The 57,671-nt window shown below is 34.8% G+C and carries 57 protein-coding genes (1 of these 57 running past the window's edge); 32 read left to right on the top strand and 25 right to left on the bottom strand.

Annotation, left to right across the window (positions count from 1 at the left end; genetic code table 11):
• Nucleotides 1-382 carry the 5' portion of a GAF domain-containing protein gene (locus H510_RS0113200; RefSeq protein ID WP_026904748.1) on the bottom strand. The gene continues 86 nt to the left of window position 1, outside the view, so only the first 382 of its 468 coding nucleotides appear in the window; the start codon lies at nucleotides 380-382; its stop codon lies off the left edge, out of view.
• Nucleotides 383-528: 146 nt separating this feature from the next.
• Here H510_RS0113200 and H510_RS0113190 point away from each other — a divergent pair, with 146 nt between their 5' ends.
• From H510_RS0113190 to cobC, 7 genes are all read left to right on the top strand, one after another.
• Entirely contained in the window at nucleotides 529-2,697 is a 2,169-nt protein-coding gene (locus H510_RS0113190; protein ID WP_026904746.1) for a S46 family peptidase, read from the top strand.
• Nucleotides 2,698-2,765: 68 nt separating this feature from the next.
• Entirely contained in the window at nucleotides 2,766-3,461 is a 696-nt protein-coding gene (locus tag H510_RS0113185) for a DUF3291 domain-containing protein (protein ID WP_026904745.1), read from the top strand.
• 119 nt (nucleotides 3,462-3,580) lie between these two features.
• Nucleotides 3,581-3,826, top strand: coding sequence for a hypothetical protein (locus H510_RS0113180; RefSeq protein WP_026904744.1), 246 nt, complete (start codon nucleotides 3,581-3,583; stop codon nucleotides 3,824-3,826).
• 214 nt (nucleotides 3,827-4,040) lie between these two features.
• Complete coding sequence (gene cobT, locus H510_RS0113175) at nucleotides 4,041-5,075, top strand: nicotinate-nucleotide--dimethylbenzimidazole phosphoribosyltransferase (RefSeq protein WP_155977975.1); 1,035 nt, start codon at nucleotides 4,041-4,043, stop codon at nucleotides 5,073-5,075.
• A gap of 127 nt (nucleotides 5,076-5,202) precedes the next feature.
• Nucleotides 5,203-5,763: a hypothetical protein gene (locus tag H510_RS0113170; RefSeq protein ID WP_026904742.1), complete on the top strand. Its 561-nt coding sequence runs from the start codon at nucleotides 5,203-5,205 to the stop codon at nucleotides 5,761-5,763.
• A 134-nt stretch (nucleotides 5,764-5,897) separates the two neighbouring features.
• Entirely contained in the window at nucleotides 5,898-6,662 is a 765-nt protein-coding gene (locus H510_RS0113165; protein WP_026904741.1) for an adenosylcobinamide-GDP ribazoletransferase, read from the top strand.
• A gap of 2 nt (nucleotides 6,663-6,664) precedes the next feature.
• On the top strand, nucleotides 6,665-7,252 hold the full coding sequence (gene cobC / locus H510_RS0113160) for an alpha-ribazole phosphatase (protein WP_026904740.1): 588 nt from the start codon (nucleotides 6,665-6,667) through the stop codon (nucleotides 7,250-7,252).
• Nucleotides 7,253-7,296: 44 nt separating this feature from the next.
• On the opposite strand, the gene H510_RS0113155 is transcribed toward cobC, so the two are convergent.
• The 10 genes from H510_RS0113155 to H510_RS0113100 form a co-directional block, all read right to left on the bottom strand.
• Nucleotides 7,297-7,599: a helix-turn-helix domain-containing protein gene (locus tag H510_RS0113155; RefSeq protein ID WP_026904739.1), complete on the bottom strand. Its 303-nt coding sequence runs from the start codon at nucleotides 7,597-7,599 to the stop codon at nucleotides 7,297-7,299.
• A complete protein-coding gene (locus H510_RS0113150; protein ID WP_026904738.1) occupies nucleotides 7,583-7,948 on the bottom strand; it encodes a type II toxin-antitoxin system RelE/ParE family toxin in 366 nt (121 codons plus the stop codon). Before H510_RS0113150 ends, H510_RS0113155 begins: the two co-directional genes overlap by 17 nt.
• Nucleotides 7,949-8,190: 242 nt before the next feature.
• Nucleotides 8,191-8,781, bottom strand: a complete 591-nt coding sequence (locus tag H510_RS0113145; protein WP_155977973.1) for a hypothetical protein — start codon at nucleotides 8,779-8,781, stop codon at nucleotides 8,191-8,193.
• A 217-nt stretch (nucleotides 8,782-8,998) separates the two neighbouring features.
• Nucleotides 8,999-9,940 (bottom strand): alpha/beta hydrolase, encoded by a 942-nt coding sequence (locus H510_RS18930; protein ID WP_051291221.1) that lies wholly within the window; start codon nucleotides 9,938-9,940, stop codon nucleotides 8,999-9,001.
• A 400-nt stretch (nucleotides 9,941-10,340) separates the two neighbouring features.
• A complete protein-coding gene (locus H510_RS0113135) occupies nucleotides 10,341-11,198 on the bottom strand; it encodes a hypothetical protein (RefSeq protein ID WP_036692912.1) in 858 nt (285 codons plus the stop codon).
• A gap of 597 nt (nucleotides 11,199-11,795) precedes the next feature.
• Nucleotides 11,796-12,008 carry a hypothetical protein gene (locus H510_RS20150; protein WP_026904735.1) on the bottom strand — a complete coding sequence of 71 codons (213 nt, stop codon included), beginning with the start codon at nucleotides 12,006-12,008 and terminating at the stop codon, nucleotides 11,796-11,798.
• A gap of 705 nt (nucleotides 12,009-12,713) precedes the next feature.
• Entirely contained in the window at nucleotides 12,714-13,736 is a 1,023-nt protein-coding gene (locus tag H510_RS0113115; RefSeq protein ID WP_026904734.1) for a quinone-dependent dihydroorotate dehydrogenase, read from the bottom strand.
• Between the two features lie 130 nt (nucleotides 13,737-13,866).
• Nucleotides 13,867-14,424 (bottom strand): YciE/YciF ferroxidase family protein, encoded by a 558-nt coding sequence (locus H510_RS0113110; protein WP_026904733.1) that lies wholly within the window; start codon nucleotides 14,422-14,424, stop codon nucleotides 13,867-13,869.
• Between the two features lie 97 nt (nucleotides 14,425-14,521).
• The gene (locus H510_RS0113105) at nucleotides 14,522-15,229 is read right to left on the bottom strand and encodes an LOG family protein (protein WP_026904732.1); all 708 of its coding nucleotides are present in this window, start codon (nucleotides 15,227-15,229) and stop codon (nucleotides 14,522-14,524) included.
• Complete coding sequence (locus H510_RS0113100; RefSeq protein ID WP_026904731.1) at nucleotides 15,226-16,743, bottom strand: sodium:solute symporter; 1,518 nt, start codon at nucleotides 16,741-16,743, stop codon at nucleotides 15,226-15,228. The genes H510_RS0113105 and H510_RS0113100 overlap by 4 nt, the downstream gene beginning before the upstream one ends.
• A gap of 53 nt (nucleotides 16,744-16,796) precedes the next feature.
• On the opposite strand from H510_RS0113100, the gene recR reads away from it, so the two are divergent.
• The 7 genes from recR (at nucleotide 16,797) to trpA (ending at nucleotide 22,894) form a co-directional block, all read left to right on the top strand.
• Nucleotides 16,797-17,414, top strand: a complete 618-nt coding sequence (gene recR / locus H510_RS0113095) for a recombination mediator RecR (protein ID WP_026904730.1) — start codon at nucleotides 16,797-16,799, stop codon at nucleotides 17,412-17,414.
• Between the two features lie 2 nt (nucleotides 17,415-17,416).
• On the top strand, nucleotides 17,417-18,193 hold the full coding sequence (locus H510_RS18925) for a glycosyltransferase family 2 protein (RefSeq protein ID WP_051291219.1): 777 nt from the start codon (nucleotides 17,417-17,419) through the stop codon (nucleotides 18,191-18,193).
• Between the two features lie 3 nt (nucleotides 18,194-18,196).
• Nucleotides 18,197-19,012, top strand: coding sequence for an SDR family oxidoreductase (locus H510_RS0113085; protein WP_026904729.1), 816 nt, complete (start codon nucleotides 18,197-18,199; stop codon nucleotides 19,010-19,012).
• Nucleotides 19,013-19,243: 231 nt separating this feature from the next.
• Nucleotides 19,244-20,245, top strand: coding sequence for an anthranilate phosphoribosyltransferase (gene trpD / locus H510_RS0113080; protein ID WP_026904728.1), 1,002 nt, complete (start codon nucleotides 19,244-19,246; stop codon nucleotides 20,243-20,245).
• A gap of 1 nt (nucleotide 20,246) precedes the next feature.
• A complete protein-coding gene (locus tag H510_RS0113075) occupies nucleotides 20,247-20,876 on the top strand; it encodes a phosphoribosylanthranilate isomerase (protein ID WP_036692908.1) in 630 nt (209 codons plus the stop codon).
• A gap of 2 nt (nucleotides 20,877-20,878) precedes the next feature.
• A complete protein-coding gene (trpB, locus tag H510_RS0113070) occupies nucleotides 20,879-22,069 on the top strand; it encodes a tryptophan synthase subunit beta (protein WP_026904726.1) in 1,191 nt (396 codons plus the stop codon).
• A 51-nt stretch (nucleotides 22,070-22,120) separates the two neighbouring features.
• On the top strand, nucleotides 22,121-22,894 hold the full coding sequence (gene trpA, locus H510_RS0113065; protein WP_026904725.1) for a tryptophan synthase subunit alpha: 774 nt from the start codon (nucleotides 22,121-22,123) through the stop codon (nucleotides 22,892-22,894).
• 142 nt (nucleotides 22,895-23,036) lie between these two features.
• On the opposite strand, the gene uraH is transcribed toward trpA, so the two are convergent.
• The 4 genes from uraH to ispE form a co-directional block, all read right to left on the bottom strand.
• Nucleotides 23,037-23,447 carry a hydroxyisourate hydrolase gene (uraH, locus tag H510_RS0113060; RefSeq protein ID WP_026904724.1) on the bottom strand — a complete coding sequence of 137 codons (411 nt, stop codon included), beginning with the start codon at nucleotides 23,445-23,447 and terminating at the stop codon, nucleotides 23,037-23,039.
• A gap of 227 nt (nucleotides 23,448-23,674) precedes the next feature.
• Entirely contained in the window at nucleotides 23,675-24,082 is a 408-nt protein-coding gene (locus H510_RS0113055) for a cupin domain-containing protein (RefSeq protein WP_026904723.1), read from the bottom strand.
• A 91-nt stretch (nucleotides 24,083-24,173) separates the two neighbouring features.
• Entirely contained in the window at nucleotides 24,174-25,349 is a 1,176-nt protein-coding gene (locus tag H510_RS0113050; protein WP_051291217.1) for a glycoside hydrolase family 27 protein, read from the bottom strand.
• Nucleotides 25,350-25,593: 244 nt separating this feature from the next.
• Nucleotides 25,594-26,397, bottom strand: coding sequence for a 4-(cytidine 5'-diphospho)-2-C-methyl-D-erythritol kinase (gene ispE / locus H510_RS0113045; protein WP_026904721.1), 804 nt, complete (start codon nucleotides 26,395-26,397; stop codon nucleotides 25,594-25,596).
• A gap of 82 nt (nucleotides 26,398-26,479) precedes the next feature.
• On the opposite strand from ispE, the gene H510_RS0113040 reads away from it, so the two are divergent.
• The 3 genes from H510_RS0113040 (at nucleotide 26,480) to secDF (ending at nucleotide 30,884) form a co-directional block, all read left to right on the top strand.
• Nucleotides 26,480-27,274: a thymidylate synthase gene (locus H510_RS0113040; protein ID WP_026904720.1), complete on the top strand. Its 795-nt coding sequence runs from the start codon at nucleotides 26,480-26,482 to the stop codon at nucleotides 27,272-27,274.
• Nucleotides 27,275-27,309: 35 nt separating this feature from the next.
• Nucleotides 27,310-27,822: a dihydrofolate reductase gene (locus H510_RS0113035; protein WP_026904719.1), complete on the top strand. Its 513-nt coding sequence runs from the start codon at nucleotides 27,310-27,312 to the stop codon at nucleotides 27,820-27,822.
• Between the two features lie 104 nt (nucleotides 27,823-27,926).
• The gene (gene secDF, locus H510_RS0113030; protein WP_026904718.1) at nucleotides 27,927-30,884 is read left to right on the top strand and encodes a protein translocase subunit SecDF; all 2,958 of its coding nucleotides are present in this window, start codon (nucleotides 27,927-27,929) and stop codon (nucleotides 30,882-30,884) included.
• A 62-nt stretch (nucleotides 30,885-30,946) separates the two neighbouring features.
• On the opposite strand, the gene H510_RS19640 is transcribed toward secDF, so the two are convergent.
• From H510_RS19640 to H510_RS0113000, 6 genes are all read right to left on the bottom strand, one after another.
• Entirely contained in the window at nucleotides 30,947-31,228 is a 282-nt protein-coding gene (locus H510_RS19640) for a hypothetical protein (protein WP_026904717.1), read from the bottom strand.
• A gap of 346 nt (nucleotides 31,229-31,574) precedes the next feature.
• Nucleotides 31,575-32,411 carry a DUF6671 family protein gene (locus tag H510_RS0113020; RefSeq protein WP_026904716.1) on the bottom strand — a complete coding sequence of 279 codons (837 nt, stop codon included), beginning with the start codon at nucleotides 32,409-32,411 and terminating at the stop codon, nucleotides 31,575-31,577.
• A 208-nt stretch (nucleotides 32,412-32,619) separates the two neighbouring features.
• On the bottom strand, nucleotides 32,620-33,981 hold the full coding sequence (locus H510_RS0113015) for a GH1 family beta-glucosidase (RefSeq protein ID WP_026904715.1): 1,362 nt from the start codon (nucleotides 33,979-33,981) through the stop codon (nucleotides 32,620-32,622).
• A 393-nt stretch (nucleotides 33,982-34,374) separates the two neighbouring features.
• Entirely contained in the window at nucleotides 34,375-35,238 is an 864-nt protein-coding gene (locus H510_RS0113010; protein WP_026904714.1) for an aldose 1-epimerase family protein, read from the bottom strand.
• A gap of 11 nt (nucleotides 35,239-35,249) precedes the next feature.
• Nucleotides 35,250-36,212 (bottom strand): 3'-5' exonuclease, encoded by a 963-nt coding sequence (locus H510_RS0113005; RefSeq protein WP_026904713.1) that lies wholly within the window; start codon nucleotides 36,210-36,212, stop codon nucleotides 35,250-35,252.
• 126 nt (nucleotides 36,213-36,338) lie between these two features.
• Nucleotides 36,339-36,851 (bottom strand): C40 family peptidase, encoded by a 513-nt coding sequence (locus tag H510_RS0113000; protein WP_036692903.1) that lies wholly within the window; start codon nucleotides 36,849-36,851, stop codon nucleotides 36,339-36,341.
• Nucleotides 36,852-36,937: 86 nt separating this feature from the next.
• On the opposite strand from H510_RS0113000, the gene nfi reads away from it, so the two are divergent.
• The 8 genes from nfi to H510_RS0112960 all read left to right on the top strand — a co-directional run bounded on the left by nfi (nucleotide 36,938) and on the right by H510_RS0112960 (nucleotide 47,322).
• On the top strand, nucleotides 36,938-37,618 hold the full coding sequence (gene nfi / locus H510_RS0112995) for a deoxyribonuclease V (RefSeq protein ID WP_026904711.1): 681 nt from the start codon (nucleotides 36,938-36,940) through the stop codon (nucleotides 37,616-37,618).
• 143 nt (nucleotides 37,619-37,761) lie between these two features.
• On the top strand, nucleotides 37,762-39,198 hold the full coding sequence (locus H510_RS0112990; protein WP_036692901.1) for a sialate O-acetylesterase: 1,437 nt from the start codon (nucleotides 37,762-37,764) through the stop codon (nucleotides 39,196-39,198).
• Nucleotides 39,199-41,496, top strand: a complete 2,298-nt coding sequence (locus tag H510_RS0112985; protein ID WP_026904709.1) for a DUF5703 domain-containing protein — start codon at nucleotides 39,199-39,201, stop codon at nucleotides 41,494-41,496.
• Nucleotide 41,497: 1 nt separating this feature from the next.
• Nucleotides 41,498-42,745, top strand: coding sequence for a ribulose-bisphosphate carboxylase large subunit family protein (locus tag H510_RS0112980; protein WP_026904708.1), 1,248 nt, complete (start codon nucleotides 41,498-41,500; stop codon nucleotides 42,743-42,745).
• Nucleotides 42,742-44,115: a four-carbon acid sugar kinase family protein gene (locus H510_RS0112975; RefSeq protein WP_026904707.1), complete on the top strand. Its 1,374-nt coding sequence runs from the start codon at nucleotides 42,742-42,744 to the stop codon at nucleotides 44,113-44,115. Before H510_RS0112980 ends, H510_RS0112975 begins: the two co-directional genes overlap by 4 nt.
• An 11-nt stretch (nucleotides 44,116-44,126) precedes the next feature.
• Nucleotides 44,127-44,792, top strand: a complete 666-nt coding sequence (locus H510_RS0112970; RefSeq protein ID WP_026904706.1) for an aspartate/glutamate racemase family protein — start codon at nucleotides 44,127-44,129, stop codon at nucleotides 44,790-44,792.
• A gap of 17 nt (nucleotides 44,793-44,809) precedes the next feature.
• A complete protein-coding gene (locus tag H510_RS0112965; protein WP_245584837.1) occupies nucleotides 44,810-46,090 on the top strand; it encodes a bile acid:sodium symporter family protein in 1,281 nt (426 codons plus the stop codon).
• A 161-nt stretch (nucleotides 46,091-46,251) separates the two neighbouring features.
• The gene (locus tag H510_RS0112960) at nucleotides 46,252-47,322 is read left to right on the top strand and encodes a calcium:cation antiporter (protein ID WP_026904704.1); all 1,071 of its coding nucleotides are present in this window, start codon (nucleotides 46,252-46,254) and stop codon (nucleotides 47,320-47,322) included.
• Nucleotides 47,323-47,351: 29 nt separating this feature from the next.
• On the opposite strand, the gene H510_RS18915 is transcribed toward H510_RS0112960, so the two are convergent.
• Nucleotides 47,352-47,807 (bottom strand): DUF1905 domain-containing protein, encoded by a 456-nt coding sequence (locus tag H510_RS18915; RefSeq protein WP_036692898.1) that lies wholly within the window; start codon nucleotides 47,805-47,807, stop codon nucleotides 47,352-47,354.
• A 312-nt stretch (nucleotides 47,808-48,119) separates the two neighbouring features.
• Here H510_RS18915 and H510_RS0112950 point away from each other — a divergent pair, with 312 nt between their 5' ends.
• Entirely contained in the window at nucleotides 48,120-48,770 is a 651-nt protein-coding gene (locus H510_RS0112950) for a CHASE3 domain-containing protein (RefSeq protein ID WP_026904703.1), read from the top strand.
• Here the strand turns inward: H510_RS0112950 and H510_RS0112945 are convergent.
• Nucleotides 48,748-50,163, bottom strand: coding sequence for an ATP-dependent DNA helicase (locus H510_RS0112945; protein ID WP_026904702.1), 1,416 nt, complete (start codon nucleotides 50,161-50,163; stop codon nucleotides 48,748-48,750). The two genes, H510_RS0112950 and H510_RS0112945, sit on opposite strands and share 23 nt — an antisense overlap.
• Before the next feature lie 64 nt (nucleotides 50,164-50,227).
• Here H510_RS0112945 and H510_RS0112940 point away from each other — a divergent pair, with 64 nt between their 5' ends.
• Genes H510_RS0112940 through coaD form a run of 3 tightly spaced genes read left to right on the top strand, consistent with a single transcriptional unit; the run spans nucleotide 50,228 to nucleotide 52,049 of the window.
• Entirely contained in the window at nucleotides 50,228-51,034 is an 807-nt protein-coding gene (locus H510_RS0112940) for a DUF3822 family protein (RefSeq protein ID WP_162143080.1), read from the top strand.
• Nucleotides 51,025-51,558, top strand: coding sequence for an RsmD family RNA methyltransferase (locus H510_RS0112935; protein WP_026904700.1), 534 nt, complete (start codon nucleotides 51,025-51,027; stop codon nucleotides 51,556-51,558). The genes H510_RS0112940 and H510_RS0112935 overlap by 10 nt, the downstream gene beginning before the upstream one ends.
• An 11-nt stretch (nucleotides 51,559-51,569) precedes the next feature.
• Nucleotides 51,570-52,049, top strand: coding sequence for a pantetheine-phosphate adenylyltransferase (coaD, locus tag H510_RS0112930; protein WP_026904699.1), 480 nt, complete (start codon nucleotides 51,570-51,572; stop codon nucleotides 52,047-52,049).
• Here the strand turns inward: coaD and H510_RS0112925 are convergent.
• The gene (locus H510_RS0112925; RefSeq protein WP_026904698.1) at nucleotides 52,035-52,637 is read right to left on the bottom strand and encodes an NUDIX hydrolase; all 603 of its coding nucleotides are present in this window, start codon (nucleotides 52,635-52,637) and stop codon (nucleotides 52,035-52,037) included. The genes coaD and H510_RS0112925 overlap by 15 nt on opposite strands.
• Here H510_RS0112925 and pyrE point away from each other — a divergent pair.
• From pyrE to clpB, 3 genes are all read left to right on the top strand, one after another.
• Nucleotides 52,636-53,307, top strand: coding sequence for an orotate phosphoribosyltransferase (gene pyrE, locus H510_RS0112920; RefSeq protein WP_026904697.1), 672 nt, complete (start codon nucleotides 52,636-52,638; stop codon nucleotides 53,305-53,307). The two genes, H510_RS0112925 and pyrE, sit on opposite strands and share 2 nt — an antisense overlap.
• On the top strand, nucleotides 53,294-53,689 hold the full coding sequence (locus H510_RS0112915) for an orotate phosphoribosyltransferase (protein ID WP_026904696.1): 396 nt from the start codon (nucleotides 53,294-53,296) through the stop codon (nucleotides 53,687-53,689). Before pyrE ends, H510_RS0112915 begins: the two co-directional genes overlap by 14 nt.
• 184 nt (nucleotides 53,690-53,873) lie before the next feature.
• Entirely contained in the window at nucleotides 53,874-56,474 is a 2,601-nt protein-coding gene (gene clpB, locus H510_RS0112910; protein ID WP_026904695.1) for an ATP-dependent chaperone ClpB, read from the top strand.
• A 134-nt stretch (nucleotides 56,475-56,608) separates the two neighbouring features.
• On the opposite strand, the gene H510_RS0112905 is transcribed toward clpB, so the two are convergent.
• Nucleotides 56,609-57,034 (bottom strand): DUF6326 family protein, encoded by a 426-nt coding sequence (locus H510_RS0112905; protein ID WP_026904694.1) that lies wholly within the window; start codon nucleotides 57,032-57,034, stop codon nucleotides 56,609-56,611.
• Nucleotides 57,035-57,671 lie beyond the last annotated feature (637 nt).

Below are 57,671 nucleotides of genomic sequence, written 5' to 3'. Positions count from 1 at the left end.
CCCAAACTACATCATTTTTAATCAAGGGAACAACAATTTCTGATTTTGATAAGCTGCTACAAGCAATATGCCCAGGGAAAGCATCTACATCTTCTACAATAAGCGTTTTAGCTTGTGCCCAAGATGTTCCGCAAACGCCTCTGCCCTTTTGTATTCGGGTACAAGCAACCGGACCTTGAAACGGACCTAAAACCAACTCTTCATCCTTAACTAAATAAAAACCTACCCAAAACCAATTAAACTGTTCTTTTAAAGCTGCCGCGATATTAGCCAGATTAGCAATCACATCTGTCTCGCCACCTAACAATGCCTCTATTTGTTGGTAAATAGATTGGTACTGTGCCTCCTTATGCCCTTTAATTATTTTTAAATCCTCTGCCATAGCACAAAAATAACATCGCTAATTGTAAAGCGTTTGAAAATCTAGAAAAATAGCTCCTTTTTACAATTGTAACAGAATTAATAAATGCTATGTAGGCTATTTTACTTAATTTTCTCCATCTCACGTTTATAATTTTTATCATGATGATAACTAAAAAAGTCCTTTTTACATTTTCATTAAGTGCTTTAGCCTTAGGAAACATCAGTACCAAACCTTTTGATGAAGGTATGTTTCCGCTAAGCGAGGTTTCTAAACTAGACCTTCAAAAAGCTGGGTTAAAAATCCCACAGAAAGAAATTTATAACCCCGATAGTACCAGCTTGATAGACGCCTTGGTTAACGTTGGTGGTTGTACAGGTTCTTTCGTTTCTGAAAGCGGATTAATTATTACCAACCACCATTGCGCTTTCTCTGCCGTACAGTTGGCCAGTACTGCCGAAAATGATTATTTAACCCATGGTTTTGTGGCCAACAAACCTGAACAAGAAATTGAAGCAAAAGGCTTAACCTGCCGTATTACAGATTCTTATGAGAATGTGTCTGAAGAAATATTAACAGCAGTTAGCGGAGTTGATGATGTATCGCAACGCCAGAAAATAATTCAGGAAAAAATAAGAATTATAGAAGCCAGAACAGAAGCAGCAGATAAAAGTATTGATGCCGAAGTGTCTGAAATGTTTATTGGCAAAAGCTATATTTTGTTCAAATATAAAATCATTAGGGATGTTAGATTGGTTTACGTACCTAAACAAAATGTGGGCGAATTTGGTGGTGAAACCGATAATTGGGTTTGGCCAAGACATACCGGCGATTTCTCTTTCATGAGAGCTTATGTGGCACCAGACGGTAGTGCAGCAAGCTATGCTAAAGAAAATGTTCCTTACAAACCTAAAAAGCATCTTAAAATAAATGCTGGCGGAGTGAAAGATGGCGATTTCACCTTCATGTTGGGCTATCCTGGCAGAACGTTTAGGCATCGCCCAGCTCAATTTATTGCCTATCAACAAAATTACCAATTACCTTATACGGCAGATTTATACGAGTTCCAAAATAAAACCATGGAAGAGGTTGGTAAAAGCAAAGGACGTACAACAGAACTAAAACTGGCAACACGTATTAAACGCAATGCCAACGTTTTAAAAAATTATCGTGGCAAGTTAAAAGGCTTAAATAACATCGAGCTATTAAAACAAAAACAAGAAGAAGACAATCAACTGGTAAGCTACATCAACCAAAATGCTAATTTAAAACAGCTGTATGGTAATTTAATGTATGAGATAGATGATATCTACAAACAAATCAACAACAGTGCTTATCAGGAATTATGGTATGCTCAAGTTTATGGTTCAAGTAATTTGTTAAGAGTAGCAGCACAAATTAATGGTTTTAAAGATGCTTTGTTAAAACAACCTTTGGATAAACGAGAGACCTTCTACACCACTAATCTTCCTCGCTTAGAAAAAGCCATCTCTAGTTTATATGACTCTTATGATATTGATGTAGATAAAAAACTACTAAATAACATGTTAGAAAGAGCATCTAAACTTCCACTTAACCAAAAAATAGCTGTTATAGATAAAAATACTCGTGGTTTTAACAGCTTAGAGCAAGCTCAAAAATTCATCAATAACCTATTTGCTTATAGCCGATTAAGCAATGAAAACTTCACCAAAACCTTAATCAAAGACATGAAGCAATTGGTGGTTTATAATGATCCTTTCCTCAGTTTTGAGCAAGAGCTCTCTAAAGAAGTAGCTTTAAAAAAGCTTACGCAAGATAAAAGAGAGGCGAAATTAAGTAAGCTCATGGCTGATTATGTGACGGTTAAAGAGCAGTACCTACAAAAGAACTTTATCCCCGATGCTAACAGCACCTTACGTTTAACTTACGGCCACATCAAAGGCTTCTCTCCTGTTGACGGCAGCTATATGCTTCCCTTCACCAGTGTTAAAGGGATTATTGAAAAAGGAAGAAGCGGAAATGTAGATTATCAATACCCAGAACAAATTAAAACCTTATGGGAGCAGAAAGACTTCGGTCCGTTTAAAATGGCCGAGCTAAATGATGTTCCTGTATGCTTTTTATATGATATGGATACTACGGGCGGTAATTCTGGCTCTCCTGTTTTAAATGCTTATGGCGAGCTTATTGGCGTAAACTTCGATAGAGCTTACGAAGCAACCATTAATGATTACGCTTGGAACGAAAATTACAGTCGCTCTATAGGTGTAGATATCCGCTATGTACTTTGGGTAGCATCTAAAATAGATAAGGCAAGCGGCGTCTTAAAAGAATTAGGTGTACAAGCATATTAATTCTTAACATTCAAAAACTTATCAACTTTACATCATGGTTGGCTTTAAATTCCCGAAATTAGCCAACCATGATTGTTTCTATCACTATTGTAAGATACCCTAAACGCTATATTCCATTAGCTTTTTTCGCTATGGCGATACATCGCTTTCCTCTTTGGATAAACAAAGCATGTACATTCTGGAAATTGATGGGCTGTGGCAAAAACGGCACCTTCGATATTAACCCAGATTACCAGCAATGGGGTTTATTTGCTGTTTGGGAAGATGAAGATGATTTCAGAAAATTTCAAAACAGCTCTTTCATAGCCAAATGGTGGCAAAAATTCACCACCGAACAATGGACTGTTTTGTGCGAACCTGTAGAAGCCCATGGCAAATGGGATGGCAAAGAGCCTTTCGGGAAACCTAAAATTAAAGGACATGAAGGCATGGTTGGTGTCCTAACCAGAGCCACCATAAGACCATCAAAACTTAAAAATTTTTGGGCTAACGTACCAAAGGTTTCCGCTATCATGAATAGCTCACAAGGTTTCATCACCTCGGTAGGTATTGGCGAAGCTCCTTTTATTAGACAGGCTACTTTTTCTGTTTGGAATTCCTTAGAAGACGTAAAAAAATTCGCTTACCGCGATAAAGAACACGCTGATGTGGTAAAGCTTACCCGCAGTGAAGACTGGTACAGCGAAGAGCTTTTTGCCCGATTCAGAATCATCAGCAGCGAAGGCACTTTGATGGGCAAAAACCCAGTTGCTAGTGATTTTTGATGGATTGAGTTTTGATTGAATGATTGATTGATTTGTGTCATTGCGATGAGGAACGAAGAAGCAATCTATTTTGAATTTTTCCTTTTGAATTATAGATTTTTTTTTAACCAAACACCCTTATGCGAGTAGTAGCAGAATTACCACATCCGGAATGTAAGATTACCATCTTTTCTATGAACATGAAGTACATCATCAAGTTTGAGCAAGGTACTTTAGAGCAAACCTACAAGCTTTCTGAAATGGATTTAATCAACGGAGTTGACAGTGTTTTTGAACTCTTAGATGAAGACTTTATCAAGCGAGTAAGTGCCAGATTTCAGGACATGAGAGCCGATTTTATGGCTACTTGGAAAAAGTATAATTAGCACTTCACACAAAACACATAAACATCTATAAAATAGATAGTTACAAACTTAAAACCCATTAAACAGAATATAATTTTGTGATATTTAGCAAATAAAGACTCAAAACATCTATAAATCAAAACAAACACATTAAATAAAATTTATAAAATACTGTAATACAAATTTTTAAGTAATAATAAAAAATATAATTCTGCACTACTAAAACGCCAAATAAATGATAAGTAAGTTCGAAATTAATAGCCTTAACACCCAAATCAAAGAGCAAGTACAATACATCATTAATCATAAAACAAAGCCTCTTGGCGCCCTCGGAATTTTAGAAGATTTAGCACTAAGAATCTGTCTTATTCATGAAACGGTATCACCTAAAATTGCATCTCCTACTGTGGTAGTTTTTGCTGGCGATCATGGCATCACCCAAGAAGGTGTTAGTCCGTACCCACAAGAAGTAAGCTGGCAAATGGTCATGAATTTTATAGCTGGTGGTGCAGCCATTAACGTCTTTACCAAACAAAACGGTTGGGATATTTTGGTAGTTGATGCTGGGGTTAACCACGACTTTGACCCAGCCCTACCTTTACAACATTTAAAAGTTGCTAAGGGAACACAGAACTTTTTACATAGCCCCGCCATGACGAAAGCACAACTAGATGAAGCTTTAGAGAAAGGTGCTAACTTAGTTAAACAAATTCATGTTAAGGGCAGCAACTGTATAGCCTTTGGTGAAATGGGTATTGGTAACACTTCTGCCGCAGCAGCCATCATGCATAAAATTACAGGCATTGCTATGGAAGCCTGCGCTGGCAGAGGAACGGGCTTAAATGATAAAGGACTGGAAAAGAAAATTGCTATTCTCAAACAAGCCATCATCAACAACCCTGCTTATACACCTGAGGAGATTTTACAAACTTTTGGCGGCTTTGAAATCGCTATGATTGTAGGTGCTATGCTTAGCGCTGCACAACAAAAAATGCTGATTGTGGTAGATGGCTTTATTGTGAGTTCTGCGCTGTTAATTGCACATGCACTTTACCCTCAAATTTTAGACTATTGTGTTTTTGCTCATCAATCAGACGAAACCGGCCATAAACAAATGCTCCAATTCTTAAAAGCAAAACCTCTTTTAAATTTAAATATGCGCTTAGGCGAAGGTACTGGTGCCGCATTAGCCCTACCAATCATCCAAGCATCAGTAAACTTTATCAATGAAATGTCTAGCTTTGAAAGTGCTGGAGTGAGTGAGAAGTAACGAGTCCGATGACCGTTGTCTGGAGATAAAAGTAAAAAGTACAGAGTATAAAGTAGAAAGACTGGGTGGAGAGTCTGAGGACCGTTGTCTGAAGCTTGGTGGATAGAAAGTAGATAAGAATTAGAATATGGAATTATTAAAGAAATGTAATTATAAAAAGGCGACTTTTTTTCTTCTAGTCGCATCAATCATATTTGCTTGTAGTTCAAATCAGAAAACTAATCCTGTAGCTAAAATTGACACTATTGACTCAACAGATTCTATTTCAACTGAACAAACAGATGAATCTTATAACGATTTTGAAACTTATCATATAGTAATTATTGACACATCTTCAAGCTATTATAAACTTCAAGAAGTAATGTTCAGCGTAAATAAATTCACTCGCATTCCTATTGATACATTAGATAGGTATTATAACAACTTCAAAAAGCAGATTGTACTACCAGAAAATCATCAAGATGAAATGTATGCAGGTAGTTATTATCCAAGAAGGTATCCAACAGTATTTTTAAGTATAGAATATTTAAATTTTTACAAAAAGGAAGCTGACTCATCAACATTTGCATTAGTTGCAGGTATTCATGAAAGAGAAAAAAGTGCCGACAGTTTACTATCTATCCTAAAAAAAGTAAATAAGAAAGCATTTAAGCTAAAATCAGAGGTTTATACTGGATGTTTACATTAGTACCCCTAACAAACTAATCACCTAACAAACTAAAGCACTCTTTATCTAATGATTAATGAACTAATGACTAACCACCTAACAAACTAATCACCTAACAAACTAACCAACTAACCACCTAACCACCTAACACAACAATGAAAAAAGAAATCAGGATATTTTTTACGGCGATGATGTTCTTTACCAGAATACCTTGTCCGCCTTCTACAGACCATTCTGAGGAGTATTTAAATCGCTCTAGCAAGTACTTTCCTCTTATTGGTATCATTGTAGGGTCTTTATGTGCTTTGGTGTTCTGGCTGGCTTCTTTTGCCTTTTCTTTAGAATTATCTTTGCTTCTAAGCATGGTAGCTTCTTTACTGATTACAGGTGCGTTTCATGAAGATGGCTTTGCCGATGTTTGCGATGGCTTTGGTGGCGGCTGGACCAAAGAGAAGATCCTCACCATCATGAAAGACTCTAGAGTTGGTACTTATGGTGTTGCAGGTTTGGTATTGATTTTAGCTTTAAAATTCACCGCTTTAAAAGAAATCGGACCAAGCTTTATCATTCCAGTTTTAATTGCTGGACATGCTATTAGTCGTTTAAATAGCGCTATCTTGATTTATACTGATGAATATGCCCGGGAAGATTTATTGAGTAAAGCTAAACCCCTAGCCACTAAAATGAGGAAAGATGATTTCATCATCGCTATAATTTTTGGTATTGCACCTCTCCTGTTTTTTCCTAATCTATGGATTTTATTAAGCATCATCCCTTTACTTTTGGTGAAAGCTTATTTCAGTAGGTATTTTAACAAATGGATTGGGGGCTACACTGGCGATTGCTTAGGTACTGTACAACAAGTTTCTGAAGTGGTATTTTACCTTAGTACCATCCTCATTTTTAAATATTTTGCTTAATCATGAATATCTATTTCATTAGACATACAGAGGTTTACAACCCCAACAAACTTTGTTACGGGCAATCAGAAATTCCTTTAGCAGAGAATTTTACTGCACATTTCGATTGGTTACAAGATAGCTTAGAAAGTTCTCTTGAAAGCCCTACAGCTTTTTACAGCAGTCCGTTTAGAAGATGTAGCAAACTTGCCGATTACCTCTCTAACGGTAACTTTATTACCGATGAACGTATTGCTGAACTGCATTTTGGAGATTGGGAAATGCAAGCTTGGGATAAAATTAACCCCAAAGAGCTAGAACCTTGGATGGCCGATTTTGTAAACTATAAAATCAACAATGGAGAGAACTTCTTAGATCTTTACGAACGCTCCACCGCTTTTTTTGAGAATATTTTAGCTACAGCAAACAAAGATATCATGGTGGTAACCCATGCCGGTGTGATACGCTGTATTTTAGCTTATGTATTAGATTTCCCTTTAGAGAACGCTTTTAATCTCGAAATCAACTATAGCTCTATTACTAAAATTGTTCATCAACCAGAGTTTAACAGCACTAAAGTAGCTTTTGTGAATAGAACGGAACGGGTTTAACTGTGTAAAGGCTGTGCAACAATTACCCTTAATGGTGTTAGTTTTTATTTGATAGTGAAGTTGATTTTTCGTCCAAGTCCAAACTCTATAAGTTTATAAAGTGTTGAAAGTTGTATATCGCTGTGTCCGTTTTCAATTCTCGAAATGAAACTTTTTTTTGCTCCAATCTTTTCAGCAAGCTGTTCTTGAGTCATTTGAGCTAATTTTCTTTCTTCCTTAATTAGTTCTCCAATAGCAAAAGACTTCGCTTTTATTTCAAACTCAGTTCTTTCTTTTGTTCCTGTTGCTCCATATCTTTTATCAAGATGTTGGGCGAAAGTTTTGATATTTTTATTTTTTGTTTCCATTTTTATTTCCTTTTTGTTCGTTAAAATATTCTTCCATTATTTTCTCCGCCTTGTTTAATTCTTTAGTTGGTATTTTCTGGGTTTTCTTTTGAAATCCATTAAAAAGAATAACTAAATTTCCTTTGTCAAAACAGCAAAATATTCTATAAATGTTGCTTTCATATTCAACCCGAATTTCAAAAAGCCCTTTTTTTCCTTCAATACTTTTAAAAAATTTGGTCGGAACACGTTCAAGAATAGTCATCATAAAAAGCACTTCATCAACTTTTTCCTTTACTTTGTCAGTTAAGGTTTCAAAAAAGTCGTCAAAGTAATCTTTATAAAAAACGATTTCTCTAATTATTTCCACTCATCAAAGTTAACTAATAATGGAACATTATCAAAATAAAATTTGATAGCTTTTGGTCTTTTTTTGTTAAGCATTCTATTGGGGATGTTGTTGATGGTAGTCCCTAAGTCACTATCTCATTTAAATTACTCATACATAATTTTATGACTAGATATTACTTTCATCTACTATTTAATTATTTTTTTCCTGAGCTTACATCCTAACAAAGTATTCATCGCTTGGCTATTATAAAAATAAGAAAACTATAAATCTGTTAAGTTTTTTTCTTTTACGATTTGACTATTAACTTTATCTGAGTAAGTTAATTGTACAAAACATTGGTAATTTTGATGATTTCTATGTTCTATAGATAATTTAACATCTCCCTGATCTGAACGCCAAATAGCATAATATTTACAATTACCAATTTTAACAAGGCTCATCTTCACTCTATCATCATCAATTGCATGAGGCCCTTCAAATTTTTCCACAAACTCAGTTGGCTTTCCATATTTTTCTGTCAGCATAACTTTTAAACTGCTATAATCTCCATAAAGTGTCGACCATGTTTCTTTAAAAGGAAAAATAACATCTATTTTATGAACTAAATCTTTTTGCCATAAGGTTGAAACCTCTAGCATACAATTTTTATAACCTGCAAAATCACCTCTTAGCGTAGCTATTCTAAGGTTTGTTGCTAAATGGTTGAAGCCATTTTCCTCCATTTTAGAAATATACTCAGCCATTGTTCCGTTTATAGGAACATCTTTAAAAGTTAAGTGTTTTTCCTGTGCAAAAGACATCCATCCTATCAATAAGAAAAGTGTGGTTAAAAATTCAGCTTTCATATTCATCAGTATTTTATTTTTTACGCTCAACTCACAAGTAATACACTTTCGGTATTACATTTTCATATCCAATGGTTAAAAATTTATTGTAAATATGACTTAAACTAAGGAAATAAATATTTTTAGAAAGGTAAATTTTAAAGCATAACAAATTTATGGTATTACATTAGTATAAGGTTAGATTTTAACATTAGCGATACTATTGTATAGCCATAATATAGCCCTATTTATAAATTTCAGCAGTAAGCTTCTTTTGTTGATTTAACCAAATTAATAAATCTTCATGATTAACAATACTCCAAGAATGAGGATGCCTTACATGATTTGGTTTTCTATATCCCATATTCTTTGTTACAATTAACTCTGCTTTATGATTTCCAAGTCTGTTAAGTTCGTTAATCATAGCCGAACAATCTGGCGCATTCATATTAAAAAAGTCAAAACTTCTTTCTTTAAGCCACCAATCTACATCTGGCTCTGTGTAAATCCGTAAAGGAATATTTCCAAACTTTTTTACCGCTGTTTGATTATAGTCTGAAAAAGAATATGGAGAAATTTCATGAAAATTTCTTAAAGCTGTTTGAGGTGTCCCATTAAACTCTTTTTCGATTCTTTCAACCATGTACATATTTTCAGGACTAGGTTCTTTATTAACAGAAAGCCTAATATCTCTTTTACTGGAATTATAAAACCGTTCAAAATCTAAAGGCGGGTCTACAGCGAACACAGCAGTTGGTTTAATTTTTGCACTTTGTGCATATTTTATTGCACAACTTCCACCGATGGAAAAGCCTCCAATATAAAATGGAAGTTCTGATAGCTTGTATTTATTTCTTAGATCTTCAACAATATTATTCAAAGACTTTTGACTTAAAATATCTACTCCAAATGAAAAGACACCATCATGCAGAGTCGGAATTACTGTCAATAATCCCTTTTTAGCTGTTTTTAAAGGTAAGTCTGTTTGTTCTAAGGTTAATTCGGCAGAATGGCCAAATCCAGGTAGAATAAGAATTAAGCCAGAATAAGGTTTATTTTCTGGATAAATAATGGTGTAGTTATTTCGTGTTGAGTCAGTTTTATCCAAGAAAACCACTTCCATTTTTTGACCATAAACATTGCCTACAATTAACCAATTTAGAAGGATTAACTTAAATTTTAACATTGTTTAGTTTTTTGATTTGCAGTTACGGTTTGAAATTTTTGCAAAAATTTTCTGTTCGCAACTATATTTTTACATCTCTATTTTTTTGTAACCTAAAATTTTACAAGTATGAGGCAAATAATCAATTTCAATCAAGTCCTTAACAAACCAATGTAAAATTCAGATTTATTTAGAATAATAATAACGTTTGGGCGGATTTGTGTTGTAATGGCATACAAAGCACAAACTTGTCTGCATATCTAAATTTAATTAATTGTGATGAAATAACGTAAAACAGTTCAGCCATTTTAAAACAAATTTGTGGTTAGCACCAGTATTTTTTAGCACCCATAATTAGGTGTGAGTATTTATAATTATCTGGCATATCTAAAAATTTAGCATTACATTAATAATATTTTTATTATCTGATTTTTTTATAGTACTGTTCCACTATTGGCCTAATGTATTTAATCCGCTTTCTATTTGGTTTAATAGATATTTCTTTGTGATCCGCACCATTATATAAAACTATAGAAAGTACATTTCCTGTGTTTTGATCTAATTTAATATCTAACCGTGTATGACCACTCCTACCACCTCTCGCAATTTCTATTGTCCAATAATCTGACAAATTTGTAATAAATAGTGTTTGACCCAGAGGAGGCAATTCTTTTTTACTTTTGTCAAGTAGGTGTTCTTTGTTACAAAACCTAAAAACATCATCAAAAGTGAACCCAAATCCTTTATCATTATCTTTAATGTCAATTACTCTTCCATCTTCATCAAAACTGTAGGTTTTAGCAATATAAAATCCCTTGTTGCAATATATTGCCTTACTTTTTATTTTTCCGCTGGGATAATAAATTTCTTTATAGTTAAAGAGATTGTCGATGCGATCGATTAGTGTTATATCGGAGATTATTTGTTTCTGAGAATACTCAAATCTCAATTGCTTTTGTAGTTGCTCTTTAATTGAATACTCATTTAAATTATAATCTCCATTGTAGTAGAAAAATCTATTACTGTCAATTTTTATACCTCTATAACGCCCATGCCAACCCGGGACGATAACCATTTTTTCTTCACTTCGCCCATTGTATTGCCGGATATACTTAGGAAATGATTTCATCAATACTGGATCAATATATACAGGATTATCATTTAACTGCTGCATTTTTTTATAAAGTGCATTGTAATCATACTTAAGTTTATTTGAAACACAGCCACTCCCTGTCATAATGATGAAGAAAATGAAAGATATATTAAGTAATTTTTTCATAGAATGTATTTGTTTCCGAATCTAAGAATATATCATGCTTGAGATATTATTTATTACATTATTAATTGTATCATTCAGTTTTTTCATCGTTAATAGAATAATTAAATGGTATTATTAAAGTAAGTGAACGAAGAAACTTTGTTTTTTGTAATGTTTTCTTAATATTACTGCCAACGGTTGGCTAGTTTGATTTGTGCCGGTTTAATAGCACTGATTTCCGCCCAAGTGTTAGCTGTGGTTTTTCTTTCAAGTAAGTCCATATTTCTCTCCGTATTCTTTTACTGTCTCTAAAAAATGTGGGTTAGTCTTCTCTTTCAAAATGGTCAAATATTCTGTCTTTGCTTTGTCAAATTGCTTTAATTCAGCATAAACAATTCCCATATTGTCGGTTTAAAATTTCTGCTAACTAGTAAATATCCGCTATCCTATAGCGCATATTTTTCGATTAAGTTACAATTTAGTATTAGATTTTAAATATTCAAATGATCTAAAAGACTTTTTATTTGGCTAATATGCTTTATAATCATCTATATTTTGGTTTTTTTTATTCTTACTACCTATCTTGTAAAGCGATTTTCAATACTTGAAATACAAAATCTAACCATTATAAGAATTAAGACAACTATTATCCGGGTTTAAACGGATAATTTTAATTAAATACTCAATAACTGCTGGATTTAATTTCAATAACGAGTTTAAAGAAATGCTTTTTTGATGCTTCACAGAGGTATTAAGTATTTCTGTTTTAAGAACGTAAAATGTCACTTTTAAACCATGCAGAAAGATTTCTCTAATAAATACAAATTTCATTTGAAATTTACGTTTTATTGCTTGTGTTTATTTAACCTAAATTATAACAAAACAAATCATAAAGAAAATTTATTAATCTAAGTCCATGTATAGTCCACCTTTTATCCACGTTTTATCCATATCTCCTTCGGTGCTTCTCCCAGACTTATTCGTAACACCTTCAGAAAAACGGGGCCATTTCCCGAACAAGTCTCGAACATGGTACGGAGGAAGGCTTAAAGCGGAAGGCTTAAAGCAGAAAGCTTAAGGTTTTTAATCATCATATAGAGATTGATTTTTATTTTTTTATTTCACTCATCCTTGATACTAGAAAATTGAATTATCTTAACCACAAAGGACACAAAGTTCACAGAGGGCTTTTATAAGTCTACACCCAGCTTTGTGCCCTCTGCGCTCTCCGTGGTTGATTCAAAATTTTGAATTAAAAAGGGAAAATTAAAAATTAAAAAACAGGAAAGTCATCACCTAGAACTGGAAACTAAAAACCGGCAACCGATAACTGATTCAATCATTCTCTCATTTAAAAAAGCTTAAATCCATCATTCAAAAATCAATCAATCCTTCAATCAATACAAAAATGAGATTGCTTCTTCGTTCCTCATCGCAATGGTCAAGAAAAAATTACCAGAACTGAAAATCCAGAAGCGGAAACTAACCAATGCCAACTGCCCCCCTATCCTGAAAATTCAAAAGGAAAAGATACACTTACCTTACCAAACTTTTTAATATACGTTTAACTAAGCCAGGGCCTTCATAAACAAAGCCTGTATAAACCTGAATCAGACTTGCCCCTGCTGCTAGCTTTTCTTGAGCATCTTTTGCACTATGTATACCTCCTACTCCTATAATAGGGAAAGCTTTATTGGATTTTTCTGATAAATAGCTAATGACCTCTGTAGATCTTTTTCCTACCGGCTTACCACTTACACCACCCATTTCGTTTTTTAGCGATGCTGGCGCCTGTAATCCATCTCTAGAGATGGTGGTGTTTGTAGCTATAATACCGGCAATTTTAGTTTCTTGCACAATTTCTATAATGTCATCTAACTGAGAATTTGTTAAATCAGGAGCTATTTTTAATAATATTGGCTTAGAAACACCATCCTTATGATTTCTTTGTTGTAAGGTGTTTAAGATATGTTTTAAAGGTTCTTTTTCTTGTAGAGCCCTTAAATTTGGAGTATTGGGAGAGCTTACGTTAACCACAAAATAGTCTACCACATCAAATAACCTATCAAAACATTTGATATAATCGTTTACGGCTTCTTCATTGGGTGTGTTTTTATTTTTACCAATATTACCTCCTATAATTAAACCATCGCGTTTAATACTTTCCAATTTTCTGGCTAAAACATCAACACCCTTATTGTTGAAACCCATTCTGTTTATTAATGCAGCATCTTCTTGTAGCCTGAACATCCTGGGTTTATCATTACCAGGCTGTGGTAAGGGTGTTACGGTACCAACTTCAATAAAACCAAAACCAAAATTTGCGAGCTCTTCTATATATTCGCCATTTTTATCGAAACCTGCGGCTAAACCAACCGGATTTTTAAATTTCAAACCAAAAAGTTCTCTTTCTAATGAAACATGATTAAAGCTGTATACTTTTTTTAACAAAGCTGGTAAGCCCCATATTTTTTGAGCGTTTTTTAAACTTCCGGTAACAAAATAGTGGATTTTTTCTGGGTCGAATTGAAAAAATAGCGGTTTAATAAGTTTGTACATGTGGACAAATTTACAAATTTTTAAATCCTAATAACTATATACAGGTTAGAATCGACAGAAATCTTAAAACAAAAAAGGACTGTTTACTTGATGTAAAACAATCCTTTTTGTTAAATAAAGCGGGCAATAATTATTCTACACTTGCCTCTTCATTTACAGAGTTTTCTGCAATTTCAGTCAGTAAAACATCTGCTTCTTTTTCCTCATTTAAAGTTTCTTCTAGCAAAGCTTGTGCTTCTGTAAAACCTAATGTTCCGGCTAAAGCCCTTAAAGTGCCATAAGTGGCAATTTCGTAATGTTCTACTTTTTGCGCTGCGGAAATTAAAGCTACATCTCTAACTTCGGTACCATCTTCGGTTTCTTCAATAAGCTCTTCTGCTTCTTTAATTAAACCTTCCATAGCATCACATTTTTTGGCTGTTGCTTTTTCTCCGATAGATTCAAATACGCTTTCTAAACGGGTAATTTGATTTTCGGTTTGAGTTAAGTGCTCTTCAAAAGCCGTTTGAAGTTGCTCTGAAGTAGCAGCTTTAGCCATTTTTTTTAGGCTTTTGGTTAAATGTTTCTCGGCCCAAAGGATATCTTTTAAAGAGTCAACAAATAATTCTTTTAAAGCTCCTGATTCTTTTTCTGTTCTTTCTCTTTTAGCACCTTGTGCTTTAGAGGCTTTTGCTTTTGTTGTAGGCATGTTATTTTTTTAAGGTATTTAATTTCTAAAAGCCAACCAATAACAATGCCATTAAAAAAGTTTAAAGAAGTGTAACTGTATACATAATTAAATTGTTTTAGAAGTTTGGCTTAAGAACATACTTTTCGTAAAACCTAAAAATATGCTCTGCTGCTTCTTCTGCGGTATCTACTAGCCTAAATAAGTTTAAATCTTCTGGACTTATATTTCTTTCTTGTTCTAGCATAGTGTTTTTAATCCAATCTATTAAACCAGTCCAATAATCCTTTCCGACTAAAACTATTGGGAAACGGGCTATTTTTCCGGTTTGGATTAAAGTCATGGCTTCAAAAAGTTCGTCCATTGTACCAAAACCACCAGGCAAAACAATATATCCTTGAGAGTACTTCATAAACATTACCTTTCTAATAAAGAAGTAATCAAACTCTAAGATTTTGTCTCTATCGATGTATCGGTTATGAAATTGCTCAAAAGGTAATTCTATATTTAAACCTACAGATTTCCCTCCTGCTTCAAAAGCTCCTTTATTACCGGCTTCCATAATACCAGGGCCACCACCAGTAATTACACCATAACCACGTTCTGTTAATAGTTTACCGGTTTCTACCGCTATTTGGTAGTACTTATTTTCCGTTGGTGTTCTAGCCGAACCGAAAATAGATACACAAGGACCTATTTTAGCAAGTTTTTCAAAACCATCTACAAACTCGGCCATGATTTTAAATATTTGCCAAGAGTCTGTTACTTTTATTTCTTGCCAAGTTTTGTTCTCAAACGCACTTCTAATTTTCTCATCATTTGTCATAAACTTCTATTATATAGTTTCTTTTCTGCTGTAGTTTTGGTAGCTATTAGATACAGGCCTAAAAATGTTATCAATCCGTTAATTACTATCAATTCATTATCAAAAACATAACCACCTAAAATTGTTTTAGAATTTATGTTTAAAACATAACATATTGCTGGTGCTGCCAAACAAATGATAGGCACCCATTTATCTTTTACCCCTTTTTGTGCAAATAATCCAAAAGCATACAAACCCAATAAAGGGCCATAAGTGTAGGAAGCTACCGTAAAAATAGCACTTACAACAGCTTTATTGTTTACTTGGTTAAATAACAGCACAACTAAAAACATCAAGACAGAAAAACCAATATGTACGGTATGTCTTATTTTAATGTATTTAGCATCATTGATATTTTCTTTTTTATCAAAGTTTAAAAAATCTACACAAAAAGAGGTGGTTAAGGCTGTTAAGGCCGAGTCTGTTGTGGCAAAAGTAGCCGCTGTTAAACCTAACATAAAAACGATAGCAGGCACTACAGCTAAATGGTTAAGGGCTATCTCCGGGAAAAGAAAATCTGTTCTGATGTTTCCTGTATCTTCTACCGGAATAGCAATTCCATTTTTGCTTGCATAAACGTAAAGTAAAGCACCAACACTTAAAAAAAATAAGTTGATCAATACAAAGATTCCTGTAAAAGTAAACATGTTCTTTTGTGCCTCTTTGATGTTTTTACAGCTTAAGTTCTTTTGCATCAAATCTTGGTCTAAGCCTATCATGGCAATGGTAACAAACATGCCCCCTAGTATTTGCTTAGCTATATGAAACTTGCTATTCATAAAATTGTCAAAGAAGAATATTTGGGAGTAGCCGCTCTGTTTAATAGTCTCAAAAGCTTCAAATACGTTTAAATTTAAGCTGTTACAGATAAAATAAATGGTTAAAAGCACCGATAAAACTAAAAAAGTAGTCTGCAAAGTATCTGTAATAATGATGGTTTTTAAGCCTCCTTTGTAAGTATAAAGCCAAATTAACGCCAATGAAAGCAAAACCGTTAACCAAAATGGAACACCAAAGGCATCAAAAATAAAACGCTGCATCACAATAACCACCAGATACAACCTAAAAGCCGAACCAATGGTACGGCTCATTAGAAAAATAGCTGCTGCTGTTTTATAACTTACTACTCCTAATCTTTTTTCTATATAACCATAAATGGATGTCAAGTTTAAACGATAATATAAAGGCAACAACACTGTAGCTACAATAATAAAACCTAAAGCATTACCCAGTACAAACTGAAAATACTGAAACTGGTTACCTGCTGGTGCCCCCACCTGCCCCGGTACCGAAATAAAAGTTACGCCACTTAAAGCGGTACCTATCATCCCGAAAGCCACCAAATACCATTTAGAATTCCTATTGGCTATAAAAAAAGTAGAATTATCTGAAGACTTTTTTGAGGTGATAAATGCTATCGTTATCAACACAAAAAAATAAGACAGAATAAAGATTAATAAAGTAATGGGCGACATTTAAAGCTCGTTTTATCAATCGCTATTTAACATTTAATTTTTAATTTAGCAAAATGAATTTCTCCTCTAAATTATTAGAGAATGCCGTAAACGAGTTTGGTAATTTACCCGGTATAGGTAAAAAAACTGCATTAAGGTTAGTTTTACATCTTTTAAAAGAAAGTAAAGAAGACGTTGACACCTTTGCTAGCAGCATTGTTACCTTAAAAAACAACATTAAATATTGTAAAACCTGTCATAACATTTCTGATTTTGATATTTGCGAGATATGCAATTCTTTTAAAAGAGACCATTCTTTAATTTGTGTGGTTGAGGATACTAGAGATGTAATGGCTATTGAAAACACCAGCCAATACCATGGTTTATATCATGTTTTAAATGGTTTAATATCACCTATGGATGGTGTTGGTCCGGCAGATTTAACCATAGATTCTTTAGTTGAACGTATTAAAAATCATGAGACTAAAGAAATTATATTTGCCTTAAGTGCTACCATGGAGGGAGATACAACCATCTTTTATCTGCACAAAAAACTTAAAGATTTTAATCTTAAAATAAGTACCATAGCAAGAGGCATTGCCTTTGGCGGAGAAATAGAATATGCCGATGAGATTACTTTAGGAAGATCTATTACTACTCGTGTTCCTTATGAAAACACCTTAAATAAATAAGCTTGAAACTATCTATCATTATTGTAAATTATAATGTAAGAGATTTGCTGCAACAAGCAATTGATTCTTTATTAGACGCTTGCAAAACTATAGAATACGAGTTTTTTGTAGTTGATAATGCCTCTGATGATAAAAGTGTGGAGATGCTTCAAAGCAATTATCCAGAAATTAAAATTATCCATAATAATATCAATGTAGGTTTTTCAAAAGCCAATAATCAAGCTATAAAACAAGCTAAAGGAGAGTATATACTAGTAATTAATCCTGATACCATTACCAGTAAAGATACCTTAACGCAAACCCTTGCTTTTATGGATAAACATCCGGAAGCTGGTGGTTTAGGCCTAAGAATGATTAACGGACAAGGAGAATTTTTACAAGAATCTAAAAGACAAATACCGGGCTTGTTAACTGTTCTATTTCATTTTTCTGGCTTAACTAAACTCTTCCCCTCCTCTACATTCATCAATAGCTATTATGCACACCAAGTTGGCCAATTTGAAATTGCCGAAGTGGCTATTTTAGCTGGTGCTTTTATGTTGCTGCGGAAAAAAGCTTTAGAAGAAGTTGGTTTATTTGATGAAAATTTCTTTATGTATGGAGAGGATATTGACCTCTCTTACCGCCTAAAACTTGGAGGTTATAAAAACTATTATTATGGTAAAACATATATCATTCATTTTAAAGGGCAAAGTACCAAAAAGTATAATTGGCGATATATCAAGAATTTTTACGGAGCAATGCTGATATTTGCCAGGAAGTATTTTTTTAAATTTTAAATCATGGATTTTAAAAATAAAGTGGTAGTGATTACAGGCGCATCAAGCGGCATTGGCAAAGCACTAGCAGAAGAATTTGCTAAAAAAGGAGCTCATATTGCCATTGCTGCAAGACAGTATGTTAAACTTTGCGAAATTACCAATGAAATTCAAGAAAAATATAAAGTAAAAGCTTTAGCCATACAGGCTGATGTAACGCAGGAAGAAGACTGTAAAAACATCATCAACCAAACTTTATTTACCATGGGCCGTATTGATATTTTAATCAATAATGCAGGTATTTCTATGCGGGCTTTATTTAAAGATTTAGATTTAGAAGTATTAAAAAGAGTGATGGATATTAACTTTTGGGGAGCGGTATATTGTACTAAATATGCTTTATCAGAATTAATTAATAATGGTGGTTCTGTGGTGGCAATATCCTCTATTGCAGGCTACAAAGGTTTACCAGGCAGAACCGGATACTCGGCTTCAAAATTTGCTATGAATGGTTTTTTCGAGGCTCTTAGGGTAGAGCATTTAAAAACAGGTTTACATGTAATGGTAGCTTGTCCCGGCTTTACTGCATCTAACATCAGAAATGTAGCTTTAAACAGCGAAGCCCGTCCGCAAGGAGAAACCAGTATGGATGAAGGTAAAATGATGACTGCCGAAGAAGTAGCTCGTAAAATTATGAATGGCATAGCTGGCAGAAAAAATACTTTAATCATGACAGCCCAAGGAAAGCTAACCGTATTTCTACAAAAAATAGCCCCTAACTTTTTAAACCACTTGGTTTACAAGCATTTCACTAAAGAAAAAGATCCTTTAATTAGGTAATTTATAATCTGCTTGTCTATTTTTTAAGATATTCGGTTTTTTTATTTTTTAATTTTTAAAAAAATATCATATTTGCTTCTGCAATGAGACAAACAAGTGTAAATACAATATGGTGGTGGCATTACGAAATATCGTAAGGCAAAACCTATTTGTATATACCTGATAAGATACTGTTAAGGGGCTGCCGTTGAGGATGCCCCTTTTTTATTTGATTTTTTTGAGCATATTTTGATGAAAGAAATTCTAAACCACTTATTTGAACATAAAACTTTTAGCACTGCAGAGTCTAAAGAGATATTAAAGAAAATTACTTCTGGCAATTATAATAATTCGCAAATGGCGGCTTTTTTAACAGCCTATTGTATGCGCTCTATTACTGTAGAAGAGTTACAAGGTTTTAAAGATGCTATGCTAGAGCTTTGCTTACCTGTTAAACTAAACCAAAGCTTCAATTTGATAGATTTATGCGGTACCGGAGGCGATGGAAAAGACACTTTTAATATTTCTACATTAGCTTCTTTTGTGGTTGCTGGTGCAGGCTATCATGTAGCTAAACATGGTAACTATGGCGTTTCATCTGGTTGTGGCTCTTCCAATGTGATGGAATATCTAGGCTATCAATTCACTAATCAAGAAGATAAATTATTAAAAACTTTAGACGAGGCCGGAATTTGCTTTTTACATGCTCCTTTATTTCATCCGGCAATGAAACATATTGCACCTATACGTAAAGAACTTGGTGTAAAAACATTTTTCAACATGCTGGGCCCTATGGTTAATCCGGCACAACCACAAAATCAAATTGTTGGTGTTTTTAGTTTAGAGCTTGCCCGTTTATATGCTTATATCTATCAAAATTCTACTATTAACTACACCATTTTACATGCTTTAGAAGGTTATGACGAGGTTTCTCTAACCTGTGATTTTAAAACCTTCTCTAACCAAGGCGAACAATTATATGCTATTAAAGACTTAGGTTTTGATAAAATTGATGCCGAAACGATTACAGGTGGCTCAACCGTAGAAGATTCTGCCAAAATATTTCTAAATGTTTTAAATAACCAAGCTACTACAGAACAAAGCAGCGTTGTTTTGGTAAATGCAGCTTTAGCCATCAAAACCATAGAAAGTAAATTAAGCTTTGCAGATTGCTTTTATAAAGCAGAAATGGCCTTGCTTAATGGTAGTGCATTAAAATCTTTCCAAAAACTTATAGATATCAGTAAAAACTAAGATGAGCTTAAAAATTAAAGTTTGCGGAATGAAGTATGAGGCTAACATCAATGCCTTAGGCTCTTTAGAACCAGATTTTATGGGTTTTATATTTTACCCAAAATCTGCCCGCTTTATTGGAGTTGATTTTGACCGTCAGGATGTGTTGAAACTTCCTAAACATATTATCAAAACTGCTGTTTATGTTAATGCATTGCAGCATGAGATTATAGAGTTTAGCAGGATTTATGGCATTGGCACAGTGCAACTTCATGGAGAGGAAAGTCCAGAACTTTGCTTAAATCTAAAAAAAGAAGGTTTTAAAGTAATCAAAGCATTTGGTATTCATCCTGATTTTAATTTTGATGAATTAACAGCTTATATAGACTGTGTTGATTTCTTTTTATTTGACACAAAAATTGATTCTTATGGTGGTTCTGGTAAAACTTTTGATTGGGATATCTTAAATCAATATCAATTAAACATTCCGTTTATGTTAAGTGGAGGTTTATCCTTAGAAAACCTCGAAAAAGTTAAAAAACTAACACACCCACAGCTATATGGTGTCGATTTAAATTCTAAATTTGAAGTTGAACCGGGTGTTAAAAATATAGCATTATTAGAAGAGGCATTTAAAATGATTAGAGCATAGTTATGGCACATACAAACTATAGAGTTACAGATAAAGGATATTATGGAGATTTTGGTGGGGCTTATATCCCAGAAATGTTATACCCTAATATTGAGGAGCTTAGAAATAACTATTTAAATATTATAGCGCAGCCAGATTTCCAAGCCGAATTTCAATCACTATTAAAAGATTACGTAGGTAGGCCTTCACCATTATATCTGGCTAAAAGGTTATCAGAAAAATATGGTGCTACCATTTACCTCAAACGCGAAGATTTAAATCATACAGGTGCTCATAAAATCAATAATACCATTGGGCAAATTCTTTTAGCCGAGAAATTAGGTAAAAAAAGAATCATTGCCGAGACTGGTGCCGGACAACATGGCGTAGCAACGGCTACCGTTTGTGCCTTAAAAGGTTTAGAATGCGTGATTTATATGGGCGAAGTTGATATAGAAAGACAAGCTCCTAATGTTGCCCGTATGAAAATGATGGGGGCAACGGTTGTTCCTGCAACTTCTGGAAGTAAAACACTTAAAGATGCAACCAACGAAGCCATGAGAGACTGGATTAATAACCCGGTTGATACCCATTATATCATTGGTTCTGTAGTTGGACCACACCCTTATCCAGAAATGGTTTCTCGTTTTCAATCTATCATTTCTGAAGAAACTAAAAAACAATTGATAGAACATACAGGCTCGCCATCACCAGATTATGTTTTAGCTTGTGTGGGCGGTGGTAGTAATGCTATGGGTATGTTTTACCATTTTTTGGATGATGAACATGTAAAACTTATTGCGGCTGAAGCTGCTGGTTTAGGTGTAAACTCTGGTCATTCGGCCGCAACATCTGTATTAGGAAAAGAGGGTGTTTTACATGGCTCAAGAACTATTTTAATGCAAACAGAAGACGGTCAAGTGATAGAGCCTTATTCTATATCTGCCGGCCTAGATTACCCTGGTATTGGCCCTCAACATGCGCATTTACATAAAACCAAGCGTGTAGAATATGTAAGTATTACCGATGCTGAAGCTATGGATGCAAGTTTATTACTTTCTAAAATGGAAGGTATTATTCCAGCGATAGAATCGGCACACGCTTTGGCACAATTAGAAAAAATGACTTTTAAAGGTGATGAAATTGTAGTTGTTTGCTTATCAGGACGTGGCGATAAGGATTTAAACACCTTTATGAAATATTTCAACCTTTAAATAATAGATAATGACCATTTAAAGCTTGTTTAAAGCTTTTATTTTTTATACATGAACCGACTTAAACAACTATTCGATAAAAAAGACAAAGATATTTTATCGGTATATTTTACAGCAGGATACCCTACTTTAGATGCTACACTTAAAATTGCTGAGGAGCTTCAAAATGCTGGAGCAGATTTTCTAGAAATAGGTTTCCCCTACTCAGACCCCTTAGCAGACGGCCCTGTTATTCAGAAAAGTTCTGAAGTGGCTATAGCAAATGGTATGACTTTAAAAGTGCTGTTTGAGCAATTGAAATCTTTAAGAGAAAAAATTCATATCCCTGTTTTACTGATGGGTTATGCCAACCCTATGATCCAATATGGGGTAAAAGAGTTCTGTAAAAAAGCGGCTGAAGTTGGTGTTGATGGTGTTATTGTACCAGATTTACCGATGTACGAATATGAAGAATTATATAAAGACGATTTCATTGATAACGGTTTAAGCAACGTTTTTTTGGTTACGCCACAAACTTCTGAAGAAAGAATCAAAAAAATTGATGGTTTATCTAGTGGCTTTATCTATTTATTATCTTCATCCTCTACTACAGGTAAAGCTTTAAATGTATCAGACGAAATTGGTATCTATTACCAAAGGGTTAAAGATATGAATCTCAAAAATCCATTAATTATTGGTTTTGGTATATCAGATCAAAAAAGCTTTGAAAGAGCCAACCAATATGCTAACGGAGCTATTGTAGGAAGTGCATTTGTTAAAACACTTACCGATAAGGATGATTATTTATCTCACATCCCCACTTTTGTAAAAGCAATTAAAGGCTAATTTAGAAAATGGGGGTTTAAGATTAATGAGGCTGTATGCTGAGGCTTTTCTGTGATATTAAAAATCTAATGATATAAGCATAGTCGGGACAGTTTTTACAATATCTAGGAAAACCCCCGACTATGCTCAAGATACAGGAATCTTAATTCCCTCTATAAGTTGAGTAACCATAGGGTGATAAGGTAATGGACACATGATAATGTTCCTTATCCACAAGTTCAAAAACGACTTCTATAAACGGATAAAATGATTTTTGACCCAAAGATTTAAAGTATGGGCTTGTATGAAATGTTAATTTATAAACTCCAGTATTATCTTTTCCATCTTGTTTCAAAAAATCTTTTATTCTACCGTTACTGTCTGTATTTTTCTCATCAACCTTAATCCAGTTATCTTCCTTATCTTTTTTCGATAATGTAATCTTTACGTTTGTAGCTGGCTTACCTGTGGTAATATCTAGAATATGACTAGACAACTGAAATATTGACTCTTGTGAAAAACTGACCTGCGCTAAAAGTATCAAAGCAAGCATAAGAAACGTGTGTTTTTTCATTTTTTTTATTCTTTTTAATGAGGAACATTTATACATAGTAATTTAGAAATGAAAACCTTAGCTCACTTGAGCCATTGAAGGTCTTTAAATCTTCACTAACTTATGATTTGATTAACTCTAAACTTGCGGTTTTGTTTTGAAGATGCTGTAGGAAGAAGTTCCATCTTCATGATGAAATAAGCAAAAAGTATGAGCTTTCTGCTCAGTATTTGTATCTATTGCTAATCTTATTTATTTGTGGCGAACCAGTTTACAATAGCAGGCATATTTTTTTCAAAGCCCCCTGGAATATAAAAATTGATAAACCCTGCTCTTTCGGTTGTCTTATTAGTAAAATCATGAATAGTTTTTGAAGGAATTCTTATAAAAGTACCTTGATCAGCGTCTATCCATTTATCCCCAACAAGAAACGAAATTGTACCCTCCAACATATAAAAAACTTCGTCATTATCATCATGTTGATGAGCGCCAACACCCTCAAAACCAGGTTCAATCCACCATTCCGAAACACTATATTTTTCGTTAGTTTCATTTTCATCCGCCTTAAAAACTGCAGTCATTTTTCCGCAGTTATAAACACGACCTTGTTCTTTTGCTAGAATTAAAACCTCTGACTGATGATGTTGATGTTTCATTGTATTACGTTACTGTTTAAGTTTTCTTAAAATATGTGAAGCAACTTAAATGATTTGTACAAAACTGAGCGACAATTGACTTGCTATATTACTAAACAGTTTTAATAACCACAATACCATGTTTCGGAATGGTAAACTGCTGATTGTTCTTAAGCTTCCCAAGATTTTTGTGCTGCCATAAGTCTCTTATTTTACTATGATCATCAATTTTCAACTTCTCTGCTGTAGCATTAAACACGGCCTCTTTGTCTCCTCTATTAAATATGGCTATTGCTTTATGTTTATCTTGTGTACCTAGTGGTTTTAACCAAACTTCTACACCACCTTCTTTTAAAATTCTTTGTGCTTGTTTAAATCCTTTATCCTGATTTAAAGCGATAAGCTCTTTATTGGTTAGAATTTCTAATGTTTGTGAAGACATATTCCTTAAATCATTACCTGCCAATAAAGGAGAATTTAACATACACCACATAGAAAAATGACTTTTATCTTCATCGTAGCTCATTCCTCTGCCTACTTGTAGCATATCCATATCATTATAATGGCCAGCCGAAGCATATTTATAAAGCTCTGCATTTAAATCTATGATCTTTAAAATTGAAGAAAACTTTTCTACAATATCACCAGAAACACGCCATGAGTTAGCTTTTCTAATTACCCATTCTCCCGGAAATTTCCATCTGCAAACATTAAAAATGATGTCATCATCAATAGCCTTAACAGCATCAATAATTTTCAGATATTCTGTAGCTTCATCAAGCTTCATTTTTTCTGCACCACACCAGTCAACTTTTAAAAAATCATAACCCCATTCTTTAAAAAACAAATCACAATCTTGTTTCACAAAACCATAAATTCCTACTCCTAGTCCTCTTTCGTCTTGATCGTACATAGAACCACAAGTATTTTTGCCAGCATCGGTATAAATACCAGCTTTAAGTTTTTTACTATGGATATAATCTGCCAGCGCTTTCATACCCGAAGGGAATTTTTGTGGATGAGAAAACAACTTACCTGCCGAATCTCTACCTCCAAAATAGCCATCATCAATATTAATAAAACGATACCCTGCTTGGTATAAACCCGAAGTAATCATTGCATCTGCTTGCTGCTTAATTAATTCTTCATTGATATGAATTCTAAAGTTATTCCAACTGCTCCAACCCATTATAGGTGCTTTTGGCTTTTGAGCAAATGAAGAAATAAAGAATAGAAGACAAAAGCAAACAAGGATAGATTTCCTTTTACAGTCATTTAAAATATTCATCAAAATGAATTTTACGATGTTTAAAATTGGTGTTTAAATATAAGGACTATTTTAAAAAAAAAACAGCTCTAATATAAAGAAAAATCGATTTCCATAAATATCTTAAAGAGCATAAAACTGGCCTTTAAAAAGCTGAAGGCTTAATGCTAAAGGCGAAAAGCTTTTACGAAACTGTCAATGGATTCTATATCAATCAAAAATCAATCAATCAATCAATCAATGATTCAATCAATGATTCAACTACCTATATGCCTTTAAAAATAAGATAACCCGGCGCTAAAGTACCTAAATCTGGTTCTGATTTGAAAATACCGTAAACAGAAGCTCCGCTCCCGCTCATCAAAGCAAACAAAGCTCCTGCTTCTAATAAAGCAGCTTTTACGCCTCTAATTGTAGGATGAGCTTGTAAAATATGTCTTTCAAAATCATTCTTAATTTTCCCCTGCCATTCTTCAACGGGTAGTTGAATTAAATCTTTTAAGGAAGTAGCTGGTTCTTGTGGTTTTACCCCTCTGTAAGCTTCTCCGGTAGAAACATGTACAGCAGGCATCACTAAAACTATGTAATAAGCAGATAAATCTAAGGCTATAGGCTCGAAATAATCTCCTTTTCCGTATGCAAAAAGAGGTTTGTTTTCTATAAAAAAAGCACAATCTGCTCCCAGTTTACGGCAATAGGCTTGTAGCTCCTCTGTACCTAAACCTAAGCTAAACTTTTCGTTCACCAGTTTCAAGAAAAAAGCGGCATCCGCCGAGCCTCCGCCCAAGCCTGCACCTATAGGAATTTGCTTATGTAAATGAATACTGATATTGGGTAAATCAAAATCTTTCCTTAATAAATCATAAGCCTTTAAACATAGGTTTTCATTGGCATGACCAGGAATTTCTATCCCTGATGATTCAAACCTCATTTCACTAGCCTCTATAACTTCCAAAGCATCTTTTATTTGTACTGGATAAAAAATAGTTTCTAAGTTATGATAACCATCATTTCTACGACTGATGATATTTAAACCAATATTTATTTTAGCATTTGGAAAGGCTATCATGGATATTAACAATTAAGAGTTTTGCACATTAATAGGATAGCAAATATAGATTATTTTAATTTGCAGATTCAGGATATTCCCAATGAAACAATATTTAGATTTAATGCGCCATGTTTTAGAAAATGGCACACAAAAACATGATAGAACGGGTACCGGTACCATCAGTGTTTTTGGTTATCAGATGCGCTTTAACCTCGAAGAAGGTTTCCCTATGGTAACCACCAAAAAATTGCATCTTAAATCTATCATCCACGAGTTGATTTGGTTTTTAAGTGGCGATACCAATATCAAATATTTAAAAGATAATGGGGTAAGAATTTGGGACGAGTGGGCCGATGAAAATGGTAATTTAGGACCGGTTTACGGTTCGCAATGGCGTTCTTGGCCTACGCCAGATGGCAGGCACATCGACCAGATTTCGCAAATCATCAACCAAATAAAAAACAACCCCGATTCTAGAAGAATTATTGTTTCTGCTTGGAATGTTGCCGAGATAGAAAACATGGCCTTGCCACCTTGCCACAGCTTTTTCCAGTTTTATGTAGCCGATGGTAAACTAAGCTGCCAGCTGTACCAACGTAGTGCCGATATTTTCTTAGGTGTACCTTTCAATATTGCATCTTATGCCTTATTAACCATGATGGTAGCCCAAGTTTGCGATTTAGAACCTGGTGATTTTGTGCATACTTTGGGCGATGCCCATTTATATAACAATCATTTAGAGCAAACTAAGCTGCAATTAACAAGAGAACCAAGGCCATTGCCTACCATGCAAATTAATCCAGAGGTGAAAGATATTTTCAGTTTTAAATACGAAGATTTTACTTTATTAAATTACGACCCGCACCCTCATATTAAAGCAGAAGTTGCGGTATAAAGTTCATATAATAGATAAAGCGTTCATTAGAAAATATGCAAAACCAAGAGGCTCAGGAATCTCAAAATATATCTTTAATAGTAGCGATAGACCAACACCATGCCATTGGTAAAAACAACCAACTGTTATGGCATTTACCAAATGATTTGAAGTTTTTTAAAAAAACAACATCTGGCCATAGTATCATTATGGGGAGAAAAACTTATGATTCTATAGGTAAACCATTGCCTAATAGAAGAAATATTGTGATTACCCGTCAAACAGATTTACATATAGAGGGTGCCGAGGTTTTCAGTAGCCTTACCGAAGCTTTAAAACAAACCAAAGACGAAAATGAAGTTTTTATCATCGGCGGAGCAGAAATTTATAAACAATCTTTACCCTTAGCCCATAAGATTTATTTAACCTTGGTACACCATATTTTTGAGGCAGACACTTACCTAAACGACTTAAAATTAGAAGATTGGAAGGTAGTAAGCAGAGAAGATTTTAGTAGAGATGATAAGCATGCTTACGATTATTCTTTCCTGATACTGCAAAAGCCTTGATACATATATGAATAAATTAATTTTAGAAATTTTATAATTTAAAAATTTAATTAGCTTTGCCGTCTTATATAGAAGAGAAGTACTAATAATCAATTAAAAACAAAATGCAAAACAAAGGAGTAATTAAGTTTGCAGCAGTTATTTTAACATTACTGAGTTTGTATGCCCTTTCTTTTACATTTTTTACCAACAAGGTAGAAAGTGATGCTAAAGAGTATGCAAAAGGCGATCCTGAAAAAGAAAGAATCTATTTAGATTCTATGTCTTCACAACCTGTTTATCCTCTACTTGGTCATACTTATCAGTATGTAAAAGAAAGAGAAATACAGTTAGGTTTAGACTTAAAAGGTGGTATGAACGTAACCATGGAGATAGATTTATCTGCATTGATTAAAAGTTTAGCCAACAATCCGGATGATGCCAATTTCAATCAGGCATTAAAAAATGCTCAGAACAGATTAAAAACCAGTCAGGAAAGTTTAGTAACACTTTTTGTACAAGAGTATGAAAAATTAAGCCCTAGCGGTAAACTAGCAACTTTTTATTCAACAAAAGAAAATGCTGCCGAGCTTAAGTTAGATGCTACCAATGCTCAAGTAAAAACTTTCTTAGATAAACAAGCAAACTCTGCGGTTGAAAGATCTTTCAACATCTTAAGAACTCGTATAGATAAATTTGGTGTAACACAACCAAACATCCAATTACAAGAAGGCTCTAACAGAATTTTGGTTGAGCTACCTGGTGTAACTGATAAAGAACGTGTTCGTAAGCTGTTACAAGGTTCTGCTAAATTAGAGTTCTACGAAACTTTTGAAAACCAAGAGATTTTCCCTCTTATTCAAAATATCAACAACATTTTAGCAGCTAAACAGCCTAAAGAAACAGCCAAACCAGTTGTGAAAAGTGCTGATAGCTTAGCAAAAGATGGTAGCAAGCCTGCTTTATTAAGCGCTAAAAAAGATACAGTTGCCAAAGATTCTGCTGCGGCAAGTGCTGCATTAGCCAAATCTAATCCATTATTTGCTTTATTGGCTCCAGCAACTTTCCAAGGTACTAACGGGCAACAAGGTTTAAGACCGGGTGCTGTTGTTGGTTACGCTAACCAAAGAGACACCGCAAAAATCAACGCTATTTTTGCCGAGCAAGACATTAAAGCTGTTATCCCTCCTAACGTTAAATTAATGTGGGGAGTTAAAGCTATCTCAGAGACAGATAAAGTTTTTGAATTATATGCCATTAAAGCTACTGGCTTAAACGGTGAACCAGCTCTAGAAGGTGACGTTATCTCTAACGCTCGTGATGACTTTGATCAAAAAGGAAATCCTGAGGTGGTGATGGTGATGAATTCTGAAGGTGCTCATGAGTGGAAAAGAATTACGGCTGCGGCTGCCGGTTCTGCACAAAGCGAAGAGGATAACAAATCAATTGCTATTGTTTTAGATGGTATGGTTTATACTGCTCCAAGAGTATCTGGAGAAATCCCTAATGGTATATCTTCTATTTCTGGAAACTTTACTCCAGAAGAAACAAAAGATTTAGCCAATGTATTAAAAGCTGGTAAATTACCAGCCCCAGCTAAAATTGTTGGAGAATACGTGGTAGGTCCTACCCTAGGTAAAGAGTCTATAGATAAGGGTTTAGCTTCTTCTGTAGCAGGTTTATTAGTGGTATTATTATTCATGTTGTTTTACTACAACAGAGCAGGATGGATTGCAAACCTTGCTTTATTAGCTAACTTATTCTTCTTAATTGGTGTTATGGCATCTTTAGGTGCTGTATGGACTTTACCTGGTATTGCAGGTTTGGTTTTAACCATAGGTATGGCAGTTGATGCTAACGTATTGATTTATGAAAGAATTAAAGAAGAGTTAGAAGCTGGTAAATCTTTAAGATTGGCTGTTGCCGATGGTTTCTCTGCCTCCTACTCGGCTATACTAGACTCTAACATCACAACCTTAATAACAGGTATTATTTTAATGGTGATGGGTTCTGGGCCAATTTTAGGTTTCGCTACTACTTTGGTTATAGGTATCATCTGTTCTTTGTTTACAGCTATATTTATAAGCAGATTGGTATTAGACCAAAAAGTAGAAAAAGGTCAAAACATCCCTTTCTCTTCTTCTTTTACTAAAAAACTGTTCAAAGGTTCTACTTTTGATTTCGTAAAAGAACGTAAGAAATTTTATATCATCTCTTCTGTCATCATCATTGCGGGTATCATCTCAATCTTCACCAGAGGTTTTAGTTTAGGTGTAGATTTCCAAGGTGGTAGAACTTATGTTATCGAATTCCAGAAAGAGATAAGCACTTTAGAAGTAAGAAACGTTTTAACAGAAGCATTTGAAAACGATGCTCCTGAGGTAAAAAGTTATGGTAATGGTGTAAGGGTAACTACTGATTACTTAATTACTGATGAAGGTGCTGATACAGAGAAAATTGTTGAAAGCAAACTTAATGAAGGTCTTAAAAAGTTAAATGCTCCTTATGAAATTAAGGATGCACAGAAAGTAGGTCCAACAGTAGCTAATGATATTAAAACCTCTGCTATTTACGCGGTTTTACTATCCATTCTTGCCATCTTTGTTTATATCTTCATTAGATTTAGAAGAATAGAATTTGGTTTAGCTTCTATCGTAGCATTAGCTCACGACGTTTTAGTTGTATTAGCTTTCTTCTCTTTATTAAACGGCTTTGTACCATTCTCTTTAGATATAGATCAATCGTTTATTGCTGCTATTTTAACTGTTCTTGGTTATTCTATCAACGATACGGTAGTTATTTTTGATAGGGTTAGAGAATACTTAAACGATAACAGAAATAAGAATGAAAGCATGGGAACTATCATTAACAACGCACTTAATAGCACATTAAGTAGAACTGTTGTTACGGGTATGTCTACCATATTTGTTTTGATTATCTTATTTATTTTTGGTGGCGAGATTTTAAGAGGTTTCTCTTTCGCTATGTTAATCGGGGTAATTGTAGGTACTTATTCTTCACTATTTGTAGCAACTCCGGTAGTTGTAGAGTTTATGAGAAATAAGAAAAATCATAAAGAATAATCAATTATTATAAAAATCATTAAAAAGGGCTTGTAGAGTTTTTCTACAGGCCCTTTTTTAATTTAGATGCTTGGCTGCTTATCGCTGTCATCTTCAAGCTCATCATCCTCTAACTCGTCATCTTCTAAGTCTTCACCGTCTTCTTCCATGAATTCCTCTTCCGCCTCTTCATCATACTCCTCTGGCAAGATAGACTCGTTTTCGTTTACAGGGCCGATATCTTCATCTTCTTCCCCTGCTTCTTCAAAAACTCTTGGATTGTTTTCGTTTTCCTGATTACCGTTTTCTTCTCCCGGTTGACCATGAGTTTGTTCGTTAAACTCGTTTTGATTTTGATTTTCCATGATGTTTGTTTTTATAGATAGTGATTAATTAAAGTCTTTTTTTTAGACACTTTTGGTTATACAACTACCATGCAAAATTTAAAACAAACCAAAAATCATCATGTATATCGCATCAATTGTTTATGGGTTAAGATAAAAACAACAATTTTAGATGCTTGATAAGCATCTCAATAAATTTCAAACAAAAATAAATACTTATGAATGGTTCAATATTTCTTTCACTGATGATACTTGTTACGTACTGTAGTTAGTACGATAAAGTTAAATAAGATGTCTTAAAAATCTTACTCATCATTGGTATTATCTACCTGATATGGAATGAGGGTTTGAAATTTTTCCTGATGATTTAAGGGTTACAATAATCACAATAGGTTGGGTCTTCTGTAGTTTTTTGATGTGGGTATAATTCTTCTTTACTAAACTCGCAATGTTTGCAGGTATACACATAACTCAAGGTTGACTTTGTTGGTAAACCACACAAGCTACATTTGAGGCCTGGTTTGGCATCTGTTACATCAAAACCGGGCATTTGGCATTTCGGACAAAGAGATTGTATTTTTCGAAGTAGTTTATAAGTAGCTTTTTCTATGATTCCCATACGAGTAGGATTATAAAGTGCTCTCATATCAGTTTCTGCATAAACACTTTGGTAATGCTTATAAAGATGATGAAAGGTAGCTATTAAAGTTTCTGTATCTACAATTCCTTTATGAATATCTTCAAAAGTATCTTTAGATGGTCTCAAGATTAAAGCATGCTGAGGAAAACCTATTTCGCTGGCAAATGCCAACAATTCTTTCTCATCACTTATATGTTTACCGTTAAAATTAGTTACAGTACTTAGCTCCCTCGCAATAATCTCTATGCCCATTTTCTGGTCTATAAAAATTAAGAATTCATCATCAGCATTTACAAAGAATAAAGATGGATGCGGACCAAAAGAGCCTTCGCTTGCCAAACCTAAATCGCAGTTATTTAATTTCATGGCTCTCAGGCATTTTTCTCTAGCAGTTTCAATAGGGTCTAAACATCGCTCTACCTCTCCTGTAAATGTTCCCAAGGTATCGGTATCAAAATTTTCATCGATAAAGCACTTTACACCTAATTCTTTTTCCAAAACAGGTGCTATAACCATTTCCTTTTTATGCTTTGTAGCAATGATTAACTTTCTTCCATTAAACATTTGAACTGTTTTTATAATTTTTAGCTAAAATGCTTGTGATAATAATTTAAAGGTTTAAAGTAATGATTATAGGTTATAATCTGAAACATGAAAATTGCTATTGACTTTGAGTTTATAAATGATTGACATTTAATAGATGGATACATCCTTGGTTAAATATTTACGAGACTTATAAGCTCTAAAAACCTCCCTCCTGTACCTTGTTAAATTATCCCAATCCCTTTAAAAACTTACTTAACCACCAACCAGAATCTTTAATGGTTCTTTCCTGAGTGTCAAAATCTATATGAATAAGACCAAAACGAGGATGGTAACCTTCTGCCCACTCAAAATTATCAGTTAATGTCCAAACGAAATAGCCCTCAACGTTAAAACCTTCTTTTTTGGCTCTTAAAACCTGTTTGATATTGTCCTGAAGATATTGCAGTCGCTCTGTATCATGAATATGCCCGTCTTTTTTAACATCTGGGAAAGCAGCACCATTTTCTGTAATTAGAAGTTTTTTAATTTGAGGATATGCGTTAAATTGCTTGATCATTTGGTAAATAGCTTCTGGATAAACTTCCCATTTCATGCTGGTGATGGGTACTTTTCTCTTTTCAGCTTTTACCAAAGAAGCACCAATATAAGGTGTTAGCCACGAGTTTTTGATAATTTCTCGGGTATAGTTTTGTATACCGATGAAATCAAAATCAAAGGTTAGCTGTTCTAAATCTCCAGCTAAAATATATTTCTGTAAGCCTTTAAGCACAGGCAGCTCTTTTACAGGATAGCCCAAGCCTAGCAATGGCTCAATATATAAGCGATTTAACAGTGCATTTACACGGGCAACAGCTTTTCTGTCTCTTTCTAAGTTACGATAAGGTTCTAAATAAGAACAGGAAAAGGTAGTTCCAATATTAGCATTTGGCTTTATTTGCCTGATGATTCTGGCGCTGGCAGCAATAGCCATTGTGGCGTGGTGTATGGCTGGCAGAAAATTTTTCATCCCTCGCCTACCTGGTGCATGTAAACCTAAAAAATAACCTGCACCGGTAAATACTACAGGTTCGTTCATCACGATCCAATGGTTTACTTTGTCTCCAAAAGTGGTGATGCAAAGTTTGGTAAACTCCTCAAACCAAGTAATGACTTTCCTATTTGTCCAGCCGCCTTGTTTTTCTAGTTCCTGAGGTAAATCCCAATGATAAAGGGTAATCCATGGGGTGATACCATTGGCCAAGCATTCATCAATAAGTTGATGATAATAATCAATTCCGGCTTGGTTTACTTCACCTGTGCCTTTAGGTAAAATACGCGACCAAGATATAGAAAACCTAAAATTGGGAATATGTAGCTTTTTGATTAAGGAAATATCTTCTGCGTAGCGATGATAAAAATCACAGGCTATATTCCCATGATCTCCGTTTAAGACTTTACCCTTTTTGTTGGTAAAAACATCCCAAATAGATGGCCCTTTGCCATCTGCGTTATGGGCTCCTTCTATTTGATAGGCTGCAACAGAAACGCCCCATTTAAAATCGGGACCAAATTCTTGAACTGATGGAAATTCTTCTGGATTTATTGGCATGCCTTAACAAAAATTACGACTGCAAAATACATCCAAAAATCAAATATCAAAATAGCTGTAGTATTTAATGGATTTAAATATGATTTAATTTTGGTTATCTGTACCATTTATACATTCCTACGCTTTAATATTGCGTTAACGATGGTAGCGACATCCTTTTGGGCTCAAAAAAGCCAAAAAGATATAGCGGACAGCGTGTTAAAACGCCCAAAATAACCTCGTTTGGAAACCCAATTAGTGAGTAAATAAAGAACGCATCTTGTTTAAAAACAATAGTTCTTTTATTTTATCGAGATATTTTATAAACCAATGGTACATCATGTTGTGTTTTTAATGATGTATAAAAATAGGTATCGCTTATAAATTTATCGTTTCTTTAAAATGAAGAAATGGTTAAATACTGATGGTTAAATCAACCTCAAACACATGCCCATGTTCTACAAACTGTATAGCTTCTTTTTGGCTAATATCTTTCAAATCTTCATCGCTATCTGCATAACCTAACCAAGGCTCTATACAAACAAAATTTGCTCCAGGTTTTACCCAAACACCTAAGGAAGTAAAATGTGGAAAATCAAGTTTTACAAATTTATTTCCTCTATGATTTTTTAAGGTTACACTTCTGGATTTTATGTTTTTAAATACCAGTGCATCAGTATCAAACAAAGTTTTACTAAGCTTTAATTCGCCATGGTCTGCAATTGGTGTTGTTTTACCGTTAAATAATCCGTATTCAGATAAGCTTGAACTTTGTAAATGTTCTGGATGCTCGAAAAATAATGTATAATCTTCATAATTTTCTGTGGCTATAAGCGGAACTTTAAAAGCCGGATGTGCCCCAATAGAGAAATAAATACGTTTATCATCTAAATTAATGACTTTATACATCACTTTTAGAGAACGGCCTTTGAGCTGATATACCACTTGAAATTCGAATTTATAGGGATATTGCTGTAAGGTTTCATCGTTAAAGCGTAAAGCAAAATGTGCGTGGTCTGGTGCAGATTCTATCCTTCTGAAATTACTGGTTCTGGCAAAGCCATGCCTATTCATGTGGTAGGTTTTACCATTAACCAAAAGAGTATTGTCTTTTAAGTTACCTACAATGGGAAAAAGATTTGGCGCATGATAAGCCCAAATAGCTGCCTGAGCATCCCAGATATATTCTGTTTGGCTTTCTTTATCAAAAAGAGAGCTTAGCTCTGCCCCTTTCATGTTAATGGTAACTTTAAGCTGGCTGTTTTCTAAAATAATCATAGGTATGTCGATTAAAGTTTTTTGAATTTGCTGGCTAACATTTTCAACATATCTTCATCAGCGGGTTTAGCTAAATCGGGATCTTGTGTTTTTGCTACCGGTTTGTTAAACTGTGCTTTTGTTTGTTGCCCTTGTTGTGGCTTTGGCTGGTGTTGTCTGTTTTCGTTTTTTTGGTTTTTATAGTCGGCCCAAAGTTTTTCTAAACGATGTTTGGTGTATAAAGGGAAATCTCCGTTCATCATCCATGCATAATAGCTAGGTTCTTCATCAAAAACCTGAAAAACTGTTTTCCCTTTATGTTTACCAAAATTAAAGCAAGCTATATTATCATTATTAAAAACCATTCTGCCAGCAAAATCTACAGGCTTATTAAGGTTGGTAAACTGGTGTAAAGCAGCTACATCATTAACCACTGGTTTTGATATTTTACCGTTTTTATCTTCCCAATCTTGGCCTTCGTACTTTTCTATTTGCGCTAGTAAAACTTCATAAGTAGCTTTGATATCAGCCTCGGCCGAGTGGGCATTGATGATATCTTTTCCACAATAAAACTTATAAGCTGCTTTTAAGGTACGCTGCTCCATCTGATGGAAAATATTTTGCACATCTACAAAATGTCTGTTATCAATATCAAAAGTAGCCTTTACGCGTAAAAACTCTTCCATCAGCATAGGTATATCAAATTTATTAGAGTTATAGCCTGCTAAATCTGCATCCCCAATAAAATCTATTATTTCCTGTGCAACATCTTTAAAAGTAGGCGCATCTTTTACATCCTCATCATAAATACCATGTATTAAGCTAGACTCTAATGGAATAGGCATTTGAGGGTTTATTTTGAGGGTTTTAATCATTTCGGCACCATCTGGCATAGCTTTTAAGATAGATATTTCTACAATACGATCTGAAGCAACGTTTATACCTGTTGCTTCCAAATCAAAAAATGCCAGTGGGCGCTTTAGCTTTAATTTCATTTATTTTGTTCTTATATAAGTGTTGCATGAAATACTAAATTGCTTCACTTGATGTTGATAAACTCTTTCAAAGGTGAGTAATTTATACGGCTATAGAAAGCAAAATTTTCTTTTGTTAAAAATGTTTTATTTGACTGAACCGCCTCGGGAAAAATATTTATAGGTATAAGGGTCTTTCAATTTTTGTACCATTACCCCTCTTTTAGTACTGGCGTGTACGTAATAACCGTTTTGAAGGAATAATCCTACATGGCTAAATTTCTTTTTATCGTAATCAAAAAAAACCAAATCGCCCTCTTTAAGCTGCCCTTCATATTTTCTTTTGATAATTTTTACTTGTTCTGCGGTATTTCTGGGGATGTTTTTATGGTAAACTTCTTTATAAAGTAAATGGGTAAATCCTGAGCAGTCTATACCGTTCTTACTTAATCCACCAAATTGATATCTTGTCCCTATCCATTCATCAATAAACTGATACAGCTCTGGATTTTTGATTTTCTTTTTCGGAACATCCATTAAACGGGCATATTTTTGTAATACAGCTGTGTTATTTTTGGATGAGCTAAGATTTTTTCTGGAAGAACAGGCAACAAATAGAAAGGTAGAGAGAAAATAAAAGAGAAATACCCGCTTTTGCATATTTAAAATTAATGATTTTGTTTGATGGATAAACGAGAAATATATTATGGTATTACAATTGACATATTGTTTTTAAATAAAAAAAGATGATAGCACCAGAAAAATATCAGGATTTAAGTCCTAAAGAAGCCATAGCTTACCAAAAGGAATTAAGAGCGTTGATTAATCTTCAAGAGCTTGATAAACCTATACGCTATATTGCTGGTGCTGATATTTCTTTTAATAAATATGAAGAAACGGTTTATGCTGGCATTGTGGTTTTAACCTACCCAGATTTGATCGTTATTGAAGAAGCTACCGCTATTTCTAGCACCACTTTTCCTTACATATCCGGATTATTAGCTTTTAGAGAAATACCAGCCTTGTTAGAGGCTTTTAAAAAACTGAAGCAATTGCCAGATGTAATGGTATTAGACGGACAAGGGATAGCACATGAAAGAAGATTGGGTATTGCCACACACTTTGGTTTATTAACCGATGTACCTAGCATTGGCTCTGCAAAGAGCAGGTTACATGGTCTTTATGAAGAACCTGGTGATAAGCCGTTTGAAAAGAAACCTTTGCTAAGCAGGCAAGAAACTGTTGGTTTTGCTTTCAGAAGTAAGGCTAAATGTAAACCTATATTTGTATCTCCTGGTCATAAGGTTTCTTTAGACCAAAGCGTAGAAATAATAAAAAACTGTATTACCAAATACCGTATCCCAGAACCAACCCGATTAGCTCATTTATTAGTAAATAGCATTAGGTTAGCACATAAAAACTTATAAAGAGAGCTATTGACTTATTGTTGTAGATTTTTCTCCTGACTATTATAGTATTTTTGCCAGATTCTGTATCATTTTTGCAAAAACTTCTCTATACGGTACAACTTGCTTAATTTCATTAAACATAAACCAAAACGTTTTATTTAATGATGATTATACGCTTTTCAAGCTTTTTGCTTAGCTTGATTTTACTTTCTATTTCTTTATCCGCAGAAGTAAAGTTGGCCCGGATTTTTACACATCACATGGTTTTACAGCAGCAGGCAGATGTAAAGCTTTGGGGATGGGCCAAGCCAAATGAAAAACTATCAATTTACAGCAGTTGGGATAAAAAACAGCAAGCTATCAAAGCTAATAACAAAGGCGAATGGTTAGTATATTTACAAACACCAAAAGCTAGCTTTAAACAGCAGGAAATCAAGATTAAAAGCACTTCAGATGATGTAAAACTTCAAAATATTTTGATTGGTGAGGTTTGGTTATGTGGCGGCCAATCAAATATGGAAATGCCCTTGAAAGGCTTTAAAAGTCAGCCTGTTTGGGGGGCTAACGAAGCGGTACTTAAATCTTCCAATCCATATATTAGAGTATATACCGTACCCAGAGGTTCTCAATTATTACCACAAGACACCAGCAAAACTTCCTTTTGGAAGGTAGCGCAACCAGAAAGCATTGCAAATTTCAGTGCCACCGGCTATTATTTCGGCAGGCTTTTACAAGAAATGCTGCAAGTGCCAATCGGCTTAATTAATTGCAGTTATGGTGGCTCTGTTGCAGAAGCCTGGATGAGCAAACAAGCCCTTCAGGATTTTAAGGACATCAACATCCCGCAAAGGCAAGATAGTATAAAGTCTCCTAACCGTACGGCTACTTTATTATACAATGCCATGCTTAAGCCTATTATTCCTTATGCGATAAAAGGGTGTATTTGGTATCAGGGCGAATCTAACTACGAAAGACCAGACCAATACGAATCTTTATTCCCGGCTATGGTAAAGCATTGGAGAGAAGAATGGAAACAAGGTGATTTCCCTTTTTATTATGCACAAATAGCTCCTTATAATTATGCACAATTGCCTCCTTATCGTATTGGTGGCAAGTATAATTCGGCCTATATCAGAGATGCCCAGCGTAAAGCAGAAGCTAAGATTAACAACTCGGCCATGGCTGTTTTGTTAGATATTGGTGAAGAAAACAACATCCACCCCATGCATAAAGAGCCAGTTGGAACCCGCTTGGCTTTATTAGCATTGGCCCAAACTTATGACTTAAAAGGTTTCGGTTATGCTAGTCCGGCAGTAGAAAGCACCCAAATCAGCGGAAGCGTTATGACTTTAAAATTTAAAAACGCCCCTAATGGCCTAACAAGCTATGGTAAAGAGCTACAACAATTTGAAGTTGCCGGGGCCAATAAACAATATTATCCGGCGAAAGCCAGTATACAAGGCAGTACGGTTGTTGTATCTTCTCCTATGGTAAAAGAGCCTGTTGCAGTAAGGTATGCTTTTAAAGATTTTGTTGTGGGCGAACTTTTTTCTACCGAAGGCTTACCGCTTTCATCTTTCAGAACTGATGATTTTTAAATGAAAAAACAAACTTTATATAGCCTCATTTTCCTTTTAGCGTTGCAGTTAACTGCTGTTGCGCAAGATATTTCTTCTTACCACCCAGTGTGGTTTACGCAAAGTAAAAATTCAGGAGAGTCTATGCCTTGCGGAGGTGGAGATATAGGTTTAAACGTTTGGACAGAGGGAAATGACATCCTTTTTTACTTATCTAAAAGCGGTACGTTTGACGAGCATAACATGCTTTTAAAGTTGGGCAGGGTAAGAATAAAACTAAGCCCAAACCCTTTTGCTGATGGCACTTTTAAGCAAGAACTTCATTTAAAAGAGGGCTTTATTACCATTGATGGAGCTAAAGGCACAACTGTAAAAATAAGTGTAGATGTTTTTCATCCGAATATTCGTGTAGAGGTAAGAAGCAAGGAAGCCATACACACTCAATTGATTTATGAAAGCTGGCGCTACCAAGACAGGGCATTAAAAGGGAAAGGCAACAATGCCAACTCTTGGAAATGGGCACCACAAGAACCCGTTATTGTTTATGCCGATAGCATCAATTTTGAGCAAAATAATATCCTTTTTTACCATAAAAACCGTAAGCAAACTGTTTTTGATGCTACCGTTAAACAGCAAGGTTTAACCGCTATTCAAGATAGTTTATACAATCCTTTAGCGTATTTAACCTCAGGCGGAATCATCAGCGCAAGCAATATGAAAGCCAGCGGAATGCATACCGGCAAATATCTGGATACTGATTTTAAAGGTTGGAGCTTAAGTAGTATCAAAGCCAGTAAATATCAGCAAATCAATATTACTTTATACCAAGCGCAAAAGCCAGACATCAACAGCTGGAAAAATGAATTAAAAGCTGCTCAGCGTAAGGCCATTAAAGACCAGAAAGCACAAGAAAACACCATACAATGGTGGCGCAACTATTGGCAACGTTCTTATATCTACACCAAAGCTCAAGAAAATACCGAGGATTGGCAAATAGGTAGAAACTATCAGCTTTTTAGGTACATGTTGGGTTGTAATGCGTTGGGGCAATGGCCTACTAAATTTAACGGTGGTTTATTTACTTACGATCCTTCTTTAACAGATAGCACACAAAAATTTACTCCAGATTTTAGGAATTGGGGTGGTGGTACGCATACTGCTCAAAACCAAAGATTGGTGTATTGGCCCATGTTAAAATCAGGAGATTTTGATTTGATGTTGCCGCAATTTAATTTCTACCTGAATGCTATAAAAAATGCCGAGCTACGCACCCAATTTTACTGGAAGCATAAAGGCGCATCTTTTACAGAGCAATTAGAAAATTTTGGACTGCCAAATCCGGCAGAATATGGCTGGAAAAGGCCTGCCGATTATGATAAAGGAATGGAGTATAATGCTTGGCTAGAATACGAGTGGGATACCGTTTTAGAGTTTTGCATGATGATGCTAGAGCAAGAAAAATATACTGGTAAAGACATCCAAAAATACATACCTTTTATACAGAGTTGCCTAACTTTTTTTAACGAGCATTATACTTATTTAGCTATGCAAAGAGGCAGCAAAGCTTTAGATGCTGATGGACATTTGATTTTATACCCAGGTTCTGCTGCCGAGACCTATAAAATGGCTTATAATGCTAACTCTACCATAGCCGCTCTAAAAACAGTTTTAGAACGTTTACTGGCCTTGCCTGATACTTATTTATCTGCTACACAAAAAGCCCAATGGGAAACCATGTTGAAGCGTATCCCTCCTATTTCTTATCGTGTGTTAGATGGTAAAACCACCATTGCCCCAGCTAAACTTTGGGAGCGTATCAACAATACAGAAACACCTCAGCTGTATCCGGTTTACCCTTGGGGGATATTTGGACTTGGAAAAACAGGATTAGATACGGCTATCAATACTTACAAATACGACCCTGATGCGCTTAAATTTAGAAGTCATGTAGGTTGGAAACAGGATAATATTTTTGCCGCCCGTTTAGGTTTAACAGATGAAGCTTACCGCTTAACCACTTTAAAATTGAAAGACTCTGGCAGAAGATTTCCGGCCTTTTGGGGGCCAGGTTTTGATTGGACACCAGACCATAACTGGGGAGGCTCTGGCATGATAGGTTTACAGGAAATGCTGATGCAATGCGATGGAGATAAAATTATGATTTTCCCCGCTTGGCCTAAAACCAAAGATGTAAGCTTTAAACTACATGCACCCAAGCAAACCACTATTGAGGCCAGCTTAGAAAACGGTAAACTAAAACACTTGAAAGTAACACCAGAATACAGAAAAAAAGATATCATCAATTTTATTGAGCAATAATATGGAAAGAGTAACCGCACATTATTACATAGAAACACCTTTAGAGATTGAAAAAGCAGCGCAAATATTGGCTGGCGAACAATCATCAGGGACTTTTGTGGCTGTACCCGGCGAAACCGAAGAGCTAAAAAACAGATTTGCTGCCCGAGTAGAAAATATCCAATATTTAGAAACCGTAGATGAACCTGCTATTCCGGGTATCATGACTGCTGGCAAAAAATACCACAGGGCTAATTTAGAAATATCATGGTCGATAGAAAATTTTGGCTATAACCTACCGGTGATGATTTCTACCCTGCAAGGAAATTTATATGAGCTTACCCAATTTACGGGCTTAAAGCTGATGGATATAGAAATTCCGGATTCTTTTAAACAGCATTTTGAAGGTCCTGCTTTTGGTGTTGCAGGTTCTAGAGCGCTCACCCGAGTTTACGATAGACCTATGATAGGTACCATCATCAAACCTAGCATTGGCATGTCGCCAGAGCAAACCGCAGATTTGGTAAAAACTTTGGTAACTGCCGGTATAGATTTTATTAAAGATGATGAATTGATGTCGTCATCTGCCAATTCCCCTTTTGCTAAAAGAGTAGAAGCAGCAATGAGGGTGATTAATGAACATGCTGATAAAACAGGTAAAAAAGTAATGTATGCCTTCAATATCAGCAATGAGCTAGATGAGATGCAAAGAAATTACGATACCATTCTTGCTCATGGTGGTACCTGCGCTATGATTAGCTTAAATAGCGTTGGTTTAGCAGGTGTTAAGAAACTTTGCGACAATAGACAATTGTGTATCCACGGACATAGAAATGGTTGGGGAATGCTTAACCGTCATCCTTTATTGGGGATAGAATTTCCGGCTTACCAAAAGTTATGGCGCTTGGTTGGGGTTGATCAAATCCATGTTAATGGTATACAAAATAAGTTTTGGGAGTCTGACGATTCTGTGGTTAAATCAATCAAATCATGTCAGAAACCTTTGTTAGGCGGCTACGGTATTTTGCCTGTAGTATCATCAGGGCAATGGGGTGGCCAAGCACCAGAAACTTATAGGCGTACCCAAACTACCGATCTTCTTTACATGGCAGGTGGTGGTATTTTAGCGCATCCACAAGGTGCTAGCGCTGGTGTTACGGCATTAAAACAAGCATGGGAAGCAGCTGTAAATGGTCTTAGCATCGCGGAAGCGGTACAACAATATCCAGAGTTTGCCCTTTCTGTAGAAAAATTTGGTAAAAAAGCATGAGCATAACATCAAACAGATTATTGTTAGCTTTTTATGGGGATGACTTTACTGGCTCTACAGATGCGCTTGAGTTTTTGAGTAAGGCAGGTATCAAAACTATGCTTTTTATATCGGCGCCAAGCAAAACGCAATTGCAACAATACCCAGATTTACAAGCAATTGGTATTGCGGGTATGAGCAGGACCATGCATCCACAAGCTATGCAAGAAACGCTACAACCAGCTTTTGAGGCCTTAAAAGCTATCAATCCAGAGCATGTACATTATAAAGTTTGCTCTACTTTTGACTCTTCGCCAGAAAGAGGAAACATTGGTAGGGCTATAGAAATAGGCAAGGCTGTTTTTAAAACGTTAGTACCTTTAGTGGTTGCTGCCCCGGCCCTAGGCAGGTATTGTACTTTTGGTAATTTATATGCCCGTATGGGGATAGGTAGCCAAGGACAAATTTACCGTTTAGACCGCCACCCCTCTATGAGCAAGCATCCTACTACGCCAGCAACCGAGAGTGATTTACGCTTGCATCTGGCTAAACAGAGTCAGGTAAAAACTGGCTTATTTGATATTTTGGATATCGCCAAAGAAAGCAAGCAAAGAAAAGAAAAGCTTCAAGCACTTATAGCAGAAGAAAACGAAGTGGTACTTTTTGATGCTATTGACGCCACACATATGGAAAGTATTGGCGAACTGTTAGTAGATATCGCCCCTCAAGATTGTCCGCTTTTTTCTGTAGGTTCATCTGGTATAGAAATGGCCTTAGGCTTACATTGGAACAATATCGGGCGCATCAAAAACAAAGAAAATTGGCCTCAGCTTAGCGCTGTAAAGCCTTTATTGGTTGTTTCTGGCAGTTGTTCGCCCGTTACTGCACAGCAAATTAACACAGCTGTAGCCCATAGTTTTGAAGAAATTGCTTTAGATACCGTTGCCATAGCCAAACATCAAGATGAAGAAGTGAAAGATGTTATTGCTAAAGCTATTGCTTTGTTAAAAGCAGAAAAAAATGTGGTTATCCATACCAGTAAAGGTCCGGATGATGACCGTTTAGCCACTACTGGGCAAATCTTAAAACAAGATGAGCAGCTTACCTCTGCTTCACTTTTGGGCACTACATTAGGCAATATCACTAGAGCCATATTACAACAAGTAAAGCTCCAGAGACTGCTATTAGCAGGCGGAGACACTTCTAGCTATGCTGCCAGAGCTTTAGGCATAGAAGCCGTAGAAATGATAGCTCCAATGAGTCCCGGAGCTCCTTTATGCAAAGCTTATGCGCCCAACTCGCCAGCCAATGGCATTGAAATAAATTTTAAAGGCGGACAAGTAGGTGCACCCAACTATTTTGAACAAATACAATCAGGAAAAATTTCATAAGACATACATATATGCAAACTAAAACATTAGGATTAATACATACCTCTGCTACCTTGGTGCCTTTATTTCAAGGACTTTGCGAAGCCCATTTACCCCACACCAAAGTTTTTAACATGGTTGATGATAGCTTGATTAAAGATGTCATCAGCAAGGGAACACTTACGCCTGCAACGGCAAAAAGAGTAGTTAATCAGGTAGCATCGGCAGAAGCTGCCGGAGCCGATTATATTTTGGTAACCTGTTCTTCTATTGGTGCTGCGGTAGAAACAGCCGCTAGTCTTTCGCAAGTTCCGGTAATTAGGGTAGACCAAGCCATGGCAGACCAAGCTGTACAAACTGGTAAAAGCATTGGCGTTATAGCTACTCTACCTACCACTTTAGAGCCCACCAGTGATTTAGTAAGAAGAAGAGCCGTAGTTGCGGGCAAAGAAATTACTTTGGTTGCTAAGCTTTGTGATGGTGCTTTTGAAGCTTTAATGAGCGGAGATGCCACTAAACACGATGAAATGGTAGGTTCGGCATTAAAAGCATTAAGTAAAGAAGTAGATGTAATCTTGCTGGCGCAAGCTTCTATGGCCCGTGTGGTTGATGGCTTAAGTGCCGAAGATAAAATTGTACCCATATTGGCAAGCCCTGCTATTGCGATACAAGAATTGGCTAAAATCATCAACTCCTAAATAACTTTACCATGCTGATGTTACGCAAAATTTGCTTGTTCCTGGCTCTTATTGCCTTACTCTTTTTAGTTATTGGTTTAAGCTTACAAGCTCCGCATCTTTGGAAATTTGCAGCCTTAGGCCTAGCTATATCCACAGCTATTGGCATAGGTGCTTTACCTGCTTTAAAAGGCTATCAATATACCGCTTGGATTATTACGGCTGTTGTTGCCGGGATGATTTTTCCGGCCTCTTTCCAGAAATGGGGCGATTTTGATTTGCGTAACAAATGGCTCATCCTCATCGTGATACAATTGGTGATGTTTGGGATGGGCATGCACATGAGAATTTCGGATTTTACAGGCATCAGCAAAACCGGGAAAGGCATTACCATTGGCTTATTATGCCATTTTACCGTGATGCCGATTATGGGTTTTATCCTCACTAAAATATTTCATTTTGAAACTGAAATTGCTGCAGGTATCATCCTGATAGGGTCTTGCTCTAGTGGTTTGGCTTCTAACGTGATGACCTACATCGCTAAAGGTAATTTGGTACTTTCTGTTACGGTAACAGCTATCACTACCCTATTCGCTCCATTAATGACACCCTTTTTGATGAAATTATTAGCAGGTACGCTTATAGAAGTTAAATTCATCAACATGATGATGGAGATTATCAAAATTGTGATTATCCCTATCATGGCAGCCCTAATTCATGATTATTTAAAAACAGCATCTGTAAAAGAAGCCCAAAAAATAAAATTCCTTAGTATTTTGGCTGTCTTATGGTTAACAGCTCAGTCAGCTGGTTTATGGACTATTTTTAGCACTTATTTCTCTTTACCATTGTTAGAAACTATAGAAATTTTAAACTTCTTTGCTGGAGCTATCCTTGTAGGTTTTGCTTATCATCAATTAGCTAATAGGTTTAAAAATTTAGATGGGATGATGCCTTATATCTCTATGGCTGGTATTATTTATTTTACAACTGTAACCACAGCCGCCGGCAGAGATAATTTGATGCAAGTTGGCTTGATTCTATTTCTAGTAGCTGTGATTCATAACGCAGCAGGTTATTTCTTTGGCTATGTATTTAGTCGGTTATTGGGTATGGATAAACCTTCTGCCCGTACCATAGCTTTTGAAGTAGGCTTACAAAACGGAGGTATGGCTTCTGGCTTAGCTGGTACGATGGGTAAATTGGGTACTGTTGGACTTGCAGCAGCAGTTTTTAGTCCTTGGATGAATATTTCAGGCTCTATACTTGCTAATTACTGGCAATCAAAGGCATTAAAAGAAGCAGAAGAAAAATCATAGCTTCATATAACTAAGCATTTAGCTATAAAACTAAAGAATATATCTGATGTTAACATTATAAGTTTATTTTTTTGCTATCTATGTTTATAAGTTAGCTAAGGAGTAATAATCACGAATTACTATCTATTTTCTATAAAAATAAATAATTATATCTTTAAAGCATGAGACTATTCTTACAATGGACTATTTTAATCCCAACAATAGCATGGTTGCTGTTTTTTTCTGGTGCTATAGATAACAGTGCCATTACTCAGATGATTGCTAGTTTATTGCTCATTCTAAGTGTAATATCCGCGGTTCATCATTCTGAAATTATTGCACACAAGGTTGGCGAACCTTATGGTACCATCATACTAGCCATTTCTATCACTGTTATAGAGGTTTCTATCATCATATCTTTAATGGTTTCTGGCGGGCAGGAGGCCGTTTCTTTAGCTAGAGACACCGTTTACTCGGCTACTATGCTTATTTTAAATGGTATTGTTGGCCTCTGTTTGTTTATTGGTGGGTTAAAACATCATGAGCAAACATTTTCAAAACATTCTGTTACTATAGCCTTAGTATCCATAATTTCTATTATAGTTTTTACGCTGATTATTCCAACATTTACTGTTAGTGTACAAGGCTCTTATTATTCTACCCCACAACTTTTGTTTGCTTCTATAGTTTGTATCGTTATCTACGTGGTATTTTTAATGGCACAAACCAGCAGGCACAGAAACTACTTTTTAATACAAGAAAATGAAAATCACACGCATACTCCGGTTAATATCAATAAGCGCATTTTTATATTAAGTTTGATATTTCTGATTGTAAGCTTGGGCATTGTGGTACTGTTGGCAAAAACCTTATCTCCTACAATAGAACGCATCGTTATCCATCATAACTTACCGCAAAGCTTGGTTGGAGTTATTATTGCAGGAATTATTTTATTACCAGAAGGCATTGCCGCCATCATTGCAGCTAGAAAAAATAAATTACAAACCAGTTTAAATTTATCATTAGGCTCTGCATTGGCTAGTATTGGTTTAACCATACCCAGTGTTGCAGTTGTTTGCTTAATTTATGATATGAAAATTATACTGGGCTTAGATATTAAATCTATCATCCTTCTAGGGCTCTCTGTATTTATTACCATGCTTTCATTAAGTAGTGGCAGAACCAATATTGTTTATGGAGTAGTGCTTTTAGTGAATCTTTTTGCCTTTATATTTTTTATCATTTACCCTTAGTTTATGGGCATAATTAGTTGGTATAATGTTTAACTAAGTTTTTGGATGTAAAAAATAATTTTTTCCACCTGTTTATCTTCATCAGGTTGCGATAAAATATCATGAAAAATCATTTCTTGTTTTTTAGAGTCCAGTAGTTTAAATTTTTCTATAAGCTGAGCGTCTTCAAAACTTAATAATATTTGTTTGTAATCTTCTATTTTTTTTATGGTTTCCAGATACAAAGACACCTTTACTTTATCTCCGGCGTTTTTACCAATAGCTTTTCTAATTTCTTCGTTAATAGCCAAAAGTTTATCTGATTTTTTTCGGGGAGATAAGTTTTTACCGCTAATCTGAAATCCATCTATACTACCCGAAACTTTTAAAGAACCCCAACGACCTTTCAAATGTGCCGTATGAGGGATAAGCAAATGATATGTCCAAGCACCCATACCCGCTGCGTATTCTATCGTTAATTCTTCATCTTTTACTAAATAATCCATTTCTAAGCTTACTAAACTCAGAAATGTTAAGATTTGTTTAGGCTATTGGATAATTAATGAAAAGAAACATCAGTATTTTAAAAAAAATAAAACGGAATCTTTTTACAGCATTCCGTTCTAAAAACCAAACCAAACCAATATTCAAAATAATTTAATCAATATAATATATGTGCATTTATTTTTTACGCAATAAAATATGAAAGGTTGTATTTATGATAAATTTTCATGAAGAAAATGTTTTGTTTAAGTTTACATCATTAAATGTTTTAAAAAGTTAAACAAAATATCATCACTATCGTTTAATAGCATAAAATGAAAAAGAATAAAACCATTTACCTGTTAGTTGCTATTTGTGCTTGTATTATCTTATTTGATATTTTCTTACTTTTTAGGTCGTATGATGAAATCAGCAGAACTTATGAATCTGTACAAAGTAAATACGATTTTACAGTGAGCTCTTATTCCTTATTAGAGAATATTAAAGATGCAGAGTCTGCCAAAAGAGGTTATTTGCTAACAGAAAATAAGGCTTATTTAGAAAACTACTATAAAGCTAGTTTTAGGATAAATTTTGAGAAAGAAAGATTTAAGAAAATATTAGCCTACAAAGAGCTATCTCAAAATGAGAAAGAACAAATTAATCAATTACTATATCTGGTTGATCTAAAAAGTGCACAATTAAAACATGTAATTACACTAAAAACACACAATAAGAGTGAGGAGGCTATTACTTTACTAAAATCCTATAACAATATTAACTTGTTTGATAGTTTAGAAAACAATATTAAGAAAATCAATAGCCACAAAAAGTATCAAGAAATTAAAGAAAAGAAAATGATTACTGATACTAGAGAACAAACCAAATTAATATTAACATGTAGCCTTGTTTTAGTTCTTATCATTTTAATTGCTATTACTATGATTTTGCCAGAAGATAAAGCTAAGAATTGGGTTGAGTCTTGAAAAATTCATCAATAAAATTAACAAAAAACAATTCTTTAGATGCTCTGGTACAGGCTGTATAAAGCCATCTTAAAAGTTCTGTGTTTAACAACTCTGCTGTTAAATAGCCTTGGTCTACAAATACAGCAGGCCACTGCCCACCCTGCGCTTTATGGCAAGTAACAGCATAAGCAAACTTAATTTGTAAGGCATTATAATAAGGGTTGGTTTTCAACTCTTCCATCCTAACTCGCTTATTGGTTATATGCTCATAATCTTTCATCACTTCATTAAAAAACAGTTTTTGCTGCTCGTAAGGGAGATTAGGGCTTTCGCTATACAAGGTATCTAACAAAACTTTAGCCTCAATTTGATAACCTTCATCCGTACTATCTAAAATTTCTAATTGAACATCAGCAAACCTAAGACCATACATATCATGAATATTCTTAACCCTTGTAATTTTTGCGATATCTCCATTGGCAATAAAACCTCCCTTATCTTCTGGCATCCAGAAATAGTTATTTTTTACAACCATCACTAAATCTCCGCCTGTTAATTCATCTTCCCGCCAAAGTATTTGGTTTCTAATATGTTGATTATACATATTGGCATTTTTATTAGATCTGCAAACCACTAAGCAATGCTCTAATCCGTATTTATCATAAGCATAGTTTAAACCTTCAATAATTTTGTCTCCCGTCATTTTATAAACATCTTTATACCCTGTTGTTATCAGCGATGGGAAATTACTTTCTTGCTTTCTTATTTGATTTCTGATACGTGTAGCATTAAATAAGATTCCTGATTTTTGTGCTTGCCTTACAACATCTGTAAGTTCTGTATACATCAATTCTAAAGAATAAGCTTTTAAATGAGCTACTGATAAGGCTGGGCTTTCTACAGCATTTACCGGAGGTAACTGGGCAGTATCACCAATAAAGATTAATTTATTGCCTTTATCGTTGTAAACATAGCTTATCAAATCTTCCAACAAGCTACTACCGCTAAAATCGGTTTTATCATCGCTAATCATAGAAGCTTCATCCACCACAAAAAATGTGTCTTTATGGAGATTTGGAGCTAGGATAAACATTAAATCCGGAGTTCCGGCAACACGTTTACGATAAATTTTACGATGTATGGTAGATGCCTGAAGTCCTGAGTAATTAGCAATCACCTTTGCTGCTCTTCCGGTTGGTGCTAGTAATACTACTTGTCTTTTTTGCATTTTTAAAACATTAACAAATGCACTTATGATGGTAGTTTTACCTGTACCAGCGTAACCTTTTATCAGTAAAGCAATATCTGGCTGTTGGCTGGTCACAAAATCTTCTAACAATTTAAATAAAGCTAATTGCTGCTCATTAGGTTCGTGAGGAAATTTCTGACGTATGGATTGGGCTATAGACATGTTCTTCAAATTTCATAAAAATTTTGAACTCATAGATGGATTAAAAATTTTACTTTTGTTACTCATGGAAGATATCATCATTCAGTCAGCCGATTTTAATCCAGAAAATTCAAATCTTCAACAATTAGTTTTAGAGCTTGATGAAACTGGCTATCAATACGCTATTGTTCAAAATCAATCACTAAAGCTTGTAGGCTATCACCCGTCACATAGCTTTTCACACCATCATGATTTATTTAAATCAGATTTTGCACAGGTAAAAGTATCTATAATGACCAAATCTTTTACTTTTATTCCAGAATTGCATTTTAACGAGGCTATTGAGACCAAATTGAAAGCTATTATTGGTTTTGATCCTTATCAGGAAAGTGTTTTTAAACGATTGATTCCTCAAACTGATATCCATACTGTTTATACCTTTAAGCATACACAAATAGAAGAGACAAATCATTATTTGCAGGATGCTAAACTTTACCCTCAATTTATTCCGCTTTATGTGGGTGCAAAACAACTTCATGCGGAAACTTCTTATCCAGAAATATTTTTAAATTTTAAAAAGGAACATGTTGAAGTGCTTATACTAAAACAAGGCGAATTATTTTTTTACAATATTTTTGAAATTAAAAACCAGGAAGAACTCAAATATTTTTTGATGTTGATGATTCAGGAGAAGCATATCAATACCAAAGAAACCCCTCTTAAATTGAGTGGAAATATCGATAGCGGGCATGTTTATTTTAATGAAATAACACATTTATTTACGGATGTTACTTTGATAAAAAATATACCCTTTATAACTGCTGATGAAAATTTTGCGGAAGCACCATTACATCAATTTTTTTCTTTATTAAGCATGGCTTTATGCGAATAATTGGAGGTACATTAAAAGGCATCAGGTTAAATCCACCGAAAAAATTACCTGTAAGACCAACTACTGATATTGCTAAAGAAGCTCTTTTTAACATTTTAACTAACCAGCTAGAAATTAGTAATCTAAAAATATTAGACTTATTTAGTGGAACTGGTAATATTTCTTTAGAATTTGCATCCAGAGGAGCTCAGGAAATTATTGCTGTAGATAGAGCCTTTGGTTGTTACGGCTATCTAAAAGCGATAAGTAAAGATTTAAATCTTACCCAAATCAAAGCTATCAAAAGTGATGTTTTTAAGTTTTTAAATACTGAAAACCAAACATTTGATTTAATTTTTGCAGACCCTCCTTATGATTTAACCAACATCCCAGAAATAGCAAAGATTATTTTTAGCAAGCAGCTTTTAAAACCAGGCGGAATTTTAATTATCGAACATCAAAGTATGCAAAATTTAGCTCATCATCCTAACTTTACGGATGTAAGAAAATATGGTTATGCTGCATTTAGCTTTTTTACAAATTAATATTTAAAACTATGAAAATTGCCTTATTCCCTGGTTCTTTTGATCCTATTACAAAAGCCCATGTAGATATTTTAAGAAGATCTATCTCGCTGTTTGATAAAGTTTATGTTGGCATAGGATTAAACAGTAATAAACAGCCTTTAATGGAAGCAAAGCAAAGATTAGAAATGTTAAAAGCTGTTTTTAATAGCGAACCTAAAATAGAAGTAATTTCTTATGAGGGCTTAACCGTTAATTTTTGCCAAAAGATTGGTGCCTCTTATATGATTAGAGGTATTAGAACTGTGTCTGATTTTGAATATGAAAAGGCTATAGCACAAATGAATCATGCTTTAATACCCAATATAGAATCTATATTTATTTTAAGCAAACCTGGTTACTCTTCTATAAGCTCTACCATTGTAAGAGATATTTTAAGATATGGCGGTGATGTAAGCCAATTTGTACCAGCAGAAGCTCTTCCTTTTCTTCCGGCTTTAAACAATATCTAACACATCCAAGATAGAAGGATAAGTATTGGCTCTTACCAAATTCCAATCTTTTTTAGCTATCCATTTCACTTCGGTAATCCCCTCTTCTAATTGCGGAATAAGCTTTTGGTTTGATTTAGTTAACATGGTATACCAGTGAGAAACCTTTAAAACAGGCTTGCCTTTTATCTCGTAAACATGGTAAGTTTTAATCAGTTTTTTTCCCAGTTTTTTAACCACAATACCACACTCCTCCTCCACTTCTCTTACGGCAGCATCTCTTTTACTTTCATCTTCTTCCAGCTTGCCTTTGGGTAAATCCCATCTACCATTTCTTTTGATAAAGAGGTATTTACCCTCGTTACTTTCTACCAAGCCACCTGCTGCTTCAATAATACGTAAAGAACTTTTTACCTCTTTAAAAACTGCTTTAGGATGCTCTGTTAAGAGGTAAAATACAGACTGTGGATTTTTTGATAAAGACTTATAAAATTTTTCAAACTCAAAAGACTGAACATCAAGCATTTGATAATCCAAAGAATCATCCGGTTTAATAGAAGTTATAATTAACGCCTTTTGGTTTATATAAATATTGTATTTTTGAGCCATGTACAACAAAAGTGAAATCGAACAGAAAATTGCTGAATTTTTGTTGCAAATTAAAGCAATTAAATTACAACCTACTAATCCTTTTACATGGGCCTCTGGTTGGAAATCACCAATCTACTGTGATAACCGTATAACTTTATCTTATCCGGCTATCAGAACCTATATCAGACAAAAACTTTCTGAGCTGATACAAGAAGAATTTGGTTCTGTTGGAGCAATTGCAGGTGTTGCCACTGCTGGTATACCACAAGGAGCTTTAGTTGCACAAGAACTGGGGTTACCGTTTATTTATGTGCGCTCCAAACCCAAAGAACACGGTACACAAAGCTTGATAGAAGGAGAAATTAATGAAGGCCAAAGAGTGGTTGTGATTGAGGATTTAATTTCTACCGGTAAAAGTAGTTTACAAGCTGTACAAGCTTTAAGAGATGCAGGTTATGAGGTAGCAGGTTTAGTTGCTATATTTTCTTATGGTCTAGATGTATCGGTTGAAAATTTCCAGCAAGCAAAATGCCGTTTTGCAACATTATCTAACTACTCTGCTTTATTGGCTTATGCCGCAGAGCATCATTTTTTCCCGGCAACTGATTTACAATTACTAGAAGAATGGAGGAAAAATCCTTCTACTTGGGGCAAACAATTAACCAATACTACTCATGACCATATTTGAAAGCAAAACCACACTTAGTAAAAGTGTTGCAGAAGTTTATCAATTTCTTGAGGATTTAAATAATCATCAACTCTTGATGCCCGAAAACATTTATAATTGGTCTTCAACCCGAGACGAAGCTCGTTTTACGATACAAAATATGGCCAAGCTGGCCTTAAAAGTTGAAGAAAGGATAGTTAACGAAAGAATAACCATTACGCCCGCAGAAGAAGCGCCTATTGTGCTAAACTTAGTATGGTCTTTATCAGAAATTGATCATCAAACACAGGCAACACTTACTATATCTGCCGAGTTAAATATGATGATGAAAATGCTTGCCAGCGGTCCACTACAAAAACTAGCTGATTTCCAGACACAAGCACTTCAAAATAAACTGGGATAATACCAAAATTGATTTTAAAAGCGCAATAAAGGCGCTTTTTTTATGCTAAAAATTCATCCAAACTTCGCTAAAACAGCCATTATGTCTTTTAAACGCTAAAAATAAAGACATTTTTTCATGATTCTGCATGCTATCTCATTCTGGATACCTTTTTGATATGAGCATAAGCGGAGGAAATTAAATCATGAATTTCAATAATTACACCATAAAAGCACAGGAGGCTATACAAAAAGCTTCTGAAATCACACAAGGTTTTCAACAACAAGCTATAGAAAACGCTCATATATTAAAAGGTTTATTAGCTGTAGATGAAAATGTTGTAGGTTACCTGCTTAAAAAGCTTAACGTTAATATCAATAGATTAAACGAATCTTTAGACGAACAAATTGCAGCTTTTCCTAAAGTTAGCGGCTCTAACCTGTACCTATCCACAGCAGCAAATTCATCATTACAAAAAGCACAATCTTATCTGAAAGAGTTTAAAGACGAATTTGTATCTGTAGAGCATATTTTACTTGGTTTATTAGCTTCGGCAGACAAAACAGCAAGCTTACTTAAAGAGCAAGGCGTTAATGAAAAAGACTTAAAAAAAGCTATTAAAGATTTAAGAGGAGACGCAAAAGTAACTGACCAAAATGCCGAAGCCACTTACAATGCTTTAAATAAGTATGCCCGCAACTTAAATGACTATGCAGCATCAGGAAAATTAGATCCTGTTATTGGTAGGGATGAAGAAATCAGAAGAGTAATTCAAATTTTATCCAGACGTACAAAAAACAATCCTATCTTAATTGGCGAACCTGGTGTTGGTAAAACTGCTATTGCAGAAGGTATTGCCTTTAGAATCATTAAAGGCGATGCTCCAGAAAACCTAAAATCAAAGACTGTATTTTCTTTAGATATGGGAGCTTTGGTAGCAGGTGCAAAGTATAAAGGAGAGTTTGAGGAACGCCTTAAAGCTGTTGTAAAGGAAGTGACAGACAGCGACGGTGAAATTATTTTATTTATTGATGAAATACATACTCTTGTTGGTGCCGGTGGTGGCGAAGGTGCTATGGATGCCGCTAATATTTTAAAACCTGCTTTAGCCAGAGGCGAACTGAGGGCAATTGGCGCTACAACTTTAAATGAATATCAAAAATATCTGGAAAAAGATAAAGCTCTGGAGCGCAGATTTCAAAAAGTTATGGTAGACGAGCCTGATACCCAAGATGCCATTTCCATTTTAAGAGGATTAAAAGAACGCTATGAAACGCATCATAAAGTAAGGATAAAAGATGAAGCTATTATTGCTGCTGTAGAACTTTCTCAACGTTATATTTCTGATAGGTTTTTACCTGATAAAGCTATTGATTTGATGGATGAAGCTGCATCAAAATTGAGGTTAGAGATGGATTCTGTGCCAGAAGCGGTAGATGAGCTAGACCGTAAAATTATGCAGTTAGAAATAGAAAGAGAAGCTATTAAAAGAGAAAATGATGATGTTAAAGTAAAAGACCTGACACAAGAAATCAGTAATCTAAGTGCCGAGAGAGACGAACTTAAAGCTAAATGGCAGGGAGAAAAGGATTTAGTTGATGCTATTAACAATAATCTGCAAAATATAGAAAATTTTAAACTGGAAGCAGAACAGGCAGAAAGAGCAGGCGATTATGGTAAAGTAGCAGAAATAAGATACGGTAGAATTAAAGAAGCACAGGATCAGGTTGAAAAGCTTAAGCAGGAATTAGCTGGCAAAACTGCTGATAGTAGAATGTTGAAGGAAGAAGTAACTGCTGATGATGTTGCTGGCGTTGTAGCCCGTTGGACAGGTATACCTGTAACCAAACTTGTTTCAAGTGAAAGAGAAAAACTTTTACGCCTAGAAGAAGAATTACACAAACGTGTTGCCGGACAACAAGAAGCTATTGAAGCCATTTCTGATGCTATAAGAAGATCAAGAGCGGGTTTAAGCGACCAGAAAAAACCTATAGGCTCCTTTATATTCTTAGGTACAACTGGTGTGGGTAAAACAGAGCTTGCCAAAGCTTTAGCCGAGTTTTTATTTAATGATGACCAAGCGATGGTAAGAATTGATATGAGCGAGTATCAAGAAAGACATGCTGTTTCTAGATTAATTGGTGCCCCTCCGGGATACGTTGGTTATGATGAAGGCGGACAGTTAACCGAAGCCGTAAGAAGAAAACCATACGCTGTAATCTTGCTTGATGAAATAGAAAAAGCCCATCCTGATGTTTTTAATATTCTTTTACAGGTTTTAGATGATGGAAGATTAACCGATAATAAAGGTAGGCTGGTGAATTTTAAAAATACCATCATCATCATGACCTCTAACATAGGTTCTCACGTGATACAGGAAAATTTTGAACTCCTGAATGAATTAAATAGAGATGAGATTATTGCTAAAACAAAAAGTGAGGTATTTGAAATTCTTAAAAAATCTATCAGACCAGAGTTTTTAAACAGAATTGATGAGGTGATTATGTTTACCCCGCTTCATAGAGATGAAATAAAAGAAATTGTAAAATTACAATTTGTTGCCTTGCAAAAAATGCTATCAGAAATGGGGATACAAATTTCTGCATCTGAAGATGCTTTAGACTGGCTTTCTCAGTTAGGTTACGACCCACAGTTTGGAGCCAGACCTTTGAAACGTGTTATTCAAAAGAAAATCCTGAACGAGCTTTCAAAACAAATACTCGCAGGCACCGTAAGCAAAGACAGCGCAATAAAGCTTGATGTATTTGACAAACAATTTGTTTTTATCAACTCCGAGAAATCATAATCCCAGTAAATTAAATTCAACAAAGCCGGAAAATTCCGGCTTCGTTGTTTCAGAAGATATAAATTAAACAAATGGATTGGTAATAAATAAATTGAAATAAAGTCTGTTTTAGATATGTATTAGAAATTGAGAGCTTAAATACAAGGCCATTTCCACGCATAACGGATAATCAGACAAAGTAGAATAACTTGTATAACAGCACCAAGTACCATGTGAATCCAGGCCTCTCCTGCCAGATTAAACAATATTAATGGAATATTAATACCGGCAGTAACAATATTAGCCCATCGATTTACTTTAGCTGGTAGGGCAACAGAAAGAAAAATCATCAGTGTTGGAGTTATCACCATAGCGAGTGCTGCCAATAGAAACCCTTGAGTAATATCAAATATAAATACCCTCCCTGCTATCATATCTTTTAGAGAACCAGGCATGTATAAGTGAAAATAATCGAGATAGATAATTATAAACATTAAACTTGCCCAAAGTGATGCAAGTTTTAGCTTTAAATCGGGTTTGATGTCTTCTAGTTCGCTATTTATTATTTTTCCTGAGTTCATTAAATTTTTAATGTATGTTAAGCCATATTACAAAGTTAGATGGGTCGGAGCCTTATAATCGTTAACTTAAGATAAGAAATGATTTACTCTTTAGCTTTTATGTAATCTTACTTACAACAGGATGATCAGCGCTAATAAACACGTCTTAATGAGTGTGTATGTTGTATAACGGTGGGCTAATTTGTGCAGAAATGGCATTGCTTGCAGAACCATTGTCGTACCGCACTGAACTAAATAATTAACGAAAGACCAGAGTTGAACCACCGTCAGCCATTTTTGTGCAAATTTGCTGTTATGTGCCGTTATTTTAATAGAAGCTAAATCCCGTTTTAGAGTCTAATGAAGTTTTTGATAAGTCTATACATTCATACTCTAAATTGTATCCGATAATTTTTGCAGTAGTTTTAGGAGTGTCATAATTAAAATCAAGTTTTCCTATAAATGTCGCTGTTTTAGTTTTAAACAGCTTAGTTGAGTTATTCATGTAGAAAGTTTGTCTTTCTCCAATTTCAGAGCCATAGGCATCATTTGAAAGAACATCTTTTGACCTCCTCCCTATAAACTGATCAGTCTAAAGTAGAGTTTCGGGCGTATTGACCTCCTCCCTATAAACTGATCAGTCTAAAGTAGAGTTTCG

It is taken from the genome of Pedobacter glucosidilyticus DSM 23534, assembly GCF_000425145.1.
Taxonomy (GTDB): Bacteria; Bacteroidota; Bacteroidia; order Sphingobacteriales; family Sphingobacteriaceae; genus Pseudopedobacter; species Pseudopedobacter glucosidilyticus.
Note: the sequence above shows the minus strand (reverse complement) of the source record. Positions and strands in the feature narration are given on the sequence as shown.

Excerpts from the sequence above, each read along its gene's own strand:
- H510_RS0113185 (WP_026904745.1), top strand. The coding sequence starts at position 2,766 with ATGATTGTTTCTATCACTATTGTAAGATACCCTAAACGCTATATTCCA.
- H510_RS0113180 (WP_026904744.1), top strand. The coding sequence starts at position 3,581 with ATGCGAGTAGTAGCAGAATTACCACATCCGGAATGTAAGATTACCATC.
- cobT (WP_155977975.1), top strand. The coding sequence starts at position 4,041 with ATGATAAGTAAGTTCGAAATTAATAGCCTTAACACCCAAATCAAAGAG.
- H510_RS0113170 (WP_026904742.1), top strand. The coding sequence starts at position 5,203 with ATGGAATTATTAAAGAAATGTAATTATAAAAAGGCGACTTTTTTTCTT.
- H510_RS0113165 (WP_026904741.1), top strand. The coding sequence starts at position 5,898 with ATGAAAAAAGAAATCAGGATATTTTTTACGGCGATGATGTTCTTTACC.
- cobC (WP_026904740.1), top strand. The coding sequence starts at position 6,665 with ATGAATATCTATTTCATTAGACATACAGAGGTTTACAACCCCAACAAA.
- H510_RS0113155 (WP_026904739.1), bottom strand. The coding sequence starts at position 7,599 with ATGGAAACAAAAAATAAAAATATCAAAACTTTCGCCCAACATCTTGAT.
- H510_RS0113145 (WP_155977973.1), bottom strand. The coding sequence starts at position 8,781 with ATGAATATGAAAGCTGAATTTTTAACCACACTTTTCTTATTGATAGGA.
- H510_RS18930 (WP_051291221.1), bottom strand. The coding sequence starts at position 9,940 with ATGTTAAAATTTAAGTTAATCCTTCTAAATTGGTTAATTGTAGGCAAT.
- H510_RS0113135 (WP_036692912.1), bottom strand. The coding sequence starts at position 11,198 with ATGAAAAAATTACTTAATATATCTTTCATTTTCTTCATCATTATGACA.
- H510_RS20150 (WP_026904735.1), bottom strand. The coding sequence starts at position 12,008 with ATGAAATTTGTATTTATTAGAGAAATCTTTCTGCATGGTTTAAAAGTG.
- H510_RS0113115 (WP_026904734.1), bottom strand. The coding sequence starts at position 13,736 with ATGTACAAACTTATTAAACCGCTATTTTTTCAATTCGACCCAGAAAAA.
- H510_RS0113110 (WP_026904733.1), bottom strand. The coding sequence starts at position 14,424 with ATGCCTACAACAAAAGCAAAAGCCTCTAAAGCACAAGGTGCTAAAAGA.
- H510_RS0113105 (WP_026904732.1), bottom strand. The coding sequence starts at position 15,229 with ATGACAAATGATGAGAAAATTAGAAGTGCGTTTGAGAACAAAACTTGG.
- H510_RS0113100 (WP_026904731.1), bottom strand. The coding sequence starts at position 16,743 with ATGTCGCCCATTACTTTATTAATCTTTATTCTGTCTTATTTTTTTGTG.
- recR (WP_026904730.1), top strand. The coding sequence starts at position 16,797 with ATGAATTTCTCCTCTAAATTATTAGAGAATGCCGTAAACGAGTTTGGT.
- H510_RS0113085 (WP_026904729.1), top strand. The coding sequence starts at position 18,197 with ATGGATTTTAAAAATAAAGTGGTAGTGATTACAGGCGCATCAAGCGGC.
- trpD (WP_026904728.1), top strand. The coding sequence starts at position 19,244 with ATGAAAGAAATTCTAAACCACTTATTTGAACATAAAACTTTTAGCACT.
- H510_RS0113075 (WP_036692908.1), top strand. The coding sequence starts at position 20,247 with ATGAGCTTAAAAATTAAAGTTTGCGGAATGAAGTATGAGGCTAACATC.
- trpB (WP_026904726.1), top strand. The coding sequence starts at position 20,879 with ATGGCACATACAAACTATAGAGTTACAGATAAAGGATATTATGGAGAT.
- trpA (WP_026904725.1), top strand. The coding sequence starts at position 22,121 with ATGAACCGACTTAAACAACTATTCGATAAAAAAGACAAAGATATTTTA.
- uraH (WP_026904724.1), bottom strand. The coding sequence starts at position 23,447 with ATGAAAAAACACACGTTTCTTATGCTTGCTTTGATACTTTTAGCGCAG.
- H510_RS0113055 (WP_026904723.1), bottom strand. The coding sequence starts at position 24,082 with ATGAAACATCAACATCATCAGTCAGAGGTTTTAATTCTAGCAAAAGAA.
- H510_RS0113050 (WP_051291217.1), bottom strand. The coding sequence starts at position 25,349 with ATGAATATTTTAAATGACTGTAAAAGGAAATCTATCCTTGTTTGCTTT.
- ispE (WP_026904721.1), bottom strand. The coding sequence starts at position 26,397 with ATGATAGCCTTTCCAAATGCTAAAATAAATATTGGTTTAAATATCATC.
- H510_RS0113040 (WP_026904720.1), top strand. The coding sequence starts at position 26,480 with ATGAAACAATATTTAGATTTAATGCGCCATGTTTTAGAAAATGGCACA.
- H510_RS0113035 (WP_026904719.1), top strand. The coding sequence starts at position 27,310 with ATGCAAAACCAAGAGGCTCAGGAATCTCAAAATATATCTTTAATAGTA.
- secDF (WP_026904718.1), top strand. The coding sequence starts at position 27,927 with ATGCAAAACAAAGGAGTAATTAAGTTTGCAGCAGTTATTTTAACATTA.
- H510_RS19640 (WP_026904717.1), bottom strand. The coding sequence starts at position 31,228 with ATGGAAAATCAAAATCAAAACGAGTTTAACGAACAAACTCATGGTCAA.
- H510_RS0113020 (WP_026904716.1), bottom strand. The coding sequence starts at position 32,411 with ATGTTTAATGGAAGAAAGTTAATCATTGCTACAAAGCATAAAAAGGAA.
- H510_RS0113015 (WP_026904715.1), bottom strand. The coding sequence starts at position 33,981 with ATGCCAATAAATCCAGAAGAATTTCCATCAGTTCAAGAATTTGGTCCC.
- H510_RS0113010 (WP_026904714.1), bottom strand. The coding sequence starts at position 35,238 with ATGATTATTTTAGAAAACAGCCAGCTTAAAGTTACCATTAACATGAAA.
- H510_RS0113005 (WP_026904713.1), bottom strand. The coding sequence starts at position 36,212 with ATGAAATTAAAGCTAAAGCGCCCACTGGCATTTTTTGATTTGGAAGCA.
- H510_RS0113000 (WP_036692903.1), bottom strand. The coding sequence starts at position 36,851 with ATGCAAAAGCGGGTATTTCTCTTTTATTTTCTCTCTACCTTTCTATTT.
- nfi (WP_026904711.1), top strand. The coding sequence starts at position 36,938 with ATGATAGCACCAGAAAAATATCAGGATTTAAGTCCTAAAGAAGCCATA.
- H510_RS0112990 (WP_036692901.1), top strand. The coding sequence starts at position 37,762 with ATGATGATTATACGCTTTTCAAGCTTTTTGCTTAGCTTGATTTTACTT.
- H510_RS0112985 (WP_026904709.1), top strand. The coding sequence starts at position 39,199 with ATGAAAAAACAAACTTTATATAGCCTCATTTTCCTTTTAGCGTTGCAG.
- H510_RS0112980 (WP_026904708.1), top strand. The coding sequence starts at position 41,498 with ATGGAAAGAGTAACCGCACATTATTACATAGAAACACCTTTAGAGATT.
- H510_RS0112975 (WP_026904707.1), top strand. The coding sequence starts at position 42,742 with ATGAGCATAACATCAAACAGATTATTGTTAGCTTTTTATGGGGATGAC.
- H510_RS0112970 (WP_026904706.1), top strand. The coding sequence starts at position 44,127 with ATGCAAACTAAAACATTAGGATTAATACATACCTCTGCTACCTTGGTG.
- H510_RS0112965 (WP_245584837.1), top strand. The coding sequence starts at position 44,810 with ATGTTACGCAAAATTTGCTTGTTCCTGGCTCTTATTGCCTTACTCTTT.
- H510_RS0112960 (WP_026904704.1), top strand. The coding sequence starts at position 46,252 with ATGAGACTATTCTTACAATGGACTATTTTAATCCCAACAATAGCATGG.
- H510_RS18915 (WP_036692898.1), bottom strand. The coding sequence starts at position 47,807 with ATGGATTATTTAGTAAAAGATGAAGAATTAACGATAGAATACGCAGCG.
- H510_RS0112950 (WP_026904703.1), top strand. The coding sequence starts at position 48,120 with ATGAAAAAGAATAAAACCATTTACCTGTTAGTTGCTATTTGTGCTTGT.
- H510_RS0112945 (WP_026904702.1), bottom strand. The coding sequence starts at position 50,163 with ATGTCTATAGCCCAATCCATACGTCAGAAATTTCCTCACGAACCTAAT.
- H510_RS0112940 (WP_162143080.1), top strand. The coding sequence starts at position 50,228 with ATGGAAGATATCATCATTCAGTCAGCCGATTTTAATCCAGAAAATTCA.
- H510_RS0112935 (WP_026904700.1), top strand. The coding sequence starts at position 51,025 with ATGCGAATAATTGGAGGTACATTAAAAGGCATCAGGTTAAATCCACCG.
- coaD (WP_026904699.1), top strand. The coding sequence starts at position 51,570 with ATGAAAATTGCCTTATTCCCTGGTTCTTTTGATCCTATTACAAAAGCC.
- pyrE (WP_026904697.1), top strand. The coding sequence starts at position 52,636 with ATGTACAACAAAAGTGAAATCGAACAGAAAATTGCTGAATTTTTGTTG.
- H510_RS0112925 (WP_026904698.1), bottom strand. The coding sequence starts at position 52,637 with ATGGCTCAAAAATACAATATTTATATAAACCAAAAGGCGTTAATTATA.
- H510_RS0112915 (WP_026904696.1), top strand. The coding sequence starts at position 53,294 with ATGACCATATTTGAAAGCAAAACCACACTTAGTAAAAGTGTTGCAGAA.
- clpB (WP_026904695.1), top strand. The coding sequence starts at position 53,874 with ATGAATTTCAATAATTACACCATAAAAGCACAGGAGGCTATACAAAAA.
- H510_RS0112905 (WP_026904694.1), bottom strand. The coding sequence starts at position 57,034 with ATGAACTCAGGAAAAATAATAAATAGCGAACTAGAAGACATCAAACCC.